Annotated in this window: 51 protein-coding genes, 1 tRNA gene and 1 pseudogene (1 of these 53 only partly in view); 20 read left to right on the top strand and 33 right to left on the bottom strand. The window is 37.7% G+C overall.

What is annotated here, in order from left to right; translation table 11 throughout:
- Positions 1–2: 2 nt before the first annotated feature.
- Together IW15_RS05275 and IW15_RS05270 are read right to left on the bottom strand one after the other, a co-directional pair.
- Positions 3–87: transfer RNA gene (locus IW15_RS05275), tRNA-Ser, on the bottom strand.
- 210 nt (positions 88–297) lie between these two features.
- A complete protein-coding gene (locus IW15_RS05270; RefSeq protein ID WP_034709756.1) occupies positions 298–513 on the bottom strand; it encodes a hypothetical protein in 216 nt (71 codons plus the stop codon).
- Positions 514–723: 210 nt separating this feature from the next.
- Here IW15_RS05270 and IW15_RS05265 point away from each other — a divergent pair, with 210 nt between their 5' ends.
- Positions 724–1,230, top strand: coding sequence for a hypothetical protein (locus tag IW15_RS05265; protein WP_034709755.1), 507 nt, complete (start codon positions 724–726; stop codon positions 1,228–1,230).
- A 210-nt stretch (positions 1,231–1,440) separates the two neighbouring features.
- On the top strand, positions 1,441–1,800 hold the full coding sequence (locus IW15_RS05260; RefSeq protein WP_034709754.1) for a helix-turn-helix domain-containing protein: 360 nt from the start codon (positions 1,441–1,443) through the stop codon (positions 1,798–1,800).
- A gap of 455 nt (positions 1,801–2,255) precedes the next feature.
- Here IW15_RS05260 and trxB read toward each other — a convergent pair whose 3' ends face one another.
- Entirely contained in the window at positions 2,256–3,197 is a 942-nt protein-coding gene (gene trxB, locus IW15_RS05255) for a thioredoxin-disulfide reductase (protein WP_034709752.1), read from the bottom strand.
- A 281-nt stretch (positions 3,198–3,478) separates the two neighbouring features.
- Positions 3,479–4,516 (bottom strand): DNA polymerase III subunit delta, encoded by a 1,038-nt coding sequence (holA, locus tag IW15_RS05250; protein ID WP_034709751.1) that lies wholly within the window; start codon positions 4,514–4,516, stop codon positions 3,479–3,481.
- A gap of 7 nt (positions 4,517–4,523) precedes the next feature.
- Between holA and IW15_RS05245 the strand changes: the two genes are divergently transcribed.
- Positions 4,524–4,955, top strand: coding sequence for a type I restriction enzyme HsdR N-terminal domain-containing protein (locus IW15_RS05245; protein WP_034709750.1), 432 nt, complete (start codon positions 4,524–4,526; stop codon positions 4,953–4,955).
- Between the two features lie 502 nt (positions 4,956–5,457).
- The gene (locus tag IW15_RS05240) at positions 5,458–6,201 is read left to right on the top strand and encodes a dienelactone hydrolase family protein (RefSeq protein ID WP_034709749.1); all 744 of its coding nucleotides are present in this window, start codon (positions 5,458–5,460) and stop codon (positions 6,199–6,201) included.
- 178 nt (positions 6,202–6,379) lie between these two features.
- On the opposite strand, the gene IW15_RS05235 is transcribed toward IW15_RS05240, so the two are convergent.
- The 4 genes from IW15_RS05235 to IW15_RS05220 all read right to left on the bottom strand — a co-directional run bounded on the left by IW15_RS05235 (position 6,380) and on the right by IW15_RS05220 (position 8,410).
- Positions 6,380–6,757 (bottom strand): PEGA domain-containing protein, encoded by a 378-nt coding sequence (locus IW15_RS05235; protein WP_034709748.1) that lies wholly within the window; start codon positions 6,755–6,757, stop codon positions 6,380–6,382.
- 154 nt (positions 6,758–6,911) lie between these two features.
- The gene (locus IW15_RS05230) at positions 6,912–7,274 is read right to left on the bottom strand and encodes a cupin domain-containing protein (RefSeq protein WP_034709747.1); all 363 of its coding nucleotides are present in this window, start codon (positions 7,272–7,274) and stop codon (positions 6,912–6,914) included.
- Positions 7,261–7,800, bottom strand: coding sequence for a GNAT family N-acetyltransferase (locus IW15_RS05225; RefSeq protein ID WP_034709746.1), 540 nt, complete (start codon positions 7,798–7,800; stop codon positions 7,261–7,263). Before IW15_RS05225 ends, IW15_RS05230 begins: the two co-directional genes overlap by 14 nt.
- A gap of 4 nt (positions 7,801–7,804) precedes the next feature.
- The gene (locus IW15_RS05220) at positions 7,805–8,410 is read right to left on the bottom strand and encodes a DUF2911 domain-containing protein (protein ID WP_034709745.1); all 606 of its coding nucleotides are present in this window, start codon (positions 8,408–8,410) and stop codon (positions 7,805–7,807) included.
- 270 nt (positions 8,411–8,680) lie between these two features.
- Between IW15_RS05220 and IW15_RS05215 the strand changes: the two genes are divergently transcribed.
- Positions 8,681–9,532, top strand: coding sequence for a hypothetical protein (locus IW15_RS05215; protein WP_034709744.1), 852 nt, complete (start codon positions 8,681–8,683; stop codon positions 9,530–9,532).
- Between the two features lie 114 nt (positions 9,533–9,646).
- Here IW15_RS05215 and IW15_RS05210 read toward each other — a convergent pair whose 3' ends face one another.
- The 8 genes from IW15_RS05210 to IW15_RS05175 all read right to left on the bottom strand — a co-directional run bounded on the left by IW15_RS05210 (position 9,647) and on the right by IW15_RS05175 (position 19,185).
- Entirely contained in the window at positions 9,647–10,693 is a 1,047-nt protein-coding gene (locus IW15_RS05210) for a bifunctional transcriptional activator/DNA repair enzyme AdaA (protein WP_228384302.1), read from the bottom strand.
- Positions 10,690–11,466: an isocitrate lyase/PEP mutase family protein gene (locus tag IW15_RS05205; RefSeq protein WP_034709881.1), complete on the bottom strand. Its 777-nt coding sequence runs from the start codon at positions 11,464–11,466 to the stop codon at positions 10,690–10,692. The genes IW15_RS05210 and IW15_RS05205 overlap by 4 nt, the downstream gene beginning before the upstream one ends.
- A 66-nt stretch (positions 11,467–11,532) precedes the next feature.
- Positions 11,533–12,003: a DUF1203 domain-containing protein gene (locus IW15_RS05200; RefSeq protein ID WP_034709743.1), complete on the bottom strand. Its 471-nt coding sequence runs from the start codon at positions 12,001–12,003 to the stop codon at positions 11,533–11,535.
- A 91-nt stretch (positions 12,004–12,094) separates the two neighbouring features.
- A complete protein-coding gene (locus IW15_RS05195) occupies positions 12,095–12,955 on the bottom strand; it encodes a hypothetical protein (RefSeq protein ID WP_034709742.1) in 861 nt (286 codons plus the stop codon).
- 1 nt (position 12,956) lies between these two features.
- Positions 12,957–13,670 carry a hypothetical protein gene (locus tag IW15_RS05190; protein ID WP_034709741.1) on the bottom strand — a complete coding sequence of 238 codons (714 nt, stop codon included), beginning with the start codon at positions 13,668–13,670 and terminating at the stop codon, positions 12,957–12,959.
- An 83-nt stretch (positions 13,671–13,753) separates the two neighbouring features.
- On the bottom strand, positions 13,754–16,936 hold the full coding sequence (gene carB, locus IW15_RS05185) for a carbamoyl-phosphate synthase large subunit (protein WP_034709740.1): 3,183 nt from the start codon (positions 16,934–16,936) through the stop codon (positions 13,754–13,756).
- Positions 16,937–17,138: 202 nt separating this feature from the next.
- Positions 17,139–18,212, bottom strand: coding sequence for a carbamoyl phosphate synthase small subunit (locus IW15_RS05180; RefSeq protein ID WP_034709739.1), 1,074 nt, complete (start codon positions 18,210–18,212; stop codon positions 17,139–17,141).
- Positions 18,213–18,294: 82 nt separating this feature from the next.
- Positions 18,295–19,185, bottom strand: a complete 891-nt coding sequence (locus IW15_RS05175; protein WP_034709738.1) for an aspartate carbamoyltransferase catalytic subunit — start codon at positions 19,183–19,185, stop codon at positions 18,295–18,297.
- Positions 19,186–19,428: 243 nt separating this feature from the next.
- On the opposite strand from IW15_RS05175, the gene IW15_RS05170 reads away from it, so the two are divergent.
- A complete protein-coding gene (locus IW15_RS05170; protein WP_034709737.1) occupies positions 19,429–19,890 on the top strand; it encodes an Lrp/AsnC family transcriptional regulator in 462 nt (153 codons plus the stop codon).
- Positions 19,891–19,972: 82 nt separating this feature from the next.
- On the opposite strand, the gene argH is transcribed toward IW15_RS05170, so the two are convergent.
- The 8 genes from argH to IW15_RS05130 form a co-directional block, all read right to left on the bottom strand.
- Positions 19,973–21,277, bottom strand: coding sequence for an argininosuccinate lyase (gene argH / locus IW15_RS05165; RefSeq protein WP_034709736.1), 1,305 nt, complete (start codon positions 21,275–21,277; stop codon positions 19,973–19,975).
- A gap of 252 nt (positions 21,278–21,529) precedes the next feature.
- The gene (locus IW15_RS05160) at positions 21,530–22,612 is read right to left on the bottom strand and encodes a M20 family metallo-hydrolase (RefSeq protein WP_034709735.1); all 1,083 of its coding nucleotides are present in this window, start codon (positions 22,610–22,612) and stop codon (positions 21,530–21,532) included.
- Complete coding sequence (gene argB / locus IW15_RS05155) at positions 22,587–23,381, bottom strand: acetylglutamate kinase (RefSeq protein ID WP_034709734.1); 795 nt, start codon at positions 23,379–23,381, stop codon at positions 22,587–22,589. Before argB ends, IW15_RS05160 begins: the two co-directional genes overlap by 26 nt.
- Positions 23,382–23,421: 40 nt before the next feature.
- The gene (locus tag IW15_RS05150; protein WP_034709733.1) at positions 23,422–24,381 is read right to left on the bottom strand and encodes an N-acetylornithine carbamoyltransferase; all 960 of its coding nucleotides are present in this window, start codon (positions 24,379–24,381) and stop codon (positions 23,422–23,424) included.
- Positions 24,382–24,458: 77 nt separating this feature from the next.
- Positions 24,459–25,598: an aspartate aminotransferase family protein gene (locus tag IW15_RS05145; RefSeq protein ID WP_034709731.1), complete on the bottom strand. Its 1,140-nt coding sequence runs from the start codon at positions 25,596–25,598 to the stop codon at positions 24,459–24,461.
- Positions 25,599–25,895: 297 nt separating this feature from the next.
- Positions 25,896–26,858 carry an N-acetyl-gamma-glutamyl-phosphate reductase gene (gene argC / locus IW15_RS05140; RefSeq protein WP_034709729.1) on the bottom strand — a complete coding sequence of 321 codons (963 nt, stop codon included), beginning with the start codon at positions 26,856–26,858 and terminating at the stop codon, positions 25,896–25,898.
- Positions 26,855–28,051 carry an argininosuccinate synthase gene (locus IW15_RS05135; RefSeq protein WP_034709727.1) on the bottom strand — a complete coding sequence of 399 codons (1,197 nt, stop codon included), beginning with the start codon at positions 28,049–28,051 and terminating at the stop codon, positions 26,855–26,857. The genes argC and IW15_RS05135 overlap by 4 nt, the downstream gene beginning before the upstream one ends.
- Positions 28,023–28,697: a GNAT family N-acetyltransferase gene (locus IW15_RS05130; RefSeq protein WP_034709725.1), complete on the bottom strand. Its 675-nt coding sequence runs from the start codon at positions 28,695–28,697 to the stop codon at positions 28,023–28,025. Before IW15_RS05130 ends, IW15_RS05135 begins: the two co-directional genes overlap by 29 nt.
- Positions 28,698–28,855: 158 nt before the next feature.
- On the opposite strand from IW15_RS05130, the gene IW15_RS05125 reads away from it, so the two are divergent.
- The 12 genes from IW15_RS05125 (at position 28,856) to nhaA (ending at position 44,162) form a co-directional block, all read left to right on the top strand.
- On the top strand, positions 28,856–29,272 hold the full coding sequence (locus IW15_RS05125; RefSeq protein WP_034709724.1) for an IS1/IS1595 family N-terminal zinc-binding domain-containing protein: 417 nt from the start codon (positions 28,856–28,858) through the stop codon (positions 29,270–29,272).
- Between the two features lie 231 nt (positions 29,273–29,503).
- Positions 29,504–30,883, top strand: a complete 1,380-nt coding sequence (locus IW15_RS05120) for a hypothetical protein (protein ID WP_034709722.1) — start codon at positions 29,504–29,506, stop codon at positions 30,881–30,883.
- A 50-nt stretch (positions 30,884–30,933) separates the two neighbouring features.
- Positions 30,934–32,505 carry an MFS transporter gene (locus IW15_RS05115; protein ID WP_051881762.1) on the top strand — a complete coding sequence of 524 codons (1,572 nt, stop codon included), beginning with the start codon at positions 30,934–30,936 and terminating at the stop codon, positions 32,503–32,505.
- 43 nt (positions 32,506–32,548) lie between these two features.
- On the top strand, positions 32,549–32,776 hold the full coding sequence (locus IW15_RS05110) for a DUF6814 family protein (RefSeq protein WP_034709720.1): 228 nt from the start codon (positions 32,549–32,551) through the stop codon (positions 32,774–32,776).
- A gap of 62 nt (positions 32,777–32,838) precedes the next feature.
- Positions 32,839–33,033, top strand: a complete 195-nt coding sequence (locus IW15_RS05105) for a hypothetical protein (RefSeq protein ID WP_034709718.1) — start codon at positions 32,839–32,841, stop codon at positions 33,031–33,033.
- Positions 33,026–35,731, top strand: a complete 2,706-nt coding sequence (locus IW15_RS05100) for an ATP-binding protein (protein ID WP_034709716.1) — start codon at positions 33,026–33,028, stop codon at positions 35,729–35,731. The genes IW15_RS05105 and IW15_RS05100 overlap by 8 nt, the downstream gene beginning before the upstream one ends.
- Entirely contained in the window at positions 35,728–36,099 is a 372-nt protein-coding gene (locus IW15_RS05095; RefSeq protein ID WP_034709714.1) for a response regulator transcription factor, read from the top strand. The genes IW15_RS05100 and IW15_RS05095 overlap by 4 nt, the downstream gene beginning before the upstream one ends.
- 85 nt (positions 36,100–36,184) lie before the next feature.
- A complete protein-coding gene (locus IW15_RS05090) occupies positions 36,185–38,071 on the top strand; it encodes an AMP-binding protein (RefSeq protein ID WP_034709879.1) in 1,887 nt (628 codons plus the stop codon).
- 14 nt (positions 38,072–38,085) lie between these two features.
- Complete coding sequence (acs, locus tag IW15_RS05085) at positions 38,086–40,038, top strand: acetate--CoA ligase (protein WP_228384307.1); 1,953 nt, start codon at positions 38,086–38,088, stop codon at positions 40,036–40,038.
- A 256-nt stretch (positions 40,039–40,294) separates the two neighbouring features.
- Complete coding sequence (locus IW15_RS05080) at positions 40,295–40,660, top strand: hypothetical protein (protein WP_034709712.1); 366 nt, start codon at positions 40,295–40,297, stop codon at positions 40,658–40,660.
- A 110-nt stretch (positions 40,661–40,770) separates the two neighbouring features.
- Positions 40,771–42,981 (top strand): RelA/SpoT family protein, encoded by a 2,211-nt coding sequence (locus IW15_RS05075; RefSeq protein WP_034709711.1) that lies wholly within the window; start codon positions 40,771–40,773, stop codon positions 42,979–42,981.
- A 2-nt stretch (positions 42,982–42,983) separates the two neighbouring features.
- Positions 42,984–44,162, top strand: coding sequence for a Na+/H+ antiporter NhaA (nhaA, locus tag IW15_RS05070; protein ID WP_034709709.1), 1,179 nt, complete (start codon positions 42,984–42,986; stop codon positions 44,160–44,162).
- Here the strand turns inward: nhaA and IW15_RS05065 are convergent.
- Positions 44,159–45,172 (bottom strand): YihY/virulence factor BrkB family protein, encoded by a 1,014-nt coding sequence (locus IW15_RS05065; RefSeq protein ID WP_034709708.1) that lies wholly within the window; start codon positions 45,170–45,172, stop codon positions 44,159–44,161. The two genes, nhaA and IW15_RS05065, sit on opposite strands and share 4 nt — an antisense overlap.
- 322 nt (positions 45,173–45,494) lie before the next feature.
- Between IW15_RS05065 and IW15_RS05060 the strand changes: the two genes are divergently transcribed.
- Positions 45,495–45,968 (top strand): 23S rRNA (pseudouridine(1915)-N(3))-methyltransferase RlmH, encoded by a 474-nt coding sequence (locus IW15_RS05060; protein WP_034709706.1) that lies wholly within the window; start codon positions 45,495–45,497, stop codon positions 45,966–45,968.
- A gap of 88 nt (positions 45,969–46,056) precedes the next feature.
- Here the strand turns inward: IW15_RS05060 and IW15_RS05055 are convergent, their stop codons facing one another.
- From IW15_RS05055 to IW15_RS05030, 7 genes and pseudogenes are all read right to left on the bottom strand, one after another.
- Positions 46,057–46,512, bottom strand: a complete 456-nt coding sequence (locus tag IW15_RS05055) for a tRNA (cytidine(34)-2'-O)-methyltransferase (protein WP_034709704.1) — start codon at positions 46,510–46,512, stop codon at positions 46,057–46,059.
- Positions 46,513–46,589: 77 nt separating this feature from the next.
- Positions 46,590–47,402: a tetratricopeptide repeat protein gene (locus IW15_RS05050; RefSeq protein ID WP_034709703.1), complete on the bottom strand. Its 813-nt coding sequence runs from the start codon at positions 47,400–47,402 to the stop codon at positions 46,590–46,592.
- Complete coding sequence (locus tag IW15_RS05045) at positions 47,399–47,965, bottom strand: phosphatase PAP2 family protein (RefSeq protein ID WP_034709702.1); 567 nt, start codon at positions 47,963–47,965, stop codon at positions 47,399–47,401. The genes IW15_RS05050 and IW15_RS05045 overlap by 4 nt, the downstream gene beginning before the upstream one ends.
- A gap of 3 nt (positions 47,966–47,968) precedes the next feature.
- Positions 47,969–48,157 carry a hypothetical protein gene (locus IW15_RS23195; RefSeq protein ID WP_394331238.1) on the bottom strand — a complete coding sequence of 63 codons (189 nt, stop codon included), beginning with the start codon at positions 48,155–48,157 and terminating at the stop codon, positions 47,969–47,971.
- A 48-nt stretch (positions 48,158–48,205) separates the two neighbouring features.
- Positions 48,206–48,283 (bottom strand): annotated as a pseudogene (locus tag IW15_RS23190) (Sec-independent protein translocase subunit TatA/TatB); the annotation flags it as partial.
- A 442-nt stretch (positions 48,284–48,725) separates the two neighbouring features.
- Positions 48,726–49,949 (bottom strand): TCR/Tet family MFS transporter, encoded by a 1,224-nt coding sequence (locus IW15_RS05035; RefSeq protein ID WP_034709700.1) that lies wholly within the window; start codon positions 49,947–49,949, stop codon positions 48,726–48,728.
- A gap of 362 nt (positions 49,950–50,311) precedes the next feature.
- Entirely contained in the window at positions 50,312–53,206 is a 2,895-nt protein-coding gene (locus IW15_RS05030) for a protein translocase subunit SecDF (protein WP_034709699.1), read from the bottom strand.
- A gap of 219 nt (positions 53,207–53,425) precedes the next feature.
- On the opposite strand from IW15_RS05030, the gene IW15_RS05025 reads away from it, so the two are divergent.
- The gene (locus IW15_RS05025) at positions 53,426–54,796 is read left to right on the top strand and encodes a PQQ-dependent sugar dehydrogenase (protein WP_034709698.1); all 1,371 of its coding nucleotides are present in this window, start codon (positions 53,426–53,428) and stop codon (positions 54,794–54,796) included.
- A gap of 51 nt (positions 54,797–54,847) precedes the next feature.
- Here IW15_RS05025 and hemN read toward each other — a convergent pair whose 3' ends face one another.
- Positions 54,848–55,348, bottom strand: the end of a protein-coding gene (gene hemN, locus IW15_RS05020; protein ID WP_034709697.1) for an oxygen-independent coproporphyrinogen III oxidase. It continues 858 nt past the right edge of the window; only the last 501 of its 1,359 coding nucleotides appear in the window; its start codon lies beyond the right edge, outside the window; the stop codon is at positions 54,848–54,850.

The raw sequence follows: 55,348 nt of genomic DNA, 5'->3' as shown, positions 1-55,348 counted from the left end.
AGCGGAGAGAGAGGGATTCGAACCCCCGGACCTGTTACAGTCAATAGTTTTCAAGACTATCGCAATCGACCACTCTGCCATCTCTCCTGAATAACGGCGATACCGTTGTTTTCAGTGGTGCAAATATATAACGTTTTTTATTTCCGACAAAACATTTTCTGAAGAAATTTTAACAAAGCTTAATAATGGGCTTACAATCAGGTGAATTATTTTCAGTAACACTTTACACAATATACCAAACCTTATATTTCAAAAGTAAATATATTATCTTAAATAAGTATTTTTGTTTAGCTCGCTCTACTCTTCCCGGCCCACTATAGCAATGAAACTATTTTTTATAAGATCTGATGGATATACAAACTGATCTCCGTTTTCTCCTTTCACCACAATAGCCCCCTGTTCATCGTTCAGGCATTTGTCTAGTTGGGCTTTCATTTCATTAAGGCTTCCATCCGGAACCTCAACAATATAAGTACCTGTAATGTGTTTGATTTTTATGACTTTTCTATCCATATTAATTTTTTAGATTGGGAACTAAATGTAGGGATTTTACTTTAAGTACAAGCAAAAATATAAGGAAATGAATTTTAAGTATTAGCGTGAGATTATTATTAATTATGACGGTTTTAATTCACAACGGAAGTTTTGAGAAGCATTTTATAGAACAGCTATAATCCTTGTTTTTAGACCTTTTTGTTATATTTGCCGTAAAAACATATATTAATGCCAGGTCTTACTCTCAAAAGGAAAACAGAATATTTTCAAAATGAAAAAGAAAAAAAGGAATTTATCTTTAGTACTATCGATAAATTAATTGTATTGTTTCCAGATTATGATCACTTTCGAATAAGTGATTTCTATAAAGTAATTGAACCAGATATCTCCAAACGAAAGAAATTTCATACTATTACACATTATGTTGAAAGTATTCTTATTGAAAAAAGAATTATTGAAACAATCCCTAATTACAATTTACAATATAAACTAACTGATAATGGTAGAATTGCTAAGGATAAAGGTGGATATAGGAAATATTTGAAAAGCATTAGCGTTAAAAGAGATTATGTAAAAATTGGAAGTTTTATTATTGCTTTTTGCACATCAGTAGCAACTATAACTTTCTTGGTTCTAAACTATAAATTAACAGTAAAAAGAGATAAATTAGAAATGGAAAATAAGCGACTACACTCAACGATTGATTCATTAAAAAATAAACATAAATTAAAATAATCATCCCACTTAACTTTATATTTTATTTCTTAATTAATGTCTTCCGAATCTATTTATACAATTGAACGTGATCAATACTGCAGTCAAATGAAATATAATTACCAAATATAAATTCCAAAATTTCCCTTATCATTTCACATTTTATAATTTTCAATTATCATAGACCACACAATTTTTTTCTATATTTGTACAAAACACATCCCTATCACTATGGAAAAGCTAAGAAATCTAAGAAAGCAAAGAGGTTACACGCAGGACTACATGTCTAAAATTATAGCCACCGACGTATCTAACTACAGCCGTAAAGAAAGCGGTGAAGTAAGGATATTTGAGGATGAATGGGAAAAACTGGCTAAAGCATTAGATGTTCCTGTAGAAGATATTAAGGAAGACAAACCTGGTAATACAGTCAATTTTAATGACTCAGCTACCAATTCAGGTCCATTTCTTAATACTCATTACAGCATTCCAGATTATATCTTAGAAAGCCAACAAGAGTATATCAACCTTTTGAAAGAACAGATTGAAGCTTTAAAAGAGGAAAATAAGAAGTTAAAATCCAAAAGATAACCCATAAGAAGTCATTATATAAAAAAAACTGCTCCTCTGAAGCAGTTTTTTTTAGTTTAGGGATATTATCCGCTTCACTAACGGTCGGCAGCCCGTTGCATAAGCCCCTCTATCCCCTTGCATAACCCTCTGGAGGGGGCTCGGAAGCCCCCATCCCCCCTTACCTAAGGGGGAAAAACAACTTCATCAAGGGGATAAAGGCCGTTATGGAACACCCTTTATGTACTTAGAAAGAGGCTGGAGACGGTTAAGTAAGGGGTTAGCGACGGTTTTAATGAAACTTAAGTGTAAAGAAATATTTGTTTCCTTTTTAAACCACCCCGTCAAATCTTTGATTTGCCACCCCTCCGAGGGAGGGGAATGGGATCCGATGAATGTGACTTTTGTGGCTCATCAATATTTTCCATAAAAAAAGCGCACCCGGTGGGTGCGCTTTGTATTATAAAATCTGAAGATTAATGTAATTCAGCAAGGTATTTTTCCGCATCCATTGCAGCCATACATCCGCTTCCTGCTGCTGTAATCGCCTGTCTGTAGATGTGATCCTGAACATCTCCTGCCGCAAAAACTCCCGGAAGGTTGGTTCTTGTAGATCCTTTTTCTGTTGCAATATATCCATTCTCATCAAGGTCTATCTGTCCTGCGAAAATATCAGTATTCGGTTTGTGTCCGATGGCGATAAAGATTCCATGTACATCTACTGTAGATTTTTCCTGAGTCTGGTTATTGATTACCACCGCTCTTTCTACCAGGTTGTTTTCCCCTTCAATACCGATTAATTCATGGTAGAATTTCACCTCAATATTAGGAGTGTTATGTACTCTGTGAATCATTGCTTTTGAAGCTCTGAACTCCCCTTTTCTCACCAACATGGTTACTTTATTTACCAATTTTGCAAGGTATGTAGCCTCTTCTGCAGCTGTATCTCCGGCACCTACCACTACTACATCTTTTCCTCTGTAGAAAAATCCGTCGCAAGTCGCGCATGCAGAAACTCCGCCACCATTATATTTTTTCTCGTCATCAAGGCCTAAATATTTTGCCGTAGCTCCTGTAGAAATAATAACTGATTTTGCAAAAATCTCTTTGTTTCCGGCGTATAATTTATGTACTCCTCCTACTTCTTTAGAAAGCTCTACTTTGGTGATCATTTCATAATGCACTTTGGTATCAAACCTTTCTGCCTGCTTCTGCAGATCCATCATCATTTCAGGCCCTGTAATCCCGTTTGGATATCCTGGAAAGTTATCAACTTCAGTAGTTGTTGTTAACTGCCCGCCTGGTTCTAGTCCTGTATATAATTCAGGTTTTAAGTCTGCTCTTGCCGCATAAATTGCCGCTGTGAAACCAGAAGGTCCAGATCCAACGATCACACAATCTAAAATGTTTTGCTCCATAATTTACTTGTTCAAAAGATTGAAATTAACGTCTGCTAATTTCGGAATTTTTAATGTTTTATTAAAGTTATTTTAATGATACTTGTCAATAGTAAGTATGTGGTTTTTCGATAGGAATTGGTTTGTGGTTATTGGTTGATCGTTGATGGATATTAGTGTTTAGCTTTTAGTGTTTAGTATTTGGTGTTTGGTGTTTGGTGTTTGGTTTTTTAGTAAAAGTGATAATAAATTTTCCAATATTGAAACCCTGTCAACTATTAACTGCCAACTATCAACCCAAGCTACACTTTCATCTTAATTCTATCTACGTTAATAATCTTGTACACCAGTTCCTTAATGAGTTCGGCTTCGCTCATATTGACGGCTCCAAGGCCTTTTCCTTTCATATCGAATTCCCTTAAAATAGAGATTACTCTTGTCGCATGTTTCAAAGGGTATAATCTTGCAGATTCGGCATAATCTTTAATAAAATAAGGATTAATTCCCATCTGCGAGGCGATCACCTGCTGTGGCTGCCCTATCATCGTCTGATATATAATCACATTGGAAAAATAGGAGTATAAACTCGCCAGCATCATTACAAAAGGATTATTTTTGGGATTCTTACCCATAAAATGAGCAATTTTAAATGCTGCACTGGCATTTTTAGTTCCCAATGCCTTCTGAAGTTCAAAAATATTGTATTCTTTGCTTATTCCGATGTGGTTTTCAATGATCGTTCCGTCTAATATCTGCCCTTCTTTAAGGATAATCTTTAATTTATTCAGTTCATTGGCAATCCTGGAAAGGTCATTTCCGAGATATTCTGCTAAAAGATGAGAAATATTGGGTGCGGTTTTTATTTTTAAAGCCACACATTCGTCGGCGATCCATTTGGGAAGGTTACTTTCTTTCACCGATTCGCTTAAAAAAAGTGCTTTTGCTTTATCTAACGCTTTTGCCGCTTTTTTCCGGCTGTCCAACTTTTTATGTTTGTGGGCAAAAACCAATACTGTAGAGGGTACATGGTTTTCTATATAGGCTTCAAGTGCCCTGTTCTCCTCTTCATTCAGTTTCAGATCCTGAGCTTCTTTTACAATAATTAACTGCCTGTCCCCCATCATCGGAAACTGTCTTGCCAGAGAAAGGATCTCCTGGTAAGAGGTATCTTTTCCGTACACCACAGTTTGGTTAAAAGCTTTTTCATCTTCGGCCAGCAAGTCGTGTTCAAACGATTTTACGGCAACATCAATAAAGTAAGCTTCTTCTCCGTGTAAAAAATAAATCGGTAAAACTTCTTTATTTTTAATATTTTTGAGGATTAAATCTAATTCTTTCATCTTATTAATGGAACTTCCAACACTGAATTTTCAGGAAACTTTTGATTTTAAATTCAAGAAAGACAAAGATAAGTTTTTTATTTATGATTTAGTTCGTAAAACTTACCTTCTCCTTACCCCCGAAGAATGGGTAAGACAGCACTGGGTGCACTATTATCTCACTGTAAAAGCCTATTCTCCATCAGCTTTAATCACTGAAAAAAAGATCGTTTTAAATGGCCTTACGAAAAGAATTGACCTTCTGGTTACAGAAAAAACCGAACCTATTATTCTAATTGAATGTAAAGCTCCGCATATTAAATTAACGGAGAAAACATTCGAGCAAACGGCGAGGTATAATTCTATTGTTGGGGCTAAAGAAATTATCCTGACCAATGGTTTACAGCATATTAATGCCTATTATGAAAACGGGCAGTACCAGTTTTATAAAAAAGACTAGTCTTTTTTATAAATTATTTTAATGCGGCTTTTGTGATTTTATTTTTTGACCACAGATTTTCTCAGATTGGCACAGATGATTGTGTTGAGCTCTCGCAGATTATGCTAATTAAGCAGATTTTCTCTTTTATGATGAATGAAATCTTTTGTAATCTTAGGTGTGCTTCTATGCATAATACATTAACTTTAAAATATCTTAAGTATAAAAAACTTTTGTGTTTTGTGGTTTATATTTTGAGATTAAATAAGCATAGATTAAATGTTTGTTGCCTTTTTTAACCACCCCGTCAAATCTTTGATTTGCCACCCCTCCGAGGGAGGGGAATGTGATCCTATAAATTAGAGTTGACTTAACAGATATGATTAAATAAAAACGTCATTCTATAATAGTTTCTGTCTCTTTATTGTAAGTTATTTTTATTAATTTAGATGAGGAATTTATTATCTAAAAAGGATTCTCTTTTTAATGGTATTTACGTAACACCGATAAAAAATAACAATATATGACACGTTCAATCTTATTTACTGCATGTATGATGGCAACAGGAACTTTATTCAGTCAGAACCTTAAAAAGGTTTCTTATCAGGATGGTACTCAAAAGCTGAATGGCCTGGTCACTTCCAATGCAGGAAAAAAACTTCCCGGAGTATTGATACTTCCCGCCTGGAAAGGAATTGATGATGAAGCAAAAGCTGCCGCTGCCGAACTGGAAAAGCAAGGCTATATTGCTTTTGTAGCAGATATTTACGGGGAAGGAAATATTCCGGCTGACAATGCTGCTGCAGGTAAAACAGCGGGCTATTATAAACAGAATTATGAAGCGTATCAAAAACGCATTACCCTTGCACTGGATCAGCTTAAGAAAAATGGAGCTGTTACCAATAAAATTGCCGTAATCGGATATTGCTTCGGCGGAACCGGCGCACTGGAATCTGCAAGGGGAAGTTTACCTGTTGCAGGCGTTGTTTCCATCCATGGAAGCATCGGTAAGGATCAAACGAGAAAAAACGGGCCTATAGCTACTAAAATTCTGGTGGAAAATCCAGCGGATGATCAAGGTGTGACACCGGAAGATTATAATAACCTCATCAAAGAAATGAACGAAGGAAATGCAGACTGGCAAATCATTACGTACGCCCATTCCAAACACACCTTTACGGATCCTAAATCACCGGATTATAATGAAGTGATGGCGAAAAGAGCATGGAATCATACGCTGATGTTTTTAAAGGAAATTTTGAAATAATTTTAATTAATGTAGCAATCTAGTAATATAACAATTTAACAATAGGTCTCTATTGTTTACATGATAAAATATGCTTCGGCTTTATTAGCTTGACTTTATGATACGGTTTGAATCGTTATTAAGTATGATACTGGGTAGAGCCGAAGCATTTTTAGTTCTTTTAAGTATTTAATTATTCTTATTTAGCTTCCAGTTCAACGGTATATGCTTTTGGAGAATATTTTGTAAGAGAACCTGTGGCAGCGTCAATTCCAACACCGATGGCTCCCCCAAAAAGGATGTTCAGCAGGGTTACTGCATTAAAGTTTTTCTGCAGTTTTACTTCTTTGCTCACAAAGCCTTCTTTTTCAAAGGTTACCATCTGCTTGCTTAATGATCTTGGTATATCAGCTGTACAAGGAGTTGTACATTTTTCGATTCCTTTGTGAATGACTTTAGCCCCGTCCGGAGTTGAAGTAAAGGATATTGAATCTTTGGTTCCCGTAAACATAGATGCGCATGAAGTGGTAGAAAGCGCGATTCCCAATAATAATACAATTGATAAATTGTGTTTCATATATTAATTTTTAGCGCGGCGAACTTACAAAAATAATAAGACAATAAAGTGTTGTTAACGGATAATATTTCACCTATTTTACGAGCATAAAAAAAGCCGCAACCCTTATGGGTACGGCCTTTTTAATATTTCGTTTTATTCTAACAGGAAAATCCTATTCTTCCTCTCTATTCACAAGATCGATGGAAAAGGCGGGAAGACAGATGGCAATATATTCGCAGGCTTCAGAGAAAGGATTGCTGTAGCGTACTCTGGCTCCTTTTTCAACCAGAATGCTTTGTCCTTTTTCTAAAACAACAATTTCCCCGTCTATTTCAAACTGCTTTTTACCGGAAACAATAATGGTAAACTCATCAAACTGAGGTGTCTGATGGGGTTCACTCCAATCCGGCGGCGCTACCATATGGGCAATGGAGATATTGGGATTCTGAGTAGAATTTCCCCAGTGCTCTTCAATCAGTTTTCCGTCTGTAGTAGGCACTACAAAAGGAGATTTTTGAATTTTATATTTTTTCATTGTGCCAGTTTTCTTTTTTTATTTCATATACAAAATTGGTTCTGGTAGGTTCCGCGAAATAGGCAACTTCCTCTTCCGCAATTTTTTCTCCTCCCAATCTTTCCAGGGCAATCTGCGAACGGAAATTTTCTTTTCCGATATGGAAGTGTGCTTTATCTACAAACTGAAAAATATAATCCAGCATCAGCTTCTTAACCTGTGGATTAATGCCTTTTCCCCAGGATTTTGTACCATAAAAAGTATATCCAATGAAAATACTGCTTTCCTGTTCATCAAAATTATAGAACCGGGTACTTCCCAGCACTTCGCCTGAAGATTTTTCGATGATTTTGAATGCGCCACCACTCTCCATCGCGCCTTTGAAAAAGTTCTCAAAAACTTCTCTTTTGTACCGGTCTTTATTGGGATGCTGTTCCCAAACTTTCGGATCGGAAGCCGTTTCATACACAGATTCAAAATCCCCTTGCTGCAAGGGGATTAATTGATATTCCTGGTTTTCTAAAATAGGTTGAATCGAAAAATTCATATGCTTAGCTTTTTGCTTTTGCAGCGTCAGATTCTATTTTTTTAATTTCTTTCAGTTTGTCTGTAATTTTGATAACAGCATCCGGTTTTGCAGGTTTCAAAGCAACTTCTGCCTGAGCAAAATCCCACTTAATCACCAGATTCCCGGAGTTTTCATCTGTAGGATTCAGCGTGATTTCAAACCACTCCTGCTTGTCTGCCAATTTATTAACAGGTACGGTAACATCCAGTACATCCTGTTTTGCATCATAGGTATAAGCTCCCCACTGCTGGAAATCTTTATTTAAAATAACTTTCCATTCTTTTTCTGTAGGTACAATAAACAAACCGTATGTTCCGGCAGGAATTATTTTCCCTCCGAAATTCACAGACTGTCCGAATGTAATTTTTGTTGATGAGTTGGCACCTGCTCTCCAAACCTGACCGTAAGGAACGAGTTCTCCAAAGATTTTACGTCCTTTAACGCCTGGTCTTCCGTAATCTATTGTGATTTTAGACATTGAAAACTGCTGTTCTACCACCTGACGCGGACTTGCTGCCGGTACTGAATAATCTTGTGCAAAACTGAAAGCTGAAGCTGATATGCAAAGTGCAAATAGTAACTTTTTCACGTGTAAATTTTTGTTTAAAAGTACGAAATTAAAATAAAATGCTTTCTATCATTGCAATAGATTTTACCTTCTGTTTATCGAGTTGATAGTTGATAGTTGATAGTTGATAGTTGATAGTTGATAGTTGATAGTTGATAGTTGATAGTTGCAAAATTAATAATACGCAGAAGAATTGTAGGTCTTTTCAATTTTAATTCTGTATTGCTTTCCTGTTCCGAAAATAAAGGGTACTTTTCTCATTCTAAAATTTTTAATTCCTAACCGTTTTCTATGTTAAAAAAAATAAGTTTATTATGCATACTGTCCGCAGGATTTTTCACCATAACAGCGCAGGAAAAAATCCCTTTCCGGATGACCAAACATAATAATATCATTATAAAAACTCTGGTGAATGATAAGGATTCGCTGGATCTGATGTTTCAAATCGCTATGGAAGATGCCTCCATCTCTCCGGAACGGCAGAGAAAAGCGGATCATATTATTTTTGATAAAGATGATATCAGTAAAAATAATACGGTGAAAATCGGGAAATTAATCAAGAAAAATGTGCTGTTTGCTAATAATGAACTGACCGGACATGAAGCTGACGGAAAAATAGGAACTGGACTTTTTGCAGGAAAGGCATTTAAAATCGATTATGATCATAATGAATTTGTAAGCTATGATCAACTACCTGATGTGAAAGGATATCAGGCTATTCCCCTGCTTCTGCAAAATGGGCAGCTTTTTATTGCCGGGGATAATGTTATTGACGGAAAGCAGCACGAAGCTTATTTTCTTCTTCAATCGGGTTATTCCGGAGGACTGCTGTACAGTAATGAGTTTTCAGACGAAAAAGATCTGGAAAAAAAGCTGAAGGTTACGGGTGAAAAGACTTTACGAAATTCCAGCGGACAAAGCGTGACCACTAAAAATGGTGTTCTTCCTTTTTTCAAATTAGGAACTCTTGTTTTAAAAGATGTAAGTGCCGGATTTTTCACGGGAAACCTGAAAACCCAGAGAGCCAATTATTTTGGAGCTGATGTCATCCGCAGGTTTATATGGATCATTGATCCTGACCGGAAAACGGCTTACATTAAACCCAGTCAATATTTTTCAGCACCCTACTATAAACTGAATTAGACGGTAAGCTTCTGTAATGCCCTAAAGAGATTTGTCAGATAAAATCGGGGTAAGGATTTGCTTAAAAAGATCTTTACCTCGAATGTTTTAATGCTTTTATCCGAAGATTAGATTTTATAATAAAATAGCGCCTTCCAGTTCTAATAGTTTCTGTTTCCGCCATATTCCTCCTGCATAGCCTACGAGTTCACCACTTGATCCGATCACCCGATGGCAGGGAATGATAATGGCAATTTTATTAATTCCGTTTGCGGTTCCTACGGCACGGACAGCTTTGGGATTTCCAAACAATACTGACTGCTGTTTGTAGGTTCGGGTTTCTCCGATCGGTATTTGGCTTAGTAATTCCCATACTTTCTTTTGAAATTCTGTTCCGGTAGTATATAATGGAACATCAAACTGAATCCTCTTCCCTTCAAAGTACTCTTTCAATTCTTTTTCAAGCTGTACAAAGTGCTTGTTTTCTCCCTGGACGATTTCAGCATTCATTGCTTTAGATAATGACTGAAACTGTTTTTCAATATTTTTCCGGTCTGTAAATTCAAGCAGGCAGATCCCTTCCTCCACGGCACAGGCGAACATGGTTCCTAAAGGGGTTTCAATCCGTTTAAGGTCAATAATGTTCTGTTTTTGGGTGTTTTTCGGAGAGATTCCCAATATTCCTTTAAAGCGTTCATTAAAACCGCTTAAGCTTTCGTATCCTGAATCTAAGGCCACCTCAATAATACTTTCTCCGCTTTTTATTTTCTTAAATGCTTTATTGATCCTGAATTCTCTTTGGAAAGCCTGAAAAGTCATGCCATGATTTTTCAGGAACCAGCGGCGGACGGTTACTGGTTCAATATTTCTTTCCACAAGATCTGAGTCTTTTATTTTTAAGGACGCATCCTGCTGCAATTCCTCTAATAATCCCTGAATATAAGCCGGAGTTTCATTCAATTTATCCAAAGGTTTACATATTTTACAGGGTCTGTAACCTTTTTCTATCGCTTTTTCAGTTTCAAAAAAGAATTCTACATTTTCTTTTTTGGGTTTTCTGGCTGTACAGGTCGGCCGGCAGAATATGCCTGTGGTTTTTACCGCCATCCAGTAGCTACCTTCAAATGAGGAATCTTTGTCTAAAGATGCCTGATACATCCTGTCTTCCGTCAGTTTCATCATGATATAAAAATTGGTGAGAAATTTTGTTCGGCACTGATTTTCAGGACAGCAGCCTCCAACTGATCGTAAATATACCCATTTAAAAAGTTACCGGAAGAGATTCTTTTTACACCCAATTCCTTGAGGGTTTTAAAATCAGGAAGATCCGGCATACACATCACACTAAACGGAAGTTGCGCAGCATGAATAACGTGTTCAATATCCTGTACTTCTGTAATGCATGGAACAAAAATTCCGTCTGCCCCCACTTCCTCAATGATTTTCATCCGCTGAAGGGTTTCTTCCACTGCATTTTCTACGCCTAACAGAAATGGATCTATCCTTACATTAACGAAAATTTCAATATCCTGTTCTTTAAGTTTCTTAATAATTGTATTTAATTTTTCAAAAAAATCCTCTGCACTTAATAGTTTTCTGGTTCCGTCAATGATGACACTGTCTTCAATGTTGATCCCTACAACGCCAGCCTTCGCCAGTCTGGAAATGTTTAAAACAATCTCATCAGCAGTTTTTCCATAGCCCCCTTCCAGATCAACGGATAATGGAACGGATACCGATTTCAGGATTCTTTCCACGATGTAGAAATATTCTTCAAAGCTCATATTTTCTCCGTCTTCATAGCCCAGGCTAAATGCGACAGCCGAGCTTGAAGTCGCTATTGCCTTGTAGCCTGATTTTTCATAGACCTTAGCACTCTGAACATTCCAAACGTTTCCAATCAATAATGGTTCATTCTGCTCATGCAGTTCTTTGAATTTCTGAATTGCTGTCATTTTTAATTTTTTATCAAAAGTAATAGGGATGCTGTTTTTATGCAACCGAAAAATGGACAAGTATTTTTATATTCTTTTTACGACACAGTTAAAACATCCCGGTTTCGCATTGTGAAGATGGATGTATTCAATTTCCGGATTTTCCAGCATTTGTGAAAGTTTTCCCTTTAAAAATTTTCCTTCGGAAACATCAGCAGCAATCATCATTGCCTGTTTGCTGTAGCCACGAATTGAAAGTAATCTGTGATGAAACATGATCGGAATTTCGTTGATTTCATATGTTTTTGTTACTTGATTTGCCCTTACAAAAACAGGCCCGTTTGCCCGGTATGGAGAATTGACATTATGAAAATCATAGTTGAGGAGAAAAACCGTTTCACCGACAGCAGCATCTTCCAAAGTAATCCTGCAAGGAAATCCCGGGAATTTATCTGCTTTTATTTTCTTAATATTATGCTCTGAGAGTTCAGTTTCAGAAAGGTCATTTAAATACTTAAAATTCAAATGATGCAATGCTTCCAATTTAAAATTATTCATTTTCTTTTTTTACAAATTTAAATTACCTGCATTCATGATTACAACCGAAAAGTGGACATGTATTTTTTAAGAATTTTATATGAGCTATGCTTTATTTTTTATGCTTAATCACATAATTGAATTTCAGCACTGTTTTATGCCAAAGTGTTAGCGTTTGTTCCGCTGAAATACATTCACCCTCAGAATTTATAATTAATCGATCACGGAAAGATCTGATGAACTGTGACCAATATTCCCCTTTAGAGTCTTTCAACAGAAAGTAAAATCCGGCATCTCCAAATTTATTTCCCGATGAATCTAATATCAGTTCCCCATCTTCTCCAACGCCAGGATTCATAATAACAGTCGCATTTCCATTGGGTAAAGGGAAAACTGCTTTTATACAGGTTTTTCCTGACGGAAGCGTACAAACTCCATATATTCCTGAATAGACAACTTTACGGCTTGATTTAATGGCTCTAAACCAAAAGGTGTACTTTACTTCATTCGAAACAGGATCAATAAGTGTGATGATTTCACTGTTTAAAGACTCACCGTCTTTACTATTTTCCGTTGGAATGTTTAACTGATTGATTCTTATACTGAATAGTTTGTTTACCAATACTCCGAAAAGTTTAAAATAGGGATTCCATTGTATGGAGAAATTTAAATCATAATCAGCTGTATTTTCATAAAATAATCTGACTTGTTCGGATAAATTTGAGAATTCAATTTCTGATAAATTGAGTTTTTTCATCGACGGAATTAAGCCTCGTGATGGAGTTTCTCTGTCAATAATGAGGTTTTCCTGATGAGCGAAATTTCTGATAAAATCATCGCCGTTTGACTCTAAATTTCCAAAAGGACCTATTAGCCAAGGAAAATCATCAGCGTTAATTTTCCTGCCTCTTAGGATGACCCATTGCTGGGTAAACCAGTCCTGAAATTTCTGCATCGGATACGCAAATGCCATCTTAATTTTTATTGGTAAGGTTAGGTATAAAATTCTTTTGTCCTTTCCATTCTCCAAGTTCGGAAATCGGTTGGAAACGCAGAGTGGTAAATTCAAAATGAAAATCTTTTCTGTTTCTTTCTTTCATTGCATTAACGTGTTTTTTAGATTGATGACCTGTACTATGGCCGTGTACCATATCTGTCATTTCCTTTTGCGATTTCCAAATGGAAAATGTGGAGACGGTACGGGGAAATCTAATGGATGCTAAAGATAAGGTTGTTCCCGGATGATCCCGAACCTGTTTTTCCACGGGCCTTCCCCAACGAATAAATCTTGGAATTTCGGGAAGTTTCATTCTCGCAATGGTAACTGCAACCACAGGAGCTTCCGGTGATTCTATTTCGGACATTTCAGTTGGAATCTTAAATCCCGTTATGCTTCCCCACTGCCTGAGAAAAGATAATTTGGTATACCATCCTTTGGCTAATATTCTACCCAACTTGTTTTCGGACAAAAAATTGTCAATGACTACTTCGTTTTCCCATTGGGCAAATACTGCAATTTCCCTTACCAGCATCCGCGATGGTGAAAAAACAGGAGAACCCAACGTCATTGCAGTCATACATTCTGCATGAATTAAACCTTTAACATTTTTAGGTACAGGTGGAAATGCAATAGCTTTAAGGGCTGACCAATACGATGTTCTTACAAGATGGTAAGTGAATATACTCATGTTCAAATGTATCTAATTAATTTCCAAAATAAAAATCCCCGTAAATTTCTTTACAGGGATTAAGATATATATTTCTTTCGAAATTACATTGCATTCATTTTAAAGGTCATGCTTTCGATTACCTTTAAAATTGCTTCTACAGTGTCCATAGAAGTCAGACAAGGCACTCCGTTTTCAACACTCATTCTTCTGATCTGGAATCCGTCTCTTTCGGACTGCTTTCCTTTCGTCATGGTATTGACTACATACTGTACTTTTCCTTTTTGGATCAGGTCGATAAGATTAACGTCGTCTTCTCCTATTTTATACCCTATTTTACAAGGAATTCCTTTTTCTGCAAAGAATTTAGCAGTTCCTTCGGTAGCCCAGATTCTGAACCCTACTTCATGGAATCTTGCTGCCAGATCTGCTGCTTCCTGCTTATGTTTATCTGCTACGGTGAACAAGATAGATCCGTGCATCGGAACTTTTCTTCCTGCCGCGATTAATCCTTTGTAAAGCGCTTTTTCAAGTGTTGTATCTTTCCCCATTACTTCTCCTGTGGACTTCATTTCAGGTCCCAGGGAGATGTCTACCTTCGTTAGTTTAGAGAATGAGAATACCGGAACTTTCACAAAGACTCCTTCTTTATTAGGAACCAATCCGTTTTTGTAACCTAAATCTTTCAGTTTCTGTCCTAAGATGGCTTTTGTTGCCAGGTTAGCCATCGGCACATCCGTGATTTTAGAAAGGAAAGGAACCGTTCTTGATGAACGTGGGTTTACTTCGATCACGAATACATTTCCATCAAGTAACACGTACTGGATGTTCATTAATCCGATTACGTTCAATCCTTTGGCCAGTCTTTCGGTATAGTCTACTAAAGTATCAATTTCTGCCTGGGATACATTTTGTGGCGGATACACAGCAATTGAATCTCCGGAGTGAACTCCTGCTCTTTCAATGTGTTCCATAATCCCCGGAATAATCACCGTTTCACCATCGCAGATCGCATCTATTTCCACTTCTTTTCCGGTAATGTAACGGTCGATCAGGATCGGATGTTCAGAGTTTTCCTGTACTGCATTATTCATGTAATACGTAAGCTCCTTGTCATCGTACACAATTTCCATGGCTCTTCCTCCCAATACGTAACTTGGACGAACCAATACCGGGAAGCCAATTTCGTTAGCAATCACCAAAGCTTCTTCTTTAGTAAAACAAGTTTTTCCTAATGGCTGAGGAATTCCCATTTCCTGAAGTGCTTTTTCAAATTTATCTCTGTTTTCAGCTCTGTCAAGGTCTTCCAGGGTAGTTCCTAGGATTTTCACGCCATAACTTGCCAATTTATCTGCCAAGTTTATCGCTGTCTGTCCTCCAAACTGTACAACCACTCCTTTTGGTTTTTCAAGATCAATGATGTTCATTACATCTTCTTCCGTAAGCGGCTCGAAGTATAATTTATCTGAGATCGAGAAGTCTGTAGAAACTGTCTCAGGGTTATTGTTGATGATAATCGCTTCATACCCCATCTCTTTGATCGCCCAAACTGAATGTACGGTAGCGTAATCAAATTCAACTCCCTGACCGATTCTGATAGGTCCTGAACCCAAAACAATGATCTTTTCTTTATCGGTAACAACACTTTCGTTTTCTTCTTCGTAGGTTCCGTAGAAATAAGGGGTTTCACTTTCAAATTCCGCTGCACAGGTATCTACCATTTTGAAAACCGGCAGTACTTTGTGTTCCTGTCTGAAATTATACACATCACGTTGAGAAACTTCCCAAAGATGAGCGATATTCAAATCGGCAAAACCTAGTTTTTTAGCTTTAATTAAAGTCTCTAAGTCGAATTTGTTATCAGCAATTACTTTTTCGAAATCGATGAGTTTTTTCATTTTCCAGATGAAGAATTTATCGATTTTGCTCCATTCTACGATCTGCTCCCAGTCGTATCCTCTTCTTAACGCATCTCCGATGATGAATAATCTTTCGTCATCACATACTCTGATTCTTCTTTCGATTTCTTCATCGGTTAAAGCATCAGCCTGCTTTTTCTTTAATCCTAAATGTCTGATTCCGGTTTCCAGAGAACGGATTGCTTTCTGTAGAGATTCTTCAAAGTTTCTTCCGATTGCCATTACTTCTCCTGTTGCTTTCATCTGCGTTGAAAGTCTTCTGTCCGCAGTTTCGAATTTATCGAAAGGGAATCTTGGGAATTTAGTAACCACATAATCCAATGCCGGCTCAAAACAAGCGTACGTTTTACCGGTCACCGGGTTCATGATTTCATCCAGCGTTAATCCTACTGCAATCTTAGCCGCAATCTTAGCAATCGGGTACCCTGTTGCTTTACTTGCCAGGGCTGAAGAGCGGGAAACTCTTGGATTCACCTCGATGATGTAATAATCAAATGAGTGAGGATCCAGGGCCAGCTGAACGTTACATCCACCTTCAATTCCTAATGCTCTGATGATTTTCAGGGAAGCATTTCTCAATAACTGATATTCTCTGTCCGAAAGCGTCTGTGAAGGCGCTACCACAATAGAGTCTCCTGTGTGTACTCCTACAGGATCTATATTTTCCATGTTACAAACCACAATCGCATTGTCGTTGGCATCACGCATTACTTCATATTCTATTTCTTTGAAACCTGCGATGGATCTTTCAATAAGACACTGGGTAACCGGGCTGTATTTAAGACCCAGTTCAGCAATCTCTTTCAATTCAGCTTCAGTGGAAGCGATTCCGCCTCCTGTTCCTCCCATGGTAAACGCAGGACGAACAATTACCGGGTATCCGATTTCGTCAGCGAAACGCAATGCACCTTCTACGGTATTTACAATATCAGATTCAGGTACCGGCTCGTTCAGCTCTCTCATCAGCTCACGGAAAAGATCTCTGTCTTCCGCTCTGTTGATGGCTGAAAGTGTAGTTCCCAGTACTTCTACTTTACATTCTTCAAGAATTCCTGAGTTTTGTAATTCTACCGCCATATTCAGTCCGGTCTGACCTCCCAATGTAGGAAGCAGTGCGTCAGGACGTTCTTTTCTGATGATGTGGCTTACAAACTGAAGTGAAATCGGCTCGATATATACTTTATCAGCGATCTCAACATCCGTCATAATCGTTGCAGGGTTTGAGTTGATCAAAATAACCTTGTAGCCTTCTTCTCTTAAAGACAAACAAGCCTGCGTTCCTGCGTAATCGAATTCTGCTGCCTGACCGATGATGATTGGTCCGGAACCGATTACTAAAATTGTTTTTATATCTGTACGTTTTGCCATTTTTTTGTTTTGAGAAAGTCAAGATTCCAGAGCTAAGAGCCAAGATTCCAGACTTTGTATTTTTTACTTTTTATCTGACTTATTTTTTCATGCTTTGTCATTCCGAGGTACGAGGAATCTGATTTTTAATTCAAAAGATTCTTCACTGCGCTTTCGCTTCGTTCTGAATGACAGGGTCACTATCTACTTATTGATGTCTCTCTTATTTCTTAAAATCTTCCATCAATGTAATGAACTCATCAAACAAGTAGTTTGCATCTTCAGGGCCAGGGCTTGCTTCCGGGTGGTACTGAACAGAGAAGCAAGGGTGGATTTTGTGTTTTAATCCTTCGTTGGTTCTGTCATTCAATGCGATGTGTGTTTCTACAAGGTCTGTTCCTTTAAGACTTTCCTGGTCTACTGCATATCCATGGTTTTGGGAAGTGATAGAAACCGTGTTTTTTGCTAAATCTAAAACCGGGTGGTTTCCACCTCTGTGTCCGAACTTTAACTTGAACGTTTTTGCTCCACAAGCCAGACCTATCAGCTGATGTCCTAAGCAGATTCCGAAAATAGGAACTTTACCTAATAATCCGCGGACCATTTCCAGTGCCTGTTGGTTGTCCTCCGGGTCACCAGGACCGTTTGAAAGCATAATCCCGTCCGGATCCATTAATAAGATCTCTTCTGCTGTTGTATCGTGGGATACGACAATGATATCACAGTTTCTGTGAGATAATTCTCTGATGATTCCCAATTTGGAACCGAAATCTACCAATACCACTTTGAAACCTCTTCCCGGGTTGGCGTATGGTGTTTTTGTAGAAACCATTTCCACCTGGTTGGTTGGGAAAGTCGTTCTTTTTAATTCTTCAACAACAGCATTTTGATCAGCATCATCATTTACGATCTTTCCTTTTACAACTCCGGAGTTACGAAGAATCCTGGTCAGTCTTCTTGTGTCAATTCCTGAAATCCCTGAAAGATTTTTCTTTTTGAATAATTCGTCTAGAGTAATCTGCGTACGGAAGTTGGAAGGCAGGTCACAAAGTTCTTTTACGATAAGACCTTTAATAGCCGGTTCAATACTTTCGTAGTCGTCACGGTTGATTCCGTAGTTTCCGATCAGTGGATAAGTCATACAAACGATCTGACCGCAATAAGACGGATCGGAGATCAGCTCCTGATATCCTGTCATCCCGGTGTTAAAAACCACTTCACCAGCAGTATCCAACTCTGCTCCGAAACCTTCTCCGTGAAAAACCTCTCCGGATTCTAATATTAATTTCTTTTTCATTTTTACTTTTTTTGTACAATGTCAGTTGTAAGATGTACTCTGTATTCTTACTTTTCACATTGTACATTATACTTTTTACAATCTATTTAAATTTAAATCCTTTTTCTTCCAACGCTTCTTTAAGAATAGCCATTCTTGCGAAAACCCCGTTCTGCATCTGCTTAAAGATCCTTGAACGTTCACACTCTACAAGATCTGTATCGATCTCAACCCCTCTGTTAATCGGTGCCGGATGCATGATGATTGCTTCTTTTTTCATGAGCTGTTCTCTTTCTTTCGTCAATCCATATTTTTTATGGTATTCAGAAGCGGAGAAACTCATTTGTGCATCGTGTCTTTCGTGCTGTATTCTCAGCAGCATTAATACATCCACATCTTTGATCATTTCGTCTACAGAAAGGTACGTTCCATTAATTAATGCCCCTTCATCAAACCATTGTTCTGGTCCTGAGAAATACACTTTAGCTCCCAGCCTTCTCAGTGCTTCTGCATTGGAGTTGGCCACACGGCTGTGTTTCACATCTCCCACAATCCCTACTTTCAATCCTTCAAATTTTCCAAACTCCTGGTAGATCGTCAGCAGATCCAGCATGCATTGTGATGGGTGGTTTCCTGTTCCGTCTCCCCCGTTGATCACCGGAATGCTGATGTCTTTTAATTCTTCAAAATACCGGTCTTTTTTATCTCTGATTACGACCAGGTTTACGCCTACGCTCTCCACTGTCTTTACAGTATCATACAAACTCTCACCTTTGTTTACGGAACTGTGGGAAGCATCGAAAGGAACGACCTGCAATCCTAATTTTCTTTCGGCAATATCAAAGCTTGTTTTTGTTCTTGTACTGTCTTCAAAGAAGAGATTTGAACAAAAAACTTCTCCTTCAATTTTAGCAGTTTTTCCTTCAGCAAAAGCCATAGCTTCTGTCAGTATACTGTTGATTCTCTCGGTACTTAGTTCTGTAATCGTAAACATAATATCTTAATTTTTTTACATAAAAAAAGCGAAGACAAAAATCTTCGCTTAATAACAATAAATATCGTAAAGGGCGCTTTCGCCCGGTAAATCTAATGATATAAATACTTTTTTATTCATTAGGTGCAAAGATATAACATTTCCCCGATATGACAAAACTAAATTTTCAAAAAAATTAAAAACCTTCAATCACACACTATTCTCATTTTTTCTTAATATTTTTGTTATCTATCAAACTAATATATGGACGCTAAAGACAAAATGATTCTCAGTATTATTCAGGAAGACTCTACTTATTCTGTAAAAGAAATCTCAGAAAAGATCGGTCTTACTTTTACCCCAACGTATGAACGTATCAAACAGCTGGAAAAACAGGGAATCATTGAAAAATATGTAGGTCTTTTAAACCGCGAAAAATTAGGCCTTAATATTGTGGTATATTGCAATGTCCGTCTCAAGGAACAGTCTCAAAAAGTACTGGAAACTTTTGAAAAAAACATTGAAAAACACGATGAAGTTCAGGAAATCATCAGCCTTTCAGGTGAATATGATTATATGCTGAAAATCATTGCGAAAGACATTAATTCGTATAATGATTTTGCGGTTAATGTTATTTCAAACATCCCTAATATCGGGCAATACCACAGCTCTATCGTACTGCATGAGGTGAAAAAATCCACTAAATTTAAAATTGATCTGGACTAATTTTCAATAATTTTATAAACCATTAAGATTTTTAAAGTGATTAAGATCTGACTTAAGCTTCAATACTCCTAATGGTTTACTATCAACCCAATATTTTATTTTTCAGTTTATTAAACTGATATTCAATCTTATCTAAACAAAGGTTTCCTATACTTCCCTGATGGGTATGGCTGAGTTTTCCTACTTCAAATTCAAACTCGTTATTTTCAATTTCCTGCCCTATTTTTACATAGGCATCACGGAAGGAACTGCCTTTTTTAACTTCTTCATTGATTTTTTCTACACTGAAGAGGTATTTGTATTTTTCATCTTCCAGAATCCCGTCTCTCACCTGAATATTAGGCAAGGTATAGTTTAAAATTTCCAGACATTCTTTTAAAGAATCAATCGCAGGGAAAAGTATTTCCTTGGTTAGCTGCACATCTCTGTGGTAGCCTGAAGGAAGATTGCTGGTAAGCAGAATAAGCTCATTCGGTAATGACTGAATTCTGTTGCAACGCGCTCTTACCAATTCGAAGATATCCGGATTTTTCTTATGCGGCATAATGCTACTCCCTGTGGTAAATTCCTTCGGAAAGCTTATAAAATCGAAGTTCTGACTGAGATACAGGCAAACGTCATATGCAAATTTCCCAAGTGTTCCGGCTAACGTCGCCATCGCCATCGCAAGCATTTTTTCAGACTTTCCTCTGGTCATCTGCGCATATACGGAATTGTAGTTCATCGACTGAAATCCTAAGTTATAGGTCGTACTTTCCCGGTTGATCGGAAAGGAAGATCCATACCCTGCAGCCGAACCTAAAGGATTTTTATTGATGATATTTTTCACGGAAAAAAGCATTTCCACATCATCCAGCAACGCTTCTGCATATGCTCCCAGCCAAAGTCCGAAAGAAGATGGCATTGCAATCTGAAGATGAGTGTAGCCCGGAAGCAATACCTCTTTATGCTGTTCTGCCAATTGAATCAGGGTTTGGAAAAAACCGTCCGTAAGGGTTGTAATTTCACGGATTTCATCTAAAAGATAAAGCTTGATATCCAACAGCACCTGATCGTTTCTGGATCGTGCCGTATGGATTTTCTTTCCTGTATCTCCTAATTTTTCTATTAAAATCGCTTCGATCTGGGAATGGATATCTTCTGCCGAAGCATCGATCTCAAATGTTCCTGCTTTAATATCTTCTAAGACAAGCTCCAGAACAGAGAGCATCTGTTCGGATTCTTCTGTTGAAATAATTCCCACTTCTGCAAGCATTTTGCAGTGCGCCATAGAACCTTTAACGTCATATTTCGCTAAACGTTCATCAAAATCAAGATCTTTACCTACGGTAAATGTATTGACTGCTATATTGGTGGCCAGGTTATCCTTCTGCCATATTTTTTTCATAATTTCTTTATTTAAATAATTGAGTGCAAACACTCAAGTTTATTTTGACTTCGCCCGGTATGGCTTCCTTTATTATTGAAAAATTGTAACAATTTCCACATTCAATAAAAACCATGTTCCTAATTCTGTTTTTTGCATAAATCTTTATTAAAAACGATCCGCTGCATTACTGCCATACAGGGCTGGGTCAAAACATTTTTTTATTAGACTTCAGATGTTAGATTTCAGACTTTGAATATCTGTGTCTGATGTCTACAAGACTTTTTCTAAAATTTGGATGTATATTTCAATCCCCTCTTCTATTTCTTTTACTTCTATAAATTCATCCGCAGTATGGGAGCGCCTGCTGTCTCCGGGTCCAATTTTCACTGAGGTACAGGGAATAATGGCCTGATCAGATGATGTTGGTGATCCGTAACTTGTCCTTCCAATAGCTAATCCTGCCTGTACAAAAGGATGATCCCTTTCTATTTTCGAAGAATTTAACCTAAAAGACCTCGCTGTCAATGTAGATTTCATCTGTGCCTGAATGATCTCAAAAGCTTCCTGATTGTTATATTCATCCGTAACCCTCACATCGAGTGTAAAATGACAGGCTTCAGGAACTACGTTATGCTGTACTCCGGCCTGAATTCCCGATAATGTTATTTTTACCTCACCCAAATAATCCGATACCTTTGGGAATTTGAAATTCACAATATGCTGAAGGTCTTCAAGACATTTTACAATCGCATTGTCATTATTCGGATGTGCGGCATGGGAAGGGGTTCCTTTCATTTCTCCATCAATCACCAGTAGTCCTTTTTCTGCGATAGCCAGATTCATCTGCGTTGGTTCTCCTACAATGGCCAATTCTATCTTCGGAAGTTGAGGGAAAAGTCCTTCAATCCCATCAAACCCTGAAATTTCTTCCTCCGCTGTCAAAGCAATTACGAGATTATAATCCAAGTCTTCTCTTTCATAGAAATGTAAAAAAACCTGTGCCATAGACACCAGCGAAGCGCCTGCATCATTACTTCCCAGGCCATATAGTCTTCCTTCTTTTTCAATGGCTACAAACGGATCCAGCGTATAAGCTTTATTAGGTTTTACGGTATCGTGATGAGTGTTGAGCAACACAGATGGTTTAGCATCATCAAAGTGCTTATTAACGGCCCAGATATTATTTTTATAACGTTCGGTAGGGACCTGATGCTTTTTAAAAAAGTTTTCGATTTCTACGGAAGTATTGTATTCATCTTTACTGAATGAAGGAATTTCAATCAGTTTCTTCAGCAGTTCAACCGCATTGTTAAACAGCTCTTCTTTACTATAAACAGATTTCAGTTCCTGCATGATGGTTTTGTATATGGTTTTTCAGTTCGGTTTCTTTGATCAGGAATACTTTAGACACCTTATTTTTCACGGCTCCCAATGCATTTTCAAGTTTGGGAAGAATTCCTTTATGGAGTTTTCCGGCTTCTTTTAAAACAGAAAATTCTTCTTCAGAGATATTTTTAATAACGGATTTAGGATTTTCCACGTCCTCGAGCACTCCTTCTTTATCAAAACAATACAACAATTCTACCTCATATTTTGCAGATAAAGCCTGAGCAATTACCGAAGCAATCGTATCTGCGTTTGTATTAAAAAGATTTCCTTTTTTATCATGGGTAATTGCTGAAAACACGGGGACAAGTTTTAGTTTAATTAATTTTGAAATCAACTTCTTGTTCACACTTTTCTTCTCAATATCACCCACAAATCCGAAATCTATTTCAGCATGTTCTCTTTTTTTTGCTTTAATTAAATTTGCATCAGCACCGGAAAAACCTATTGCCTTGCACTTTTTCTGCTGCAGTTTGGCCACTATATTTTTATTGATTCTTCCTGCATACACCATTGCCACAATATCGAGCGTTTCTTTATCCGTGATTCTTCGTCCGTTGATCATTTTTTGTTCAACACCTAATTTATCCGCCAACGTGGTTGCCAGTTTTCCGCCTCCGTGAACCAGAATTTTCTTTTCCGTAATTTCAGAAAACTGCTCTAAAAACTCGTTCAATAATGCCTCATCATCAATTAAATTACCGCCGATTTTTATGATGTATAATTTTTCTTTCATTGTAAACGTTTTTTTTGCGAATGTAAACCTAGGTTTGATTTTATTTAGATTTTAATTCATCTAAAATCTCTGAAAAAACAGCCTGTGCAGAGAAAATACGGTTTTTAGCCTGCTGATAGATGATAGAGTTTTCACCGTCCATTACCTCATCGCTTAATTCTACGTTACGACGAACCGGAAGACAGTGCATTACTTTAGCATTGTTGGTATTTTCCAGTTTTTCAGCGGTTAACATCCAGCTTTCTTTCACTTCAGGCATAGTTGCATATTCGTCAAAAGACGACCAGTTTTTAACGTAAACAAAATCAGCATCTTTTAATGCTTCATCCTGATTATGAAATACTTTTGTATCTTTTGTGAAGTTTTTATCAAGATCATACCCTTCGGGGTTGGCAATCACAAAGTCGACATCCATTTCCTGCATCCATTCTGTAAAAGAATTCCCTACAGCTTGTGCAATAGGCTTAATGTGTGGCGCCCAGGTTAAAACTACTTTCGGCTTACGCTCTTCTTTCCAGTTTTCTGTGATGGTAATACAGTCGGCAAGACTTTGCAATGGGTGGCGGGTTGCTGATTCAAGGGATACAACAGGAACTTTTGCATGTTTTTCAAACTGGCTCATAATGCTTTCATTCACATCATCTTCCTTACTTTTCATTCCTGCAAAACAACGGACTGCAATAATATCACAGTATTGGTTCAATACTTCAATGGCGTCTTTGATATGCTCTACCGTATCCCCGTTCATTACAGCTCCGTCGGCAAATTCAAGATTCCAAGCTTCCTGGGCGGCATTTAATGTCAATACATTAAGTCCTAAATTCTGTGCAGCGATCTGGCTGCTTAAACGCGTTCTTAAGCTTGAATTTAAAAATACAAGGCCTATTGTTTTTCCTTTTCCTTTTTCTGTATCGGAAAGAGGGTTTTCTTTAATTTGTAACGCTTTTTTTATAATGTCCTGTAAGTTTTCAATATCGCTTACAGAGGTAAAATTTTTCATTGTTTTGATGTTTAAAGATTTTTTATCTTATTTATTGTATTGATTTAAACTATACAACATAAGAAGTACACATAAGGTTAAATAGCATTCAATACCGTTTGTAAGGCATCAATGAAAAGATCAGTTTCCTGGGTTCCGATGTTCAGTGCCGGGAGAATCCTCAATACACTTTTATCATTGGAATTCCCCGTAAAAATGTGATGATCATACAATAGTTCTTTCCTCACTTCCGAACAGTCCCTATCCAGTTCTATTCCGATCATCAAGCCTTTCCTTCGTATCGATTTAATATGTGGGAAATCTTTAATTTTCTGTTCAATATAATCGCCCATATGCTGGGCATTTTCCATTAGCTTTTCTTCTTTCATAACATCCAACACAGCGATTGCTGCAGCACATGCCAGATGATTTCCGCCAAACGTTGTTCCTAAAAGACCATTGCTTGCTTCAAATTTCGGATGAATCAAAACACCACCGATCGGAAAGCCATTTCCCATTCCTTTTGCCGTGGTAATAATATCCGGCTGAATTTCAAATTCCTGATGGGCAAAGAAATACCCGGATCTTCCGTATCCCGACTGTACTTCATCCATAATCAACACTGCATTGTATTCTTCACAAAGTGTTTTGATTTTAGATAAAAATTCCTGAGTGGGGATCATAATACCTCCTACGCCCTGAATTCCTTCGATAATAACAGATGAAATGTCATTTCCCTGCGTTTTGAAAATTTGTTCAAGCTGCTCAATATCATTCCAATCGGATTTAATAAACCGTTCAGAATAATTGACCGGCGCAACAATTTTAGGATTATCCGTTACAGAAACCGCCGCAGAAGTTCTCCCATGAAAAGAACCTGAAAAGTACAGGACTTTACTTTTTCCGTTATGAAAAGAAGCCAGTTTTAAAGCATTTTCATTGGCTTCAGCTCCGGAATTGCATAAGAAAAGGTTATAATCTTCATATCCTGAGAGTTTTCCCAGTTTATCTGCCAGCTCAGTCTGCAGTTCATTCTGCACAGAATTGGAATAGAATGATATTTTTTCGAGTTGCTCTTTCAGTTTTCCCTGATAATAAGGGTGATTATGTCCAATAGAAATTACGGCATGACCTCCGTAGAAATCAAGATATTTTTCTCCTTTTTCGTCCCAAAGAAAAGATCCCTCGGCTTTTACAGGATGTATGTTGAATAATGGATATACGTTGAATAAATTCATTTTTTTATTTTAATTAATTTCTTTTGTCTTGAAACAAAAGAAACAAAAGTTCAAGACTGGAAAATTCCGCTAAAAAATATTTTTGTTCTCTAAAAATCCCAAAACTTGTGCGAATTGAAATATTAGTTCTTCGATTTACTATTTGTGTCGCACTCAAACAGTGGAATTTTCTTAACGCTCACAAAACTATTTTTCTTAACGCTTCATTTTCCTAGGTCGGTTTTGATTGGAGTTTTTAAAATTCACGACTAGCTTATTGGCTATTCAGTTTTTACATTGTACATGATACTTTTTACATCAAAAAGCTATCGGTTTTAAATATAATCCCAGATTTTCTTCCCAGCCCATGGCGATGTTCATATTTTGTACGGCCTGTCCGGAAGCTCCTTTTAACAAATTGTCAATCGCTGAGTGAATAACGACTACATTTCCACTTTTCTCAATTTGAATCACACAGCGATTCGTATTGACAACCTGTTTCAGATCAATTGCCCTGCTGCTTACCGTTACAAACGGTTCATCTTCATAAAAATTCCGGTACAACTGATCAATATCTGAAAGTTCAAGCTCTGTTTTTAGGGTTGAACTTGTAAAAATCCCTCTTGCAAAATCCCCGCGCCATGGCACAAAGTGAAGGTTAACTTCACTGTTGTTCAACTCAACCAGCTGTAGTAAAATTTCATCCACATGCTGATGGGCCAGTGTTTTATATGCTGATATATTATCATTCCGCCACGTAAAATGGGTGGTTGCCTGTAAAGACTGCCCCGCACCTGTAGAGCCGGTAATCCCCGTGGTGTATACTTCTTTCAATAAGCCTTTTCCCGCCAGCGGAAGTAACGCCAGTTGAATCGCTGTAGCAAAACAACCCGGATTCGCAATACTTTTGACTCCCAAAAGATTTTTTTTGTTGATTTCAGGAAGTCCGTAGATAAAATTTCTGTTTCCAAAATTTCCTTCCAGACGGAAATCATTTCCCAGATCAATAACCAATGTTTCTTCTTTCACGGAATATTGCCCCAGCCAATTCTGGCTTTCCTTGTGTGGAAGACATAGAAAAAGAATATCCACTTCTTCTGGTGTATCCGTCAAAACCATTTCGCAAACTGTCCCTAAATCCGGGTACAGATCAGAAATCTTTGTACCCGAATTGGAACGACTATATAAAAAACTCAATGTCACATTGGGATGAAAAGCCAGCACGCGAACTAGTTCGCTTCCTGTATATCCATTGGCTCCCACAATTCCTACCGTCTTCATATTTTTCCTCCGTTTATCTGATGATATATATTTAAAGAATTGCTTACAATTTTAGTATATCCTTTCACATCTTCTCCTGTCCATGCTCTGTTTGCCTCTCCATAACTTCCGAATTTATCGGACATTAAATCATGTACAGATTCAATTCCATTTAAAACAAACCGGTACGGATGAAGGGTTATAAATACTTTTCCACTAACTGTTTCCTGAGAATCCGTTAAAAAGGATTCTATATTTCTCATCACAGGATCCAGGAATAATGCTTCATGAAGCCAGTTTCCATACCAGTCGGATAACTGTGATTTCATCATCTGCTGATATTTTGAAAGGGTATGTTTTTCCAATAAATGGTGTGCTTTAATGATCACCGATGCCGCCGCCGCTTCAAATCCTACCCGTCCTTTAATCCCGACAATGGTATCTCCAACGTGGGTATCACGGCCGATTCCATACGCCGAAGCTAAAGCCTCAATTTTCTGGATGGCTTCTACAGAATGTTTAAAGTGTTCACCATTCACTCCTACCACTTCACCATTTTTAAATTCAATCTCCAGTTCTGACGGCACCGTTTCTTTGATCTGCGAAGGATAAGCTTCTTCAGGAAGGTTGTATCGAGAAGTCAATGTCTCTTTTCCTCCAACTGAAGTCCCCCAAAGGCCTTTATTTACAGAATACTGAGCTTTATGGAATTCCATATCATAGCCGTAGTTTTTCAGAAACTCAATTTCTTCTTCTCTGGAAAGAGCCATATCACGGATGGGCGTAATGATTTCCACCTCCGGACACATCACCTGGAAAATCAGATCAAAACGAACCTGATCATTTCCGGCTCCCGTACTTCCATGAGCAATCGCATCAGCCCCGATTTCAATGGCATATTTTGCAATATCCTGTGCCTGAATGGTACGTTCAGCACTTACAGACAGCGGATAAGTATTATTTTTCAATACATTCCCGAAGATCAGATATTTTACACATGAATTGTAGTAATCTTCCTGAGCGTTAATGCACCTGTATTCTTTTACCCCAAGATTGAAGGCTTTTTTTTCAAGTTCTTTTTCTTCTTCTTTAGAAAAACCTCCTGTATTCACAGTTACTGCATATACATCATATCCTAATGTTTCACTAAGATATTTTGCACAGTAAGAGGTATCCAATCCACCACTAAACGCTAAGACTACTTTCTTTTTCATCTGTATTCTTTTTATTATTATTCATTATAAGAGGTAATTCTTCCGCAGATTTTTCCTCTGCCCGGCTTACCTCACTACTTTCTTTTTCTTTGGACTGAATATTTTCAGCCTCTTTATCTATCTTGTTATCAGGAACGAAAAGCATTGCTGTACACAGACAGTTCTTGCGTTCCTTCATCATTAAAATTTCATAATTCACACAGTTCTTACAACCGTTCCAAAACTCTTCATCCTGTGTGAGTTCAGAATAAATAACCGGCTTATACCCTAAGTCGCTGTTTATTTTCATTACCGCAAGACCTGTTGTTAATCCAAACACCTTTGCAGTAGGATATTTTTCTCTCGACAACTGGAAAACCCTATTTTTAATCAGGGTTGCAACACCTCTGTTCCTGAATTTCGGAGAAACGATTAACCCTGAGTTTGCCACAAACTGACCATGTGACCAGGTTTCAATATAACAGAAACCTACCCATTCCCCATTTTCGGTAGCCACCACAGCATTGCCTTCCGAAATCTTTTTACTTAAATATTCGATGGAACGTTTTGCGATTCCCGTTCCTCTACGCTGCGCAGAATCATACATTTCCTGCTGTATTTCACTCACATACATTAGATGTTCGCATGAGGAAACTTCTATTTCCATTTATTTATCTGAATTTTTTGGCAAATTTAAAGCATAATAACTTTACAATCCAAATTAAAAAGATATTTTTTTCGTTTAAATCTATTTTACAAGATAATATATCTTATTTGATTTTTATAAATTTGCTAAATTATTATATATTTGCTAAAATACTATACATGGAAAAGAAATGCCCCAAATGCAACAGTGACAAAATTGTAAAAAGCGGTATTGTCAATGAGAAGCAACGCTTCCACTGTAAGGACTGTAATTATTATTTTACGGTAAAAAAATTAGGCAAAAAGATTGATGATTACTATGTAACCAAGGCCCTTCAATTGTATCTGGAAGGATTAAGCTACCGTGAAATAGAACGTATTATAGGCGTTTCTCATGTCACCATAAGCTCATGGATTAAGAAATACAACATCACAAGGCCTCCTCATTCTGAGTTCCATCCGGTATATAAAATTTTAAAGCAGCACGAATTAGTGGATTACATTGCTAAGGAAGAAAACCTTAAAGATTCCGGCATTATTATCACTCAGTTTGCAGACAAATACATGCTGATTAAGTGGGAGAGGTTTAAGAAGTAGAGGTTTGGATAGTCAGACATTAGACGCCAGACATCAGATTTCAGACTACCAACTTTACAAATAGACTAAACACCAAGTATTCAATACTAAACACCAACAGCCAAACACCAATAACCAACAACTATTAACCAACAACTATACTATTACCATTAATATATATTAAATTTTTATACATAAATAATTAATTACAATTTGGCATTCACAAAATTAACGCCAAAAAATTGATAATTTATGAATAAAATACTCACATTTATTGGATTAGCATTAATTAGCAGTTCACTCTATTCACAAGGCTCTCCTGATTATGGAAGCGGGTTGAAATTAAACATTACTCCACAAGGCGACAAATACGTCAGGTTCATTCTCTGGGACCAGTTTTGGGTAAGAAACACCCAAATGAACCCTGGGAGTATGGTGGGCGGAGAAGCTACTGACAATTCCTGGAGCCTGGGAAACCGAAGATTACGCGCCTTGGCGTACGCTCAGATTTCTAAAAGATATATGATCCTGGTTCATTTCGGAATCAACAACCAGACCTTCATCAATGGAGGTGCTTCGGGAACAACCGGAACTGGTGGCTATGGAAACGGAAAAAAACCTCAACTATTCTTCCATGATGCATGGAACGAATATGCAGTTATTTTACCTGGGGAAGCCGGAAAATTCAGTTTATCTTTCGGTGCCGGACTGCATTACTATATGGGACTTTCCCGAATGACAATGGGGTCCACCTTAAATTTTCTTACCATAGACTCCCCTATCTTTTCATGGCCTTTAATTGATAATTCAGACCAATTTGCAAGGCAGCTGGGAATGTTTGCTAAAGGAAAGTATGGAAAACTGGAGTACCGGTTCAGTTTAAACAAACCTTTTGCTACGGATCTGGTTCCAGTGAATGTAACAGATCCTTCGAAAGCTGTCGCGGTAGACAACAACGGAAATCCCAGCTTTTCAAAAGCCGGATATGTGGAATATCAGTTTCTTGATGAGGAATCGAATACATTACCCTTTAAAGTGGGTTCTTATCTGGGAACAAAGAAAGTTTTCAATGTAGGTGCCGGCTTTTATCATCAGGCAGACGGAACAAGAACTTCAGTGAATTCAACCGTAGAAAAACACGACATTACTCTTGTAGCGGTAGATGCTTTTGCGGATATACCTCTTGGAAATGCTAAGCACAAAATGGCCGTTTCAGCGTATGCAGGCTATTACAATTACCAATTCGGACCGAATTACATAAGAAATCTGGGAATTATGAATATCGCTTCCACTGATCCTAATTTTATCGGAAATAAAGCGATCGCCGGCCCGGGAAATCTACAACCCACCATCGGAACAGGTAATATTATCTACGCACAGGCCGGATTGCTTTTACCAAGCCAGACAGAAAAACCAAAAATAAGGATTCAACCTTTTGCAGCTTACACCTATAAAAATTTTGAGGCGTTTGACAAATCTTCTTCACAATTCGATGTCGGTGCCAACTGGCTTATCGATGGACATCACGCTAAGATCACTACCCAATATTCAACCAGACCGGTATATAACAGCCCGACAGAAAAACCTTCTTCAAAAGGCGAATTTATTCTTCAGTTTCAAATTTATCTGTAAGAAAAACAGGATGAACTATCACTTTTAACTACTATCTAAAATCAAATACTATGAGCGAAATCCAATACGATAACATGACCGAAAAGCAGAAAAACCGCACGATATGGAGTGTGATTACTGCGTCATCACTCGGCACCCTGATAGAATGGTACGACTTCTATATTTTTGGAAGTCTAGCCGTTGTTTTAGCTACAAAATTTTTCCCGGCAGATAATCCTACGGCAGCATTTTTATCCACTCTGGCTACATTCGCAGCAGGGTTTGTCGTAAGGCCTTTTGGAGCCTTGTTTTTTGGGAGATTAGGAGACATCATCGGAAGAAAATACACCTTCCTTGTTACGTTATTAATCATGGGGTTTTCCACTTTCCTGATCGGATGTATTCCAAGTTATGAAACCATCGGATTTATGGCTCCTGTTTTGGTTTTAATTTTAAGATTACTGCAGGGATTAGCATTAGGAGGAGAATATGGAGGCGCTGCCACTTATGTTGCAGAATATGCACAACCTCACAGAAGAGGTTATTGGACTTCATGGATCCAAACTACTGCTACAGCGGGACTTTTCATTTCACTGATTGTTATTTTGATTACGAAAAACACCCTTTCGGCAGATGAATTCGATTCCTGGGGATGGCGAGTTCCGTTCTGGATCTCTATTTTAATGGTCGGAGTTTCGTATGTGATCAGAAAAAACATGAAAGAATCTCCCCTTTTCGCCAAAGCAAAAAGCGAGGGAAAGACTTCTAAAAATCCTTTAAAAGAAAGCTTCGGCAATAAATACAATTTCAAATTTGTACTGCTGGCACTATTTGGTGCTGCAATGGGTCAGGGGGTCATCTGGTATACCGGACAGTTTTATGCGATGAGTTTCCTACAAAAGGTAATGAATGTAGAATCAGCACAGGTTGATTCCCTGATGGCTACTGCATTGCTTTTAGGGACTCCTTTTTTTGTGTTTTTCGGATGGCTTTCGGATAAGATCGGACGAAAAGCCATTATGATGACGGGAATGCTGGTAGCCATTTTATCGTACCGCCCTATTTACGACAGCATGTACAAGAGCATTAATCTTGAAAGCAAAACGGTTGCTGCGAACGGAATTACAGAAAAAAGAACCGCTAAAATCCACAAAGATATTGCTTCAGACAGTTTGATTACTTTTCATAAAGAAACCTTGTTTACAGACGGAACATTAATCAAAAAAGACAGTATTGTCCACTGGTCTGCCAGCGGGCCGGTGATAAAAGAAGGCAAAGCTGAGGAACCGAAAGTTTCACAATCATTACGACTGAGTGATGATACGAAATGGTATCTTGTATTCCTTGTATTTATCCAGGTGATATTTGTTACCATGGTGTATGGTCCGATCGCAGCATTCCTTGTAGAAATGTTCCCGGTGAGAATCCGTTATACCTCAATGTCGCTGCCCTATCACATCGGTAACGGGGTGTTTGGAGGACTTCTTCCGGCAGTTGCCACTTATCTGGTGACGGTAGGAAAAGATGCAGGACATCCGACATGGTATCTTCAGGGACTTTGGTATCCGATTGGGGTAGCTGCTGTCTGCTTATTGATAGGATTAATATATCTTAAAAATAAGAACAATAATATTCACGATTAAACATTGAATCACTTAAATTTTTATTAATTTTAATACTACTAAAATGAACGGACTAAAAAAAATATTTGGCATTCTCTGGATCTTAATGGCTTTGGTGGTGGGATATTTTGGAATTACTGTCATGGGGATTCCAAAAATTACCTCAGGAAAACAGGAGGATCTGGTATTCGGGATCATTATTATGTTTGTACTGATGCCCATTATCTCCGGTGGACTGGCAATTTTCGGATATTATGCGTTAACTGGTGAATATTCGGACGACAAAGCTTAACAATCATATTGATCATTGATGAGTTTTCTATATAGGCACTCATCAATGGTCTCTTATTACTCATGAAAAAAAGACACGAACAAAAACTGATTATCCTGAGCATCGGACTGATGATTGCTTTCAGCATTCCTATCTCACTGTTGTTTAACAGTGAAAGGGAGGTTTTCGGATATCCAACCATTCTGATCTATATGTTCGCTGTATGGATGATCTCTATCATTGTATCTTTTGTAATCGTAAAAAGATATGATGAGTAGTTTTGCTTTATTTATCGTTGTCTTGCTCTACCTGGCACTTTTGTTCCTGGTTGCCCATCTGGCTGAGAAAAAAAGGAGTAAAATCTGGATCAACAATCCTTATATTTACGCTTTATCACTTGCTGTATACTGTACGGCATGGACTTATTACGGAAGTATTGGAGTAGCGGCTACAAGCGGGCTTAACTATCTTCCGATCTACATCGGTCCTGTTATGATTATTCCCGCATGGATTTTCATCAATACCCGCATTGTAAGAATTTCCAGAGTGAATAAAATAAGCAGTCTTGCCGATTTTATCTCTTTACGCTACGGAAACAGCAGAAGTTTCAGTGCTATTATTACCATTGTCTGTCTTTTCGCCATTGTTCCTTACATTGGATTGCAGATCAAAGCGATTTCAGAAACCTTTCATTTAGTGACAGAAACCCCAATGTCAAAAAATATACTGACTGATAATGCAACTTTTGTCGTTGTTTTGATTGCCCTGTTTTCCTCTTATTACGGAACGCGGTATGTGGATGCATCGGAAAAACGTCTCGGAATCATTTCTGCTATCGCTTTAGAGAGTTTTTTAAAGCTGTTTTTTATCATTATTTTAGGGCTTTTTGTGATCTATTTTGCTTTTGACGGATTTACAGATATTTATGAAAAAGCCAGTCAGTTCAAAGATTTTAAACAAAAAAACACGTTTAACGGAATTGAAGGTGCTTTAAACTGGATGGTTTTATGCATGATTTCAGCCACAGCAATCTGTATTCTTCCGCGGCAATTTCATACCGCTATCGTTGAAAACAGACAGGAAAAACATATCAAAACCGCTATCTGGTTTTTCCCGCTTTATCTTTTGATTTTTACCATTTTCATTTTTCCTATTGCATGGGGCGGAAGACTTATTTTTAATGGACAGAATGTAAATCCTGAATTCTACTCTATCCTGATTCCGCAGCATTTTGGCAATACATTAATCACCGTATTGGTATTTCTGGGTGGATTAAGCTCTTCCATTTCAATGATTATTATTTCTGCCATCACCTTATCGATCATGCTTACCAACAACCTGATCATTCCTTATGGATTGTTAGGGAAATTCAAATCAGAACATGAGGTTCAAAATACAAGAACCATCACCAATATCAGAAAGATAAGTATTTTCGCGCTGGTGCTTATGGCATTTGGGTTTTATAAATATTTTATCCTTAAAACGTCACTGGATTCTGTAGGATTGATTTCTTTTGTAGTGATCGGACAACTGGCGCCGGCATTTTTCGGAGCACTTTTCTGGAGAAGGGGAAGCTACAAAGGGGCCATCACAGGACTTCTTGCCGGATTGGCGATTTGCTATTTCGGATTGATCATTCCACAGTATTATTTTTCCTACAATCAGGAATTCAAGGGGGCTTTACGAGGTATTTATGATGTTTTTAATTTTTTCAGCATTCCTTATTTAAGCAGAATCCCGCAGATCTTTTTCTGGTCGATGTTAGTCAATACCAGTTTATTTGCTATTATTTCAGTGAGCATCAAAGGTAATTACCGCGAAAGGAATTTTGCTGAACTGTATGTTGATATCGATAAATATATCCAAAACCACGAAAATGCATTTATCTGGCGCGGAACCGCCTATGTTTCTGATATTAAAAATATTCTGGAGCGTTTTTTAGGTAAAAATAAAACCGAACAGGCGTTGAGAATATTTAATTTAAAATACAATATCGATTCAAAAACTGAAACGGCAGATTCAAGGTTTATCAAATTTTCAGAAAATCTTCTGGCAGGAAGAATCGGAACCGCTTCGGCAAAAATCCTGATCGAAGGGGTAACGAAAGAAGACAAGATATCTTTAAAGGAGGTTTTAAACATTCTCGAGGAATCTAAAGAAAATATCACCATCAATAAAAAACTAACGGAACAGTCTGATGAACTTAAGCTCCTTTCTCATGAATTAAGAGCAGCCAACGAAAACCTCATCATCAAAGACCGTCAGAAAGATGATTTCCTGGATTCGGTTGCCCATGAATTAAGAACTCCCATTACCGCAATACGTTCAGCCGGAGAAATTTTAGCGGATGATGATGATATTCCGTTAGACATCAAAAAAGAATTTTTAAACAACATCATTACGGAATCAGACAGATTGAGTGAAATCATCAACGATATTCTTTATCTTGATAAGCTCCAGCATGGTGAAATCGTTCTGCACATCGGAAAAAACAATATTATTGACACTTATAAAAAAGCAGTCAATCCCCTGCTTCACCTCATCCAACAAAAAAACATTCATTTAAGTGAGGTAGATCTCCTGAATCATTATATTTTTGAATATGATGAAGCAAGAATGATTCAACTGTTCCAGAATATTTTGGGAAACGCCCTAAAATTTACAGATGAACAGGGAACGATACAAGCAAAGTTATCTGAAAAGGAAAATGAATTGATTATTAAAATCTTCAATACCGGAAAAACAATTCCTGAGGAAGATCTTGAAATGATTTTTGACAAATTTTATCAGTCCAGAAATCAGAATATTTTAAAACCTACCGGAAGCGGGCTTGGTCTGGCGATTTCAAAAAAGATCATAGAAGCCCACCACGGAACTATAAAAGCCGAAAACAGCGGATTGGGAGTAACCTTCACGATTACCCTTCCCGAAAAAGAAATACAAGATGAAGTTGAACAAAACCAAAGTACAGTATGAAAAAGATCATCATTGCGGACGATGAACATAAAATTTTAATGTCACTGGAATACAGTTTCAAAAAGAACGGTTATGATGTATATATAGCTAGAGACGGAACGGAAGTATTGGATTTCCTTAAAACAATGGTTCCCGATGTTATTCTTCTGGACATCATGATGCCGAATTTAGACGGCTACAGCACATTAGATATTATCAGACAGGACACAGAATTGAAAGATACAAAAGTCATTTTTCTGAGTGCAAAAAACAACCCGAAAGATATCTTAAAAGGTCTGGAAATGGGCGCCGACGCTTATGTAACAAAACCTTATTCTATTAAGAAGCTAATGCAGCAGATTGAGGAAATGTTTATTAAAGGAGAGTAAAGAAGCAAGATGCCAGATTTCAGACTATCAACACGGCTTATAGGCTAAACACCAACAACAGACAACCAAAAAACCAACACCCATGATCAATTCAGATGCCTTATTCAAAAGAAGTATAGAAGACAAAGAAAATTTCTGGAAAGAACAGGCCGGAAATATCAACTGGTTTGAATTCCCAACCGATATTCTTTCGCCGGACAAAAATAATTATCCGCAGTGGTTTGCAGACGGAAAGCTTAATATATGCTATTTGTGCATCGATCAACATATTGAAGATGGTTTCGGAGCGCAAACCGCTATTATTTATGATTCTCCGGTCACCAATCAGAAACTTCAGTACACTTTTAATGAAGCGAAAGAGGAAATAGCAAAATTTGCCGGAGGACTCGCTTCTTTAGGTCTGAAAAAAGGCGATACAGCAGTAATTTACATGCCGATGATCCCGCAAACGCTTTTCGCCATGCTGGCCTGTGCAAGAATCGGTGTGATTCATAATGTTGTTTTCGGAGGTTTTGCACCGCATGAACTGGTGGTAAGAATTGATGACTGTAAACCTAAAGCATTGATTACTGCAACAGCCGGTGTAGAAATAGCGAAAAGAATTCCTTATCTGCCGCTTGTTGAAAAAGCCATTGAGCTGGCACAGGATAAGGTAGATCACATCATTGTTTACAACCGCAGACTCACTGAAAACAAACACGAAATGTTTGATGGGATTATTGATTATGAAGAACTGGTTAAAAATTCAGAACCCATAGACTGCGTTTCCGTTGAATCTACCCACCCACTCTATTTACTGTACACTTCAGGAACTACCGGAAAACCAAAAGGAATCGTTCGCGATACCGGAGGTTATGCTGTAGCTTTGAAATTTTCCATGAAGTATATCTATGGAATAGAGCCCGGAGAAACCTATTGGGCCGCGTCTGATTTTGGCTGGGCTGTTGGTCATAGTTACACAGTATACGGACCTCTGCTCAACAGAAATACCACTATTATTTTTGAAGGAAAGCCTATTATGACTCCTGATGCCGGAACATTCTGGAGAATCATTTCGGAATATAAAGTTGCTGCCATGTTTACCGCGCCTACTGCCATCAGGGCGATTAAAAAAGAAGATCCCAATGGAGAATTGGTCAGGAAATATGACCTGTCCCACTTCAAAAAGCAGTTTTTAGCCGGAGAACGGTGTGATGTAGCTACATTGGACTGGTTTGCAAAGCATATTGGGGTTCCCGCTATTGATCATTGGTGGCAGACAGAATCAGGATGGCCGATGCTTGGGCTCATGACTTATGATGAGAATTACACCATCAAAAGAGCTTCTGCAGGCAAACCGATTCCCGGATATGACATTAAAATTTTTGATGAAAACGGCTATGAATTGGATGCTCATCAGGAAGGCTATTTAATTATCAAACTTCCGCTTCCTCCCGGAGCCCTTTTAGGCGTCTGGAAAGATTATGAACGGTACCAGAAAAGCTATTTATCACAATATAACGGTTATTATTTCTCCGGTGACGGCGCCATAAAAGATGAAGACGGATACATTTTCATCACAGGAAGAGTGGACGATGTGATTAATGTTGCAGGCCACAGGCTTTCCACTTCGGAAATGGAGGAGATTGTTTCTTCTCATCCGGACGTTGCAGAATGCACCGTTGTGGGAATTGATGATAATCTAAAAGGCCAAATTCCCTTTGCCACCGTTGTAGTAAAGAATGGTTCTCTCATCACTGAGCAGGACCTGGAAAAAGAGATCATTCAGATGGTTCGTGAAAAGATCGGGGCCGTAGCCTTCTTAAAAAATGCAATGACTGTCAAACGATTACCAAAAACACGTTCGGGGAAAATTTTAAGAAAGCTCATCAGAACTTTACTTGATGGTAAAGAATTTCAGATTCCTTCAACCATTGATGATGAAAAAATCATTGATGAAATTCAGGAAAAAATCAGGGGATATAGGGCTTAAGCCACAAATTAAACATAAATTTAAAATATAAACATTACAATTTCAAAAAAGAAAGGGATATGAGAAATTACTTAATAGAAGATTTACCGCATTATTTTGAGGAATATAAAAAGTCTATTAAAAATCCTAAAAAATTCTGGGATAAGATAGCGGACCAAAACTTTGTATGGTATCAGAGATGGAGTAAGGTGGTGAAGTACGATATGAGTGAAGCCAAAATTACCTGGTTTAAAGACGCCAAATTAAATATCACCAAAAACTGTATCGACCGCCATCTTTCCGTAAGAGGTGAAAAAACAGCCATTATCTGGGAACCCAATGATCCTAAAGAAGAAGCCCAGCACATTTCCTACCATGAACTCTATACAAGAGTGAATAAAACTGCCAACGTACTCCGTGAAATGGGTATTGAAAAAGGAGACCGCGTATGCATCTACCTCCCGATGATTCCGGAACTGGCCGTAACTATGCTGGCCTGCGCAAAATTAGGAGCGGTTCATTCGGTAATTTTTGCCGGATTTTCTGCTGCGGCCGTTTCGTCAAGAGTAAATGACTGTGGAGCTAAAATGGTGATTACCTCAGACGGAAGCTACAGAGGAAGTAAAGTATTAGATCTGAAAAGCATTGTAGATGAAGCGTTGGAAAAGACTCCTACCGTAGAACATGTTTTAGTGGTAAAAAGAACCCATAACGAGATTAGCATGAAGGAAGGAAGAGACCACTGGCTGGCTGATCTTTACGAAAAAGCTTCTCCGGATTTCGTTACGGTTATTATGGATGCTGAAGATCCGCTTTTCATCCTGTATACGTCGGGTTCTACCGGAAAACCAAAGGGTATGCTTCATACCTGTGCAGGATATATGGTTTACACGGCCTATACTTTTAAAAATGTTTTCAATTACCAGGAAAATGATATCTATTGGTGTACCGCAGACATCGGGTGGATCACCGGACATTCCTATATCCTTTACGGACCGCTCTGTAACGGGGCCACCACCGTAATTTTTGAAGGGGTACCTACTTACCCTGAGGCGGACCGCTTCTGGGAAGTGATTGAAAAACATAAAGTAACCCAGTTCTACACCGCTCCTACCGCAATACGTTCTTTAGCAAAAGAAAGCACAGAATGGGTAGATAAACATGATTTAAGTTCATTAAGAGTAATCGGATCCGTAGGGGAACCAATCAATGATGAAGCATGGCACTGGTTCAACGATCATGTCGGAAAAAAGAAATGTCCTATCGTGGATACCTGGTGGCAGACAGAAACAGGAGGCATCATGATTTCTCCGCTTCCCTTTATAACACCTACAAAACCTACCTATGCCACCCTTCCATTACCTGGAATCCAGCCTGTACTGATGGATGACAAACGCAATGAAATTACAGGAAATCAGGTTACGGGAAATCTTTGCATCCGTTTCCCATGGCCGGGAATCGCTCGAACCATATGGGGAGACCATCAAAGATACAAGGAAACCTACTTTACAGCCTTTCCAGGAAAGTATTTTACCGGAGACGGTGCATTGAGAGATGAGGTCGGTTATTATAGAATTACAGGCCGCGTGGATGATGTTATTATCGTATCCGGACACAATTTGGGAACAGCACCGATTGAAGACAGCATCAACCAGCATCCTGCCGTTGCAGAATCTGCAATTGTAGGCTATCCTCACGATATTAAAGGAAACGCTTTGTACGGATTCGTTACGTTAAAAGAAACCGGTGAAAGCCGTCAGAAAGAAAATCTTAAAAAGGAAATCAACCAGTTGATTGCAGATCAGATCGGTCCTATTGCAAAACTTGATAAGATTCAGTTTGTTTCCGGGCTTCCGAAAACACGTTCCGGTAAAATTATGCGTAGAATACTGAGAAAGATTGCAGAGGGAGACTTCAGTAATTTCGGAGATATCTCTACTCTATTGAATCCTGAAATTGTTGAGGAAATCAAAAATGAAAGGATTTAAATATTAAGGGGGAATAATTTAACACAAACAGGCTTTAGCCCAACTTATACACTCTGCACAATAATCCGTGCAGAGTTTTTTGGTAAAAAACAGGTTATTTTAATCAAATATATTAAACAAATGTTCAATAGACATTTTCAAATAATTTAACAATAAATTATAGATAAAATAATAAAATACAAATTATATTGATTTTTTTATAAAATAAATGAAAATTAATGAGTACCTTTAAGTAGAAATTTTAAAAACCATCACCATGTCAAAAATATTAGCTGGATTATTTGAACCTCACAGTGATTACAAAAAGCTTGAGACAGATTTAGAAAGTTTAGGTTTTGGAAACTCAGAGTATATTGTGTACGTTAACGATCCTCAACACAATACTCAATATTTGGCCAGTGTGGCTGTACATGACAATGAGCAGGTGGAAAATGCTCAGAATATTTTCAATCAAAATTCTGTTGTAAAGACCTATTTATTTGAAAACATGACCATACAACAAGCTGAATACCATAATATTAAAAGATTCATCGATGCCCGGAGCAAGGCAGAAATACACAACAGTCCGGATGTGAAAATAAAAAGTTCTACTCAGGGCATAGATTCAGAATTAAAATTTTAAATACATTAAATCTAATAACCGGAAATCCGCAGGCCTGTTCTGCGGATTTTTTAGTGTTTGAAAAGTGCAAAAATTTTCGTATTTTCGTTTAAATATAGGCATTAGCACAAATGAGTTACGATTTAGAACAAGAAAACAAAGAAATCCTTGCAAGATATAAAGACCTGATTTCTAATACTTACAGGACTTTGGATGAGGAAAATAACAAACTTATCCGAAAGGCATTTGATATTGCTTTAGATGCCCACAAAGATCAAAGAAGAAAATCCGGAGAACCTTACATCTACCATCCCATTGCGGTTGCCAAAATTGTAGCGACGGAAATAGGTTTGGGAGCAACTTCCATTGCCTGTGCCCTTCTGCATGACGTTATAGAAGATTCGGATTATACATATGAAGATATTAAAAAGATTTTTGGCGAAAAAATAGCCAATATTGTGAATGGATTAACGAAAATATCCATCATGAACCATCAGAATATCTCCGTACAATCTGAAAATTACAGAAAACTTCTGCTGACCCTTTCTGAAGATTTCAGAGTGATTCTGATCAAGATTGCAGACCGTCTTCACAATATGCGTACGCTGGAAAGCATGGCTCCGGACAAACAGAAGAAAATTGCTTCCGAAACCGTCTACATCTATGCTCCCATGGCGCACCGTTTAGGATTGTATAACATCAAATCAGAACTTGAAGATTTATCTTTAAAATACAACAATCCGGATGTCTATACAGAGATTACGGAAAAATTGGAGCTCGCGAAAGAAAACCGTGAACGATACATCGAAGAATTCAAAACGGAAGTTTCTGAAAGATTAAAAGATGAAGGCCTTAATTTTACCATCAAGGGGCGAGCAAAAGCGATCTCTTCCATTTACAGAAAAATGCTGAAGCAAGGCGTTTCTTTTGAGGAAGTCTTTGATAATTACGCCATCAGAATCATCTATAAATCCGATGCTAAAAATGAAAAATTTCTGGCTTGGAAAATTTATTCCATCGTAACGGATGTATACCACAGTAACCCGTCAAGGATGCGTGACTGGATCACCCAACCCCGTTCTACCGGATATGAAAGTTTGCACCTTACCGTACTCGGACCTGATAAAAAATGGATTGAAGTACAGATCCGTTCTGAAAGAATGGATGAAATTGCTGAAAAAGGCGTTGCCGCCCACTACAAATACAAGGAAGGCTACAAACAAAGCTCCGATGACCGAAATTTTGAAAGATGGGTCACTGAAATTCGTGATATCCTTGAACAGCAGCAAAACTTATCAACTTCAGAGCTTTTAGATAATATTAAGCTTAATTTATATTCAAAAGAAGTATTTGTCTTTACTCCGAAAGGAGAAATTAAAATTCTTCCCACCAACGCTACAGCACTGGATTTTGCCTTTTCCGTCCATTCGGATCTGGGAATGAAGTGTCTTGGCGCAAAAATTAACGGAAAACTGGTTCCCATCTCGTACGTTCTTCAAAACGGAGATCAGGTGGACATCCTTTCTTCTCAGAACCAGAAACCAAAATCTGACTGGCTGGAATTTGTGGTGACCTCTAAAGCCAAGTCCAAGGTCAAAAGTTATCTGAATTCACAAAAAAACCAGCTGGTAGACGAAGGCAAGGAAATTCTTCAGAGAAAACTGCGTCACGCAAAAATTAATTTTAATGATGAAGAAGTCAACAAACTTCAAAAATTCTTTAATCTTAAATCTTCCCAGGAGCTGTTCCTTAAGTTTCAAACCAATGAACTGGATGCAAGCAGCTTAAGAAAATATATTGAAAGTAAGAATATGTTTAATAATTTACTTTCAAGATTCAGAAAATCACCCGCGAAGAATCAGCATTTCGTAGAGCCTAAAGAGCAGAATCTCGACATGATTATCTTCGGAAAAGACGGAGAAAAACTGAATTATAGCTACGCAAAATGCTGTACGGTAATTCCTGGAGATAAAATTTTCGGATTCATCACCATTTCTGACGGAATCAAGGTTCACAGTGATAACTGTCCGAATGCCATTAACCTGAGAGCACAATACGATTACAGGGTAATTCCTGCAAAATGGGTAAATGCCGAAAGCTTCAAAAACAGAGTTAAAATTGAGATTGAAGGGCTTGACAGAATGGGAATGATCAATGATATTACAGCTGTCATCAGCGGCAGTATGGGAATGGATATGAAGAGTATGTCTATTGAATCCAATGACGGAATTTTTACCGGCAACATCAACCTGGAAGTGAAAAACAAAAGCCAGCTGGAAGAAACATTTAAAAAACTTAAAGATATTGACGGCGTTTCCATCGTGAGGCGATTACAATCTTAGATATGAATTTAACTCTATATTTCAAGAAATTTTTCAACAGCAGCCAATCCTCAGGAATAATCCTTATTCTCTGTGTGCTGGCTTCATTACTAATTGCCAATTCATCTGCAGGCGAAGGTTTTCAAAGCTTTCTGGACAACAATGTGGGGACTCATCTCTTTCATTTGGAATATCCTGTCAGCATCTGGATCAATGATGGATTAATGGCCATTTTCTTTTTGCTGGTAGGGCTTGAGATAAAAAGAGAAATGGTGGAAGGTGAACTTTCGTCCTTCAAAAATGCCTCTTTGCCTATTTTTGCGGCGGTAGGCGGTATGCTGGTACCGGCACTTATCTATACGTTCTTCAATTTCGGAACGGAATATGCCAACGGCTGGGGAATTCCTATGGCTACTGATATCGCCTTTTCACTGGCGATTGTTTCTATGCTGGGAAAAAGAATTCCCAATTCTATCAAAATTTTCCTTGCTGCATTGGCTATTGTGGATGATTTGGGAGCTATTTTAGTAATTGCTATTTTCTATACCGATCAGATTCATTGGATCTATTTACTTTTGTCCGCAGGGGTAACGCTTCTGCTATTTCTGTTGAACTTTTTCAAGGTTACAAAGCTTATTTTCTATATTATTCCGGGATTATTTTTATGGTATTTCCTGCATCATTCAGGAATTCATGCGACGATTGCGGGGGTTGTACTGGCTTTTTCAATTCCGACAAATGTCTCCAATGTCACTATTTCACCTTTGGAAAAACTGGAGCACAAACTCCATCTTCCGGTGAATTTCCTCATCATGCCTATATTTGCTTTAACGAATACCAATATTGCTTTTAACAGCGAAATGGTTCAGGGAGTGACCAGTACACTAGGATTGGGGATTATTGGCGGATTGGTAGCAGGAAAACTTCTCGGTATTAATCTGTTTTCATTTATAGCCATTAAAATGAAGTTAAGTTCACTACCTCAAAACAGTTCGTGGACACAAATGATTGGGGTTGGCCTGCTGGCAGGAATAGGTTTTACCATGTCAATTTTTATTGCATTGCTTTCCTTTAAAGATCAGATACCGATTCAGGATGAGGCAAAATTTGCCATTCTGATCGCTTCTTTTTTATCTGCTGTTTTGGGATTCACCGTATTAAGAATGAGTGCTAAAAAGGATCCAAACCTGATAGAAAATTAATCCTTTTTCTTGTAATTTTCTAATTTTCTGTGATGTTCTTCGCTGCTTTCACTGGGTTCAGTGATCATGAAATGGTAATTGGCAGTTTCTTTTTTAATTTCATCGGACATTAATTTTTCGATCCGTAATTTTCTGATGGCCATATTGAGCTCATTCCCGAATAACAGTAGGTAGACATTCACATTCACCCAAACCATTAATAAAATCATACTTCCGATGGAACCGTAAAGAACGTTGTATCGGGCAATATCTTTCACATAAATCGCAAATAAATACGTGGTAGCCACGAACAATACCGTCGTAAGAATAGCTCCCGGAACTGCCTGTCTGAATCTGGAAATTTTCACTGTTCCCAACCAGTAAAATAAGGTCAGAAGGATAAAATAAAACAGAGGGAAAGAGACAAATCCAATAATCTTGGAAAGGTTTTTCACCAGCCACGAAACATCATAAGCCGGGGTAAAAAGCTTCATAACGACCTCCACATAATAGACTCCGAAAAGTGCCATAAAAACGATGGTAATAAAGCCTATGGTAATAAAAAAAGAAAGGATGAATTCTTTTACATCGGTAAGCTTTTCGTCCGAGTTTTCATTAAAACCATTAATAAGAGAAAAAGTTCCGTTGGTTGCAAATACCAGTGCCAGAACGATCGTCAGATTACTGATTCCCTTCATATTCGGGATAATATTGGTCTCAATATATCCTCTTACATCATGTTCCATATTGGATGGAATAATGTTATGCATCAGGACTTCAAAAATATAAAACTGCAATTTATCATAGTGCGGCATATACGGTAAAACAGAAAGCAGGAAAAGAAGAAATGGAAATAAACTGATGGTAAAACTCCAGGAAATTGCCGCTGCTTTTCTTCCAATGTTCCCTTTAAAAATTCCCGAGATATAAATCTGAAACAACTGCCAAAGCGATATTCCCAGAACTGGAATATGGATATCATCAAAAAAATCCTGAACCTTTATAATAAACCTGGGAACTTTTATAGCCATCTTATCTTATTTGTGTTTCCTTTCATACAGTTTTTTCAAATTACACCTTTACCTTCCGAATAAAGAAGCTAAAAAATCAAAAAAAGATGCAGAAAAGCAATTTCAATTAATCACAGTGAGTTGATCTTGTAAAAATACAGAATTTTTAGAACATAAGGAATTTGAGGATTATTCAACTGAAATACTTTATGATGAATTGATATTTGATTTTCATTTAGAAATCCTCTCATAAACTTCGGTTCGTCCCCTATTCTTTTCCGGCACAATCGTACCTCCACAAAAAATAGTATCTTTGGACTTTCTATTGAAACCCTCTTAAGAAATGCGAATCAGTTTACTTTGTATCGGCAAAACAGACGATAAAGAAATCACCTCTTTAATCAATTATTATCTTACGCGGCTTCCCAAGCACTGGAATTTTGAAATTACTGAAATTCCAGACGTTAAAAACGCCAAAAATCTGTCACCGGACCTTTTAAAGAAAGAAGAAGCTAAACTTTTCATAAACGGTATCGACAAAAATGATCTGGTTGTGATTCTGGATGAAAAAGGAAAACAATTTACCAGCCGGGAATTTGCTCAGAAAATTGATACCTGGATGAATTCTTCCGTTAAAAAAGTACATATTCTGATCGGTGGTGCTTATGGTTTTTCTGAGGACATCTACAACAGAGCCAACGAAAAAATGTCATTATCTAAAATGACATTCACGCATCAGATGATCCGTTTATTTATCGTTGAACAGCTTTATAGAGCCGACCAGATCTTACAGGGAAAACCTTATCATAATGATTAGGAGATTTCAGACATCAGATTTCAGACTTAACATACAGCCTAAACACCAAACACTAAAAACCAACAACTGTCAACTAAAAACCAATCCTCTACACCTTCAGATCAATCTGCCTTTTGGCTTCACCAATCACAAAAGCAACTGAATTGGCAATATTAAAGCTTCGGATTAATTTTGACATCGGAATGGTTAAATGATTGTCAAAAGAATCTAAAACCTCTTTACTCAAACCTACACTTTCCTTGCCGAAAACCAGCCAGTCGCCGTCCTGAAAATCGTTTTCTAAATATGATTTTTCAGCATGTGAACTCATTAAAAACACACGGGATTGATCGGGAATTATCTTTATCCACTCATCAACATTGGGATATTCGGAAACATCAAGATGTACCCAATAATCCAGGCCGGATCTTTTTAAATTTTTATCATTAATCACAAATCCAAACGGATGAATGAGGTGCAGTCTACTTTCTGTCCCCACACATAATCTTCCGATATTACCTGTATTATTGGGTATTTCCGGTTCTACAAGAACGATATTCAGCATGTATATACTTTAGTAATTTTTAAATTGATAGTCCACCCGACTTAATGTACAGGAAAGACCATATCATGGCAATAAATCTATTTTGCAAGGCATTTAGCATAATAATCCGCCAACACGGCTTTTTCATATCCTAAACTGACTGCTTTATCCAAATTAGCACAAGCTTCTTTTTGCTTAGCTCCATCAAACAGGATTAATGCTTTGGTTACATAGGATTGTGCAAATTTTGGGTCGATAGAAATGGCTTTATTAATATCAGAAAGGGCTTCCTTTGTTTTCTTCATTTTAAAATAAACATCTGCCCTGCCATTGTACAATAGGGATTCAGGTTTTTCTGAAATCAACTGATTATAATCTTTTAAAGCTCCTTCCAGATCGCCATTATTTTTCTTCAGGCTTGCTAATCCGGTTTTTGCATAAATATTGTCCGGAGCAAAGGTTAAAATCTGGTTTAAATCTTTGATAGCAAGCTCTTTTTTACCCTGGCTGTCGTAAATTTTAGAACGGGTTAAATATAAATCCGGATTTTCTGCATCTACACGAAGTCCATTGGCAATGTATTCCAAAGCTTTGGGTTTATTTCCTTTCTGGCTGTATAGAGAAGCCAGGTTGGCATAGACAGAAACTGACATAGGATTAGCCTTCAAAGCTGATTCATAGGATTTAAAAGCCAGAGCAGTCTTTCCCAGCCTTCTTTGAGCGGTGCCCAGATTGTCATAATATTCCGCCTGGTATTTTTGGATCTGCTCTTTTTCCGCCAGTTTTGAATACTGTTCTTCTGCACATTTGTAATCTGCATTTTTAAAGCATTCGTCTGCCGTTTTTTTGTCTTGAGCGTACAGTGTACACGAGGTAAAGGCTAATGCTCCCAGTAATAAATGTTTTTTCATGGTGTTATATTCTGTTTGTTGATGACTTTTTTGGCAAGTGCACCAAAGATCACTCCCAATAAAATTCCAACAAACGCCCCCACCAAAATATCCATCGGGAAATGCACTCCTAAATATATGCGACTATAGGAAACCACTATAGCCCACACAAATATAGCATAAGGAAACCAACTGAGTTTCTTTTTTAACAACATACCGAGATAAGTTGCTAAAAAGAACGTATTAGAGGCATGGGCAGAATAAAATCCAAACTGTCCGCCACATTTTACAATCCTCATATGATGCTCCAGTGCGGGATCATGGCAAGGTCTCAGCCTGGCGACTCCATATTTGAAAATACCCGCTAACTGATCCGAAACCGTAACTCCGATTGCTATAAATAAAAGAATAAAAACTAAAGATCTTAGTTTGAAATTTTTATATAAAAAATAAAGAAATATAATGTAAAGCGGAACCCAGATCCATGTGCTTGAAATCAGCATCCAAAACTGGTCAAAAGAAGTGTCTCCCAAATTATTAAGGTACAAAAAGACCTTCTTATCTTCCTGAATAAGCTCTTCCATGAATTATCTGCTTACAGGTCCTTCATGCGTTTCATCGTCGGCAGGCTTGGGTTTTGGAGGCTCATTAGAAACCGCCGGATCACTAAGGATATCTTTCTGAACATCTTTCATTGGATTAAAGTCTTTAGCAGCATCCTTCACCTTCTCAATCTCGCGCTTAATTTCAGAAACTGGGTTGTCAGTTTCTTTCATAATTTCAGTTTTGATGTCCTCCACTGCGCCACGCATCTTTCTAACACCCGCTCCTAAGTCACGTGCTATCTGAGGAAGTTTATCCGGGCCGAATAATACAACGATTGCTATCGCAATCAGTGCCATTTCTCCAATGCTTAATTCCATGCTGTAAAATTACAAAAGATTATACATATTATTATAGGTAAATACGAATTTTAAATAAATTTTAATAATTCGGAGGGATTGGTTGACGGGGTTTGGTTGTCAGTTGTTATTTTTTAGTGTTTTGTGTTTGTTTTTTGGTGTTTAGGCTATGTTATTAATTTATAGTTCGATGTAATGTCTGAAATCTCATGTCTGACATCTAACTTCTACAATCCAGCATTTTGTCCTGTAATCAACCCTTAACAAAAAATTAATTCAATGTATAGAGAATTATATTCACTTTTTAATTATATTTACTTCAATAATACAGCTACTAATGATAATCAGTTGACAGTAACATAAGTAATGTAAAAAATCACTTTCCATATATACTCATTCTTTCACAATGAAACAGGGAACCCAAATTGGATTCCCTGTTTTTTTATTTTTTAATTTTCTGTTTCTGAAAAGCGTAATAAGTTACTATAACACTTACCGCCATCAGGATAAAAGCCAAAAAGAAAGGCGCTCCCGAAAATTTAAACGGGGCTTCATCATGAGTGAAGAAATAAAACAAATTCGTCATCATCGGCGGTCCTATAATGGAAGTTGCACTCATTAAACTGGTTAATGATCCCTGAAGCTCACCTTGTTCATTAGAGGGTACATTTTTTGTAATCACCGATTGAAGTGCTGGTCCGCAAATTCCACCCAGACAATAAGGGATCAGAAATACAAACATCATCCAGCCTTCAGATGCAAAAGCGAATAACAACATTCCGATTGCATATAGTGCAAGACCGTAATAAATGCTTTTCTGCTCTCCTAATCTTGGCGTCGTCCATCGTATAAGAACTCCCTGTACCAAGCCTACCAATAATCCTACAACTCCCAGGGAAATGCCTACCATTCTTTCTGTCCAGCTGAATTTATACATGGTGAAAAAGCTCCAGTTGCTCTGCACTGCATGGCCTGCAATATAGATCAAAATAAGGGAAACAATTAACCCTGAAATTTCAGGATGCTTTCTTAAAAACTTAAGGGAACCGATCGGATTCGCACGCTTCCAGTCAAATTCTCTTCTTTTATCTTTATCTAAACTTTCAGGAAGAACAAAATACCCGTAAAGGAAATTTAAAAGACACAAACCTGCCGCTGCATAAAAAGGAACTCTCGCACCATAATGGCCTAATAAACCACCTAATACAGGCCCGATAATAAAGCCTAATCCAAATGCAGCTCCAATGAGTCCAAAGTTTTTAGCCCGGTCTTTATCTGTGGAAATATCGGCAATATACGCACTGGCTGTTGTTACACTGGCTCCTGTAAGCCCGGCAATAATTCTTCCGAGAAACAACCACCAGATGGTAGGCGCCAGTGCCAGGAAAATATAATCTACAGCAAATCCAAAGAGGGAGATCAGGATAATAGGCCTTCTTCCGTATTTGTCACTCAGGTTTCCTACAACGGGAGAAAATATAAACTGAGTAAAAGCGTAGGCAAAGCCTAACCAGCCGCCATATTTTGCAGCTTCACTGATATCTGCATGAATAAGTTCCTCAATTAATTTCGGAACCACGGGAATAATAATCCCCCATCCTGTAATATCAATCAGCAGTGTGATAAATATGAAGCCTATGGCTGCCTGTTTTTTTGAATTTTCCATAATCTTGCAAAAATAACGAAATCTAAAAAATAATGATTCTAAATTTCACAATATTAAAGAAGTATAATAATTAAGGCGACTCTATACAATTTTACACCAGTGTCATTCTGACGAAGGAAGAATCCCATGATAGCTCAGATTCTTCATTTCACTCCGTTACATTCAGAATGACAGAGTCATAATAATAAGAGAGCAGGGTTAATGTAAAATTTATATAATTACCATAATTAATTATCTTTCTGTTTCCCTTATACCCTTGCTTTTCCTGATGTTTATATAGTTAAGTAAATATCTATTGCATCATGGAAACAAAAAAGGCCGCTTCTTTCGAAACGGCCTTACTTTATTTATTGTAGTTCAAATTACTTTGAAGCAAGTTCTTCTTTTGTTGAAGTTGTTCTTCCATGTACTTCGTCTTCTTTCCCTGTTTTAAGGAAATCATAAGCAATTGCCGAAGCAATGAATATGGATGAGTATGTACCGAATCCGATACCGATTAACATCGCAAACATAAATCCTCTCAGGTTATCTCCACCAAAAATAAAGATGGCAAGAATTACAAGGATGGTAGTAAATGAAGTGTTGAATGTTCTACCTAGCGTACTAGAAATAGAGTCATCAAATAATCCAGCTAATGTTAATGACTTCTTTTCTCTCAGATATTCTCTAATTCTGTCAAAGATAATAACTGTATCATTGATTGAATATCCTAATACCGTTAAGATCGCTGCAATGAAATCCTGGTTGATCTCCATGTTGAATGGCATATACTTGTGAAGTAATGAATACGTTCCCAAAATAATTACCGCATCATGGAATAGAGCTGCAACCGCTCCCAGAGAGAACTGCCATTTTCTAAATCTGAATAAGATATAGATAAAGATCCCTGCCAATGCAGCAACCACTGCAAGAATACCGTGAGTCTGGATATCGTCTGCTACTGTAGGACCTACTTTCTCAGAAGAAATAATTCCTGCATGCTCTTTATCAGCAGATTTGAAATCGTGCAGTGAAATATTAGAAGGAAGATTTGTTTTTAAACCGTCATATAGCTTCTGTTCAACAGTCTGGTCAGCTTTTAAAGATTCGTCATCAATAAGATAATCTGTAGAAATTTTAAGCTGTTTAGCATTACCAAAAGTTTTTGCTTCTACGGAAGAGTTTTTACCGTCTTCTGTCTTAAATACTTTGATTAAATTCTGCTCAACATCTTCAGCATTTACATCTTTATCAAATCTGACAATATAGTTTCTACCTCCTGTAAAGTCAATCCCGTATTTGAAACCATGAATAAACATAGATCCAAGAGAGATTATCGTAAGTACAGCAGAAATGATATAAGCATATTTTCTTTTACCAATAAAGTCGATCCACGTATTTCTGAATAGATTCTTCGTAGGAGGAGTCCAAACAGAAAGGTGTTTTCCTTTTTCCAATCTTGTGAAGATCATTACTCTTGAAAGCAATACTGAAGTAAAGAATGTCATTAAGATACCAATTCCTAAGGTTAAAGCAAATCCTTTGATAGGACCTGTTCCAAATAAGAAAAGTACTCCAGCCGTTAATAATGTCGTTAAGTGACCATCAACAATTGCACTCAATGCATGTTTGAAACCATCTTTATAAGCTTCAAGAATGTTTTTTCCTGCAAATAATTCTTCTTTCGTTCTTTCATAGATAATTACGTTCGTATCTACCGCCATGGCCATCGTAAGAACGATACCTGCGATACCAGGAAGCGTAAGGGTAAAGTCTCCGGAATCCATAATTCCGAAAATATAGAAAAGGTTGATAATCATTGCAATTACAGCGTACACTCCTGCACCACCGTAATAGAAAATGATATACGCAATAATAATCAAGAATGCGATAATGAATGAAATCATTCCGGCATCAATAGATTCCTGTCCTAAAGACGGACCTACCTGAGTCGCCTGAACCACTTTAGCTCCTGCCGGTAATTTACCTGCTCCTAAAACGTCAACCAATTCTTTAGCTTCTTCCTGAGAGAAGTTACCTGAGATTTGAGTTCTACCGTTAGGAATAGCATTTACCACATTAGGTGCTGTATATACTCTTCCGTCCAAGGTAACGGCAACTGGTTTACCAACATTTTTCTCTGTTAAGGTTTTCCATTCTTTAGCACCTTTAGAGTCCATCTGCATGTCTACGACCACTCTGCTTAACTCATCATAACTGATGTTTGCAGATTCTACCGCACCGTCTACCGGAGCTTTTTGATTGATGCTACCTCTGATAGCATACAGTACCAGGTCATCAGGACTTGTAGCCTCAGGCTTGTATCCCCACATGAACTGGGTATATTTAATGTTAGCAGGACGTAAAGACTGTGCTACTTTGCTGTTCAAAATCTTGTTAACAGCAGCAGTATCAGATAATTTTACGTTCGCAACACCATTACTTCTTAATTTGTCAAGCTGTAAAAGGCTCATGAAGTTAACATTCTTGGCAACTCCTATAGAATCTCCTTTTGCAGCAATCATTGTAGTCAAGGATTGGAAATAAGGCGCAATTTCAGGAACCTGCTGTACTTCCCAGAATTGAAGTTTTGCAGAAGTCTGAAGCATTTTTTTCACCTTATCGATATCTTTCATACCAGGCATTTCCACAGAAATTCTGGCAGTACCAGGAACTCTCTGAACGTTCGGCTGTACCGCTCCCAGCTTATCAATTCTTGTTCTGATCACTTCAAAAGCTGTTCCTACAGAAAGATCAATTCTTCTTTTAATGATGCTTTTAACCTGCTCATCAGTAGTATTGTACTTGATTTCTGATAAATTGGTATTTCCGAAAAGTTCCGGATCTGCCAGCTTAAGGTTGGTTCCTTTAGCTTTATTCAGTGCATCAAATTGTTCGAAGAAGTTGTCGATGTAAGATTTTGTAGAGTTTTTCTGAGCTTCATCAGTTTTATTTAAAGCTTCAATAAGAACAGGGTTGGTAGAATAATTGGTTAAATCATTTACCAAATCTCTTTGGTTGATTTCCAATAGAACGTTGATCCCCCCTTTCAGGTCAAGACCAAGTTTCATTTCTTTGTCCTTAGCTTTTGTATAATAAAGCTTTGTATAGCCTAGATTAAGAGTATCTTCTTTTATCCGTTTGATCTCTTTCTCGTTTCCTTTCGCAGCTTCGATCTGCGATTCAATTTTGCTGGCGTACCAGGTTGGTAATAGCTCGTTTAAGCAGATCAACCCTAGGACAATAGCAACAATTGTAATAAGTCCTTTTCCTTGCATTTTGTTATAACTACGTTAAATTAAGTCGGCAAATATAATGATTTTCTTTATATTTTATGAATTTTTTAACAGCAGAAACGGTTTATTTTCAGATATATCGGCATTTTAATTTCTTTTTACTATTTAGCATTTTTTCACCTGAATTATAGTGAAATTTTCAAATTCCTGTTGGTATGAAATTTTCATTCATCTAATCAACCCACTAAACATCAAAATATTATGAAAAATCTACTTTTTAGCGTAAGTATTTTTTCTTCCTTAATTCTTAATGCCCAAAACATTAATTTGGAAGAATTTGCTACCGGGCTCTCCAATCCGGTCGAAATTACCAACGCTGGCGACAGCAGGCTGTTTGTTGTACAGCAAGACGGAATCATAAAAATTGTCCAGCCGAATGGAACCGTCAATGCCGCCAATTTTTTAAATATCAGCTCAAAAGTTACCTTTAATGGCGAAAGAGGACTTTTAGGACTTGCGTTCCACCCACAATACTCTACTAACGGGTATTTTTTTGTGTATTACAACAACACCGACGGAAATATCACACTTTCCAGATACACCGTCAGTACTACCGATCCGAATGCAGCAGATCCCAACTCTGAAAAAATCATGCTGAATATTACAAAACCTTTTACCAACCATAACGGAGGCAGTATTCATTTTGCTCCTGACGGAAATTTATGGGTCATCACCGGTGACGGCGGAAGCGGCGGAGATCCCAATAACAATGCCCAAAACAAAAATGCCCTGTTGGGGAAAATGCTTAGAATTGACGTTAATGCTACAGGTCCATACAATATCCCGTCAGACAATCCCTTTGTGGGTACCAGTGTTGATGGTGCCGATGAAGTCTGGGCTTATGGGCTTCGAAATGCATGGAAATTTTCTTTTGACATCACGACCGGAAATGCAATGATTGCAGATGTAGGCCAGGGAGCCATTGAGGAAATCAATAAAATGCCGATCACCCAGGCTGGGCTTAATTACGGCTGGCGTTGCTATGAAGGAAACAGTACTTATAATACTGCCGGATGTCCCAATTCATCAACATTAACTTTCCCTGTTGCAGTTTATGACCATTCGGGAGGAAAATGTTCTATCACGGGAGGATATGTGTATAGAGGCACTCAATATCCATCTCTTCAGGGCAGATACTTCTTTGCTGATTACTGTTCTTCCCAGATTGGAATACTGAATACGGATAACTCGGTAATCTGGACTTCAGCGTATTCGGGAAGCAGTTTTTCAACATTCGGACAAAACGCACAAAAAGATCTGTTCGTAGCAGCACTGAATACCGGGAAAATTTATAAAATTACGACCGGAACATTGTCTACCCAGGAAAATACTCATTTAAATGAATTAAAAATGTATCCAAATCCAGCTTCAAAAAAAGTATTTATTGAAGGTCTACAAGATAAAAACAGTACCGCTGAAATCATCAGTGCTGAAGGAAGAAGAGTCCTGGAAGGTACCAAGATCAACAGCGATAACAGTGTAGATATTTCAGGAATTCCTTCCGGAGTGTACTATCTCATTTTGAAATCCGGAGATCTGAAATCGTACAGTCAGAAACTGATTGTAAAATAACTTGGAGCTCCTTATATTTAAAAAGCGATTCATATAGAATCGCTTTTTATTTTATATCGTCATCGAAAAAATTCTGGTTTCAGGCTTATTACGCATCATTCTGAGGTCAAAAACCATTGCTACATTTCTCGTAAATGCCCTTCCCTTTTCAGTAATTTTAATTTCCTTACCATGGATTTCTACCAACTCATCATTTTCCATTTCTTTCAGCATTTCTAAGGCATTATCCAGTTCAGGGAAAGATGTCTCAGCATCAAAAGAAGTTTCAAGCTGACACATTAAGTTCAGAATATGTCTTCGCACAATCAGATCTTCTTTATTTAAAATATGTCCCTTCACAACAGGAATTACGCCTTCTTCAACTGCTTTCTGATATTCTTCAACCGTTTTTACATTTTGAGCAAAAGCATACCACGAATCTGAAATAGAAGACATTCCAAGACCAACCATCAGCTGAGTTTTGCTGGAAGTATATCCCATGAAGTTTCTGTGCAGTTTTTTTTGAATCAATGATTGGTACAAGTCATCATGCTCCAGAGAGAAATGATCCAT

This window comes from Chryseobacterium soli (genome assembly GCF_000737705.1).
In the GTDB taxonomy this organism is placed as follows: domain Bacteria; phylum Bacteroidota; class Bacteroidia; order Flavobacteriales; family Weeksellaceae; genus Chryseobacterium; species Chryseobacterium soli.
The sequence above is the reverse complement of the archived record's forward strand: the minus strand, read 5'-3'. Positions and strand labels throughout refer to the sequence as shown.

Coding starts and splice junctions, on each gene's coding strand:
- nhaA (WP_034709709.1), top strand. CDS start 42,984: ATGAATTTAACTCTATATTTCAAGAAATTTTTCAACAGCAGCCAATCC.
- IW15_RS05180 (WP_034709739.1), bottom strand. CDS start 18,212: ATGAAAAAGAAATTAATATTAGAATCCGGAGAGGTTTTTCACGGAGAA.
- IW15_RS05260 (WP_034709754.1), top strand. CDS start 1,441: ATGGAAAAGCTAAGAAATCTAAGAAAGCAAAGAGGTTACACGCAGGAC.
- IW15_RS05230 (WP_034709747.1), bottom strand. CDS start 7,274: ATGAAAAAATATAAAATTCAAAAATCTCCTTTTGTAGTGCCTACTACA.
- IW15_RS05160 (WP_034709735.1), bottom strand. CDS start 22,612: ATGCAGGAACTGAAATCTGTTTATAGTAAAGAAGAGCTGTTTAACAAT.
- IW15_RS05200 (WP_034709743.1), bottom strand. CDS start 12,003: ATGAATAATTTTAAATTGGAAGCATTGCATCATTTGAATTTTAAGTAT.
- trxB (WP_034709752.1), bottom strand. CDS start 3,197: ATGGAGCAAAACATTTTAGATTGTGTGATCGTTGGATCTGGACCTTCT.
- IW15_RS05055 (WP_034709704.1), bottom strand. CDS start 46,512: ATGCTGAATATCGTTCTTGTAGAACCGGAAATACCCAATAATACAGGT.
- IW15_RS05240 (WP_034709749.1), top strand. CDS start 5,458: ATGACACGTTCAATCTTATTTACTGCATGTATGATGGCAACAGGAACT.
- IW15_RS05150 (WP_034709733.1), bottom strand. CDS start 24,381: ATGAAAAATTTTACCTCTGTAAGCGATATTGAAAACTTACAGGACATT.
- IW15_RS05110 (WP_034709720.1), top strand. CDS start 32,549: ATGAACGGACTAAAAAAAATATTTGGCATTCTCTGGATCTTAATGGCT.
- IW15_RS05175 (WP_034709738.1), bottom strand. CDS start 19,185: ATGTTTACGATTACAGAACTAAGTACCGAGAGAATCAACAGTATACTG.
- IW15_RS05245 (WP_034709750.1), top strand. CDS start 4,524: ATGGAACTTCCAACACTGAATTTTCAGGAAACTTTTGATTTTAAATTC.
- IW15_RS05035 (WP_034709700.1), bottom strand. CDS start 49,949: ATGGAAAATTCAAAAAAACAGGCAGCCATAGGCTTCATATTTATCACA.
- IW15_RS05265 (WP_034709755.1), top strand. CDS start 724: ATGCCAGGTCTTACTCTCAAAAGGAAAACAGAATATTTTCAAAATGAA.
- IW15_RS05225 (WP_034709746.1), bottom strand. CDS start 7,800: ATGAATTTTTCGATTCAACCTATTTTAGAAAACCAGGAATATCAATTA.
- holA (WP_034709751.1), bottom strand. CDS start 4,516: ATGAAAGAATTAGATTTAATCCTCAAAAATATTAAAAATAAAGAAGTT.
- IW15_RS05105 (WP_034709718.1), top strand. CDS start 32,839: ATGAAAAAAAGACACGAACAAAAACTGATTATCCTGAGCATCGGACTG.
- IW15_RS05065 (WP_034709708.1), bottom strand. CDS start 45,172: ATGGCTATAAAAGTTCCCAGGTTTATTATAAAGGTTCAGGATTTTTTT.
- IW15_RS05095 (WP_034709714.1), top strand. CDS start 35,728: ATGAAAAAGATCATCATTGCGGACGATGAACATAAAATTTTAATGTCA.
- IW15_RS05205 (WP_034709881.1), bottom strand. CDS start 11,466: ATGACAGCAATTCAGAAATTCAAAGAACTGCATGAGCAGAATGAACCA.
- IW15_RS05030 (WP_034709699.1), bottom strand. CDS start 53,206: ATGCAAGGAAAAGGACTTATTACAATTGTTGCTATTGTCCTAGGGTTG.
- IW15_RS05060 (WP_034709706.1), top strand. CDS start 45,495: ATGCGAATCAGTTTACTTTGTATCGGCAAAACAGACGATAAAGAAATC.
- argB (WP_034709734.1), bottom strand. CDS start 23,381: ATGAAAGAAAAATTATACATCATAAAAATCGGCGGTAATTTAATTGAT.
- IW15_RS05215 (WP_034709744.1), top strand. CDS start 8,681: ATGTTAAAAAAAATAAGTTTATTATGCATACTGTCCGCAGGATTTTTC.
- IW15_RS05100 (WP_034709716.1), top strand. CDS start 33,026: ATGAGTAGTTTTGCTTTATTTATCGTTGTCTTGCTCTACCTGGCACTT.
- IW15_RS05170 (WP_034709737.1), top strand. CDS start 19,429: ATGGACGCTAAAGACAAAATGATTCTCAGTATTATTCAGGAAGACTCT.
- argC (WP_034709729.1), bottom strand. CDS start 26,858: ATGAAGACGGTAGGAATTGTGGGAGCCAATGGATATACAGGAAGCGAA.
- IW15_RS05115 (WP_051881762.1), top strand. CDS start 30,934: ATGAGCGAAATCCAATACGATAACATGACCGAAAAGCAGAAAAACCGC.
- IW15_RS05025 (WP_034709698.1), top strand. CDS start 53,426: ATGAAAAATCTACTTTTTAGCGTAAGTATTTTTTCTTCCTTAATTCTT.
- carB (WP_034709740.1), bottom strand. CDS start 16,936: ATGGCAAAACGTACAGATATAAAAACAATTTTAGTAATCGGTTCCGGA.
- IW15_RS05270 (WP_034709756.1), bottom strand. CDS start 513: ATGGATAGAAAAGTCATAAAAATCAAACACATTACAGGTACTTATATT.
- IW15_RS05210 (WP_228384302.1), bottom strand. CDS start 10,693: ATGATGAAACTGACGGAAGACAGGATGTATCAGGCATCTTTAGACAAA.
- IW15_RS05075 (WP_034709711.1), top strand. CDS start 40,771: ATGAGTTACGATTTAGAACAAGAAAACAAAGAAATCCTTGCAAGATAT.
- IW15_RS05045 (WP_034709702.1), bottom strand. CDS start 47,965: ATGGAAGAGCTTATTCAGGAAGATAAGAAGGTCTTTTTGTACCTTAAT.
- IW15_RS05235 (WP_034709748.1), bottom strand. CDS start 6,757: ATGAAACACAATTTATCAATTGTATTATTATTGGGAATCGCGCTTTCT.
- IW15_RS05050 (WP_034709703.1), bottom strand. CDS start 47,402: ATGAAAAAACATTTATTACTGGGAGCATTAGCCTTTACCTCGTGTACA.
- IW15_RS05130 (WP_034709725.1), bottom strand. CDS start 28,697: ATGGAAATAGAAGTTTCCTCATGCGAACATCTAATGTATGTGAGTGAA.
- IW15_RS23195 (WP_394331238.1), bottom strand. CDS start 48,157: ATGAAAGAAACTGACAACCCAGTTTCTGAAATTAAGCGCGAGATTGAG.
- IW15_RS05145 (WP_034709731.1), bottom strand. CDS start 25,598: ATGAATTTATTCAACGTATATCCATTATTCAACATACATCCTGTAAAA.
- IW15_RS05190 (WP_034709741.1), bottom strand. CDS start 13,670: ATGAGTATATTCACTTACCATCTTGTAAGAACATCGTATTGGTCAGCC.
- IW15_RS05195 (WP_034709742.1), bottom strand. CDS start 12,955: ATGGCATTTGCGTATCCGATGCAGAAATTTCAGGACTGGTTTACCCAG.
- argH (WP_034709736.1), bottom strand. CDS start 21,277: ATGAAAAAAATATGGCAGAAGGATAACCTGGCCACCAATATAGCAGTC.
- IW15_RS05125 (WP_034709724.1), top strand. CDS start 28,856: ATGGAAAAGAAATGCCCCAAATGCAACAGTGACAAAATTGTAAAAAGC.
- IW15_RS05135 (WP_034709727.1), bottom strand. CDS start 28,051: ATGAAAAAGAAAGTAGTCTTAGCGTTTAGTGGTGGATTGGATACCTCT.
- IW15_RS05080 (WP_034709712.1), top strand. CDS start 40,295: ATGTCAAAAATATTAGCTGGATTATTTGAACCTCACAGTGATTACAAA.
- IW15_RS05120 (WP_034709722.1), top strand. CDS start 29,504: ATGAATAAAATACTCACATTTATTGGATTAGCATTAATTAGCAGTTCA.